The sequence below is a fragment of the Bradyrhizobium cenepequi genome (genome assembly GCF_020329485.1).
GTDB classification, from domain to species: domain Bacteria; phylum Pseudomonadota; class Alphaproteobacteria; order Rhizobiales; family Xanthobacteraceae; genus Bradyrhizobium; species Bradyrhizobium cenepequi.
Window position 1 is genome coordinate 56,993 of the sequence record NZ_JAGKJI010000012.1, and the last position, 56,776, is coordinate 113,768.

Consider the following 56,776-nt stretch of genomic DNA (forward strand, 5'->3'; position numbering starts at 1 on the left):
CGTTTTCTGTCGTTCGCTAGGGCTCTCCATTCTGCTCTTTGCTTCCGTTGACGTGGAATGCGGCTCGCCCCAATGTAGCTCCTTCGACTGCGAAGGAGGCGTAACCTTGAAACGGCGTGGTCCAGAGCTCGAAAGCGGTATCGAAATTGAACGTGGTGCGGCCGCAGATGAGTTGATGCCCCGCCATCTGAGTCGCCTCCCGTTTGCGCAGCGGTTGACCTGCACCATCGCGGAGGCCTGCGAAGTGACAGGTCTCGGGCGCACTAAGTCTTATGAACTTATCGGGGATGGTCGAGTTACCACGACGACCATCGGTCGCCGTCGGCTAGTCGTTGTTCAATCTCTGTTTGCTCTTGTTGGCGTCAATGCGACATCAGCCGACCGCGGATAGATACGCGGCTGACGACAGCCATGCGAACAGATGCGGAAGCTGACGACCCGGATACCGAATGATCATAAATTAACTCTCTGCCCGAAAAGGCAGCGAAGCGCTTTTGGACTAGAGGCCTCTTACGGATCGGTTTTGGAGGAAAACTCGCCTATTGAGTGTTATCGTAAGACAAGAGCTCTTATTGATCATCCGTGCCCGACCACATTTTCGTCGAGCCTCGAAACCAGCGGTACAACAGCCGCCCGAGCGAGATCTTCTAAGGCTGTCGAGATATATTTCGCGTAGTGCCGCTCGATCATCTTCACGGAAGTATTGTGCAATTTAGCAACGTGCTGAATAGGGAGTCGATTCCGCAAGCCACGGACGATGCTGGAATGCCGCAACGCATAAGGAATGACTTCCGGCAGCTGTGCGCGCTCGCGGATGGCGTGCCACGGGCGACTGAGCTCTGCCGTCTTCCAGGGACCGCGTTCTGACTTTCTCCAAACGATACTACCGGCCTCCTGCTCGTAGCTCCATCGCTCGAACAACGGCGCCTCTTTCGGGCGGTTTAAAATAGGCGATAGGACCTCGATGACATCTTCTCCCACCGGAACCGGGACAGAGCCGCCGTTGCCGCCACGCCCCTTGTAGGAACCTGGCACCATCAAGCGCTGCTCTTTCCGCTGTGCATCACTGACGCGCATCCGTCTTACCTGCGCGAATCGCGCGCCCGTGGCTGCAAGACACACGACAATGCGATATAGATCGCCTTCAAATCCGTGCTCACCGTCGATCTCGCGGGCGGCTCGAAGCAAGATGCCGACCTGCGCATCCGGGAGGATCTGGTTGTCTCGGGCGACAGATATCTCATCATCATCATCGATGCGCTCAGCCTTAAACCCATCTTTCACGATCGAGAGGAATGTTGGGTTTAGCTTCTTTTGTTCGGCCGATAGGCGAGGCCATGCTGCATTCAGCCCCGCCTTCAGGTCGTTTATGAGCCGCTGCTTTGTCGTGGCCTTCAATTCTACAGGAAGGTTCTCTCGCCACATCAAGAGGTCACCTTCCCGTAGCGCGTGCAGATGGATCGCGGCGAGAGAAGCGGCCTCAACTGCTTCCTGGCTACCGCGCTCTTCTTGACCAAGAACGTAGCGCCGCAAGCGGTGACCAGCAAGCCTTGGGTACAGGATGCCCGGTGCGCGCGATGTACGTAGCTCTTACACGGCCTCGTAGGACGCAATCTTCTTGATCTGCGGTGCGAGCACGTCTTCGGCCGTTTCGAGATCGAAGCGTGCCTGCATGTTCATCCAGAACGCAGCGCCGGTCTTGAAAAACTTGCCGAGCCTTAGCGCAGTGTCGGCCGTAACGGGCTTTTCTTCGCGCGCGATGCGTTCGATCCGGGTGCGCGGCACGTTCAGCGCGGCCGCGACTGCATAAGGTGTCAGCTTAAGCGGAACGAGAAATTCCTCCCGCAGGATTTCGCCGGGATGAACCGGCGGAAGTTTCTTTGCCATTTGCGATCTCCTATTCGGTGGCTGCATTCGGCCGATCTGGGCTAGAGCATGATCCGGAAAAGTGTGAAGCGGTTTTCCGAAAAGATCATGCTCAAACAATAACCTAAAGTGCGATGATGATTCATCCTCATCTCATCGCGCTTTAGTGGTAGTCGATTATCTCCACGTCTTCTGGACCCGCGTTGGTCCACCGGAACACCACCCGCCATTGATCATTAATGCGGATCGAGTGCTTACCCGCCAAACCGCCCTTAAGAGCTTCAAGGCGGTTGCCGGGAGGCGAGTTCAGGGCCTCAAGAAGGTCGGCGGAGTCCACCATGATCAGTTTTCGGCGAGCTACCCTGGCGAGATTTGCCGGGAAACCCTTCGGAACCATGCGGCCCTGAAGGATCGGCTCAGCAAATTTCCCCTTGAAGCTCCTGATCACGGGCAATACGTATCCCATCGGGATACGCATTGCAAGGCTTTCGTATCCTGATGAGATACCATTGGCAAAACGCAGCGCCTCCGGATTAAGTGCGGGCGAACAAGGGCGCTGAGCGGATGTGAGGAAGCCGAGGACTCGTTTGGCGTCGCTTGTTTGCCGAATTGGAGGACGTGCCAGGTTATGTGGCGCTCCCTATGGTATCGATTGCACTATATTCTACGACATCGCACGCTGCCGTTCCGGTTCAGGAGTGCGAGCCCGCTCGATAACTGATTGATCGCGCAGGTGGCTCGGCATTTCGCCCCATGCTGATTTGCAATTTGCCGCCGACCTAGCCGGATCTGGCAAATCCGCTCAGAGCAACCCTCCTTAGGGTCGCGTAGGCACCGCTGCCAACTAATATCCCCATGAGAACGAGTGCCATACCGGCGACTAGCTCCGCGGTTAGCGACTCTCCCAACATGACAATCCCCAGCACCATTGCAGCGATTGGATTAAGCGTCAGATATAAGACCGTGGTCGTCGGCGGTAGCCAGCGCAATGCCCACATGAAGAGCGAAAACTGCACAGCTCCAGCGATCGTCCCCAGGAACACCACCGCAATCCATCCTTTAGTACTGAGTACTGGGAGCGCTAAGCTACCCTGGCGGAGTGCGATAGCCGGCGACAAAGCCGCGACCGCGAATGCCATCGCCAATGCTGTCACGAAAAGTGGTCCATGGCGCATCAATGTTGGGCGACTGAAGACGGAATATATCGCAGCACAGAAGACACCGAGAAGCATCAACCCATCACCGACCAGGTAATTGGAATTGCCGCGTCCGAATGCAGCCGTACCAAATGCCACAACAATCCCGGAGAATGCGAGCAGAACGCCGACGACCTTGGCTGCCGTCAATGGCTCTCGTCCAAAAGCAACTGCCACAAGCAGGGTCTGAATCGGAATGGTTGCTAACCCAACCGCGCCGCGTGCCGCAGGGTTGTATTGGAGCGATGCATTGAAGGCCCAAGGAAAGAATACAAAGAAGAGAATCCCGAAAAAGGCGATCTTCACGTACTCCGACGCAGCAAGCTTGTCCCGCGGCCAGATCGTTGGAAGGACCGGCACGAAGCAGACCACCGAGATGAAGTACCGGTAGAACACCAGCGAGACCGGGTCTGTTTCACTGATAACAAAGCGCGTGGCGACAACGGCAGCTCCCGCACTCAACGCCGCCGCGGCGGCAGCAGCGTGTGCGAGCACAATCTTGTTCATGATATCGCGACGTCGATCATGCAGCCCCGCTCTATGGTAACTTTCAAATTGAAAGTTACCATAGAGAAGTCACTTTAAAAATGCAAGTCATCTCGATATAGTGTCGGAAGTGCTTTTCCGGAGAGGGTTATGCCGGGGACGGAGGTGCTTGCGCTGTGGCAAAACATGACTTTCGATCGACTTGCTCCATCGCGCGCACATTAGAACTGGTGGGCGACAAGTGGACCCTTCTCATCGTTCGCGATTTGATGTGGCACGGGAAGCGGACCTTTCAGGCGCTCCAGGACAGTGCAGAAGGCGTCCCATCCAATATCCTGTCCGAACGGCTCAGGAGACTTGCAAAATGGGGTTTGGTGCGACGCGATGCCTACCAGCAAAGGCCAGCTCGATACGCGTATCATCTAACCGAACAAGGAAAATCTTTGGAACCCGTTTTGCTGGAAATCATGGCATGGGGCCACCAGTACCTCGGCGGTGGCCGCTACGACCCAAAGTCAGGTAAGAGCTGGAAACCGGGCGTCGGGCCGTAGAGCGTGCCGCGCGCGAGCGCTTGACGCGTTCGAACGTGCGAGACCCGGGTTGAACTCCGTACGGATGTGGTCGCCGCCGCTACATGGACGGCACTGCGGGCGCGCCTTGATTTTTGCTGCGGCCGACCAGCCCTGAAACGAGACTCGAGCGGGGTCTTCGGGAAAACAGGTTTGGGTGGTCATGCTGAAACCCCATGAAGGTCAATGAGGCGCGCTTTACCCAAATTTTTCGGTAACACTTTGAAATCGTGAGATTCGTGCGCTTCCCTAGGGAGCGCCAATTCGATACAGAGGGTCGGTGCGGTCATCAGGCGGACCGGCGCCATTCTTCCGCTGTCAGAGCTTCCAGCTCAGCGAAATATTTCTCATTCGGATCCCGGTCGGACTTCGGGTCACCCGATTTGATCTCGCGCATCAGATCGTTGAGGTGTCCGGCAAGCACCGAGCCGATCGCATGAACAGCTTCGTGACGATCCAGCCCCTCGGACATCAGTCGCTGGGCCGTGCGTCGCACTGGCAGCTCGGCATCCGCAATCTGGCTCTCGACCACGACGTGAACAACAGCATGCACTTGCTCGCGCGGGAGGCGGATTCCCGCACGTCGGTGATACTCCAATACAAGATCGATCCGTTCTTGTTCGTCCAGCGCAAGCCACTGCTCCGGGGGTGGCTCCGTGAATGGATCATACCCCCGGATCGTCGCTCCTTTCGCTTGCTCAAGCGTGGATCGGGCGGCTTCCTGCGCCTGAGGATCAACTTGGTGCAAGCCGGATGACGGCCTGTTCAGGACTTGTGAATTGAGACAGCACTTCTTGAACTTCTTGCCGCTGCCGCAGGGGCAGGGGTCGTTTCGTCCCACACCTTTGTACAAATTGACCATGGGAGCGCCAGCGACAGAACCCGTACCGACACATTCTCTTCCGAGCGAAGAGACAATATGGACTGGCCGCGTCAGCCAAGCAACCCCAGGCAAATTGCGCAGCAGCCGTCTGCGTTTTCGCTCACCGTCTCAGTTTGCTGAGACCAAATTCTGTCCAAAGCGAGCCGAAGCTGTATTGGCCATCGGGTCATTTGGGTCAGCGGCTTGCGCCGTCCGGTTCTCCATCATCTCGACGGAATCCCTTGGGCGAATGCTCTTCATCATTGAAATCATGAAGGAGAGGTTGACCTCGTCGGGGCTCCCGCCGCTCACGCTGGCCCTTACCAATTGCCGGAGGATGCCATCCATTGCTTCGCGATCGGTTGCCCCCAGCGCGTTCGCCATGGGAGGGGTTTTGTCCCTCCCCGACAAATCATCACTCGTTACGCTGCCTTTTTCAGGATTCCAAGTTGCTGGAGCGCCGTTGCTCCGTCGTCAAGACCGCTTTCCTCAACAATCTTGCCGTCTTTTACGCGGATAACCGTCGTTCCCGTAAAATGCATCTTCTTACCGGATTTTGCTGGCAGCGAACCCGTGACGAAATCGTCGAAAGCAGGACCGGTATGTGTCCCGCCGCCTTCCCAGCGTCCAACCACCAGATCACCCTCCGCTATGAGGTCTGCCGCACCCCAGAATTTGAGATCGGGGAATGCTTGCCGGAAGCCGGTGATGAATTTTTTCACTTCGTCGCGACCGCGACGCGGTTTGTGCAGCGAATACTGAAGAAGCATATCCGGTGCAGCAAGTTCGTCGATGATATTGGGATTCCAGGGATTGCCCCAAAACCCTTCGAACCAACGGGCAACGATCGCCTTGTTCTCCTCTTCCTTTGACATGATAGGCATTCCTCTACTTGATTTGCGTTGACTAAGGGGAAAAGCGCCGATCTTTGATCCGAGCTTCACCGGTTGAAGTTGCGTTCGACCTGCCGGCCTTCTTAAGTCGCGTTGATCTGCTCGTCCGCGGCCTCACGACGGGGCCACACTGGGTTCCGCCCCGCATCCAGTGCCTTCTTACGTTGATCTCCCAGATCGCCTCCCGCGATCAGGATGTTTCTCGCCAGTTCGTCAGGCTGTGAGAAATAGGCCGAGTGGCTGGCGCCGATGCTCAACAGAAAGTCACAAGGGGTCGCCGTGTACATCCGCCGCTGAAACGGCGCCGAGATGGCTCGGTCTTGGCTGAGCTCTATGTATACCTTCGGCACGCTTCCGAAATTTGCGGATGTTGTGCGGATGGCGGTGTTAGTAGGACTGTTCGGTCCGCGTGGCTCCGGAGTAAGTAAGGTGTAGGCCAGAGCAACATCCTCGTCCGAACAATCATGATAGATTGACTCGCGATAAATCTCCGGACGGATCATGTCCCAACCTTCTTGCTCGTTGAAATCCACGTTGGGCCACAAGACTGAGTCAGGATCGGTCCAATCCAACAACCGAACTCCGTTTGGGAGCAGGACGGCGGCAAGATAGACGAGCGTGTGAATTTTCCTTGGACGTGCCTCCACCGCCTGCGTAGCCTGGAGACCGGCTCGGCTATGCGCCACGATCACGACTGGCTCATCCTGTTCGTCGAGGACTTTTGTGATCGTGTCCACATAGTCCTGCATGGTGATCTTTCCCGGCGATCGCCAATCTCGACCGTGGGCCGGCATGTCTGGTGCGATCACTCTGTGACCAGCCAATCGCAGACGTGGGATAATTTTGTACCAGCACCATGATCCGTGCCAAGATCCGTGTATGAGAACGTATGTACTCATTTAGTCAGTCCTCCATTTCGTTCGCTCTCATGTGTCCTCCATTTCACATCTCCGTCGCTAAAGTTCGGAAACGAGAGATGCCCGCTCCATGGTCACTGGGTTTGCCCGCGACCTCACATGTGGAGAACGAATGTTGGATTTCCATGTTCCGATTGCGCGCGTTGGTTTCTCGAATTCAAAAGCAAGAAATAAGCCGCCGTTCTACTTGCGTCGCCGTGACCGCCTAATTTGCAGTCTGCTATTCGCGTAGGCCCTCGGTGTCATGCCAACGGTGGCCTTGAAGATGCGGTGGAAATGGAATCGGCTCATACCTGCGTGGCGCGCCAGCGCATCAAGTGATGGTGCGGAGTCGCTGCTTTCAATCAATTGGCGCGCGGCTTCGATAGCTGCGGCGTGTCTTGCGTTCGCCGACGGCCCATTCGGAGAGCATCGCTTGCATGGACGATACCCGGCACGTTCCGCTGCCGCGCAGTCACCAAAGAAGCGCACGTTTTCCCTTCGCGGCAGCCGAGCACCGCAGCTAGGGAGGCAATAGATTCCGGTAGTTAAAACGGCGCGCAGAAACAATCCATCGGCGCTACGATCACGCCGCAAGACTGCTCTCCAACGCTCATCGTCGGTCGAGAAGGGTGGCACGTCAAAACGTTTTTGATTGCCCAAACGATCAGACTAGCTTACCAAACTCGGCTCTATTGAAAAGTGCCAATTCCAAAAACGACTTAGAGCCAATGCGGATCATGTGGAAGTTGCGCCGAGTGACGCAGGCATGCATCTCATCGGCTGGTTAGCATCCGGTACGGCGGATCACCTCGTTGCGGCTCGCGCTCGCGACTACGATTGCTTCATCCGACCCTTGTCGTGGTCTACGTTGAGGACGGCACCTAGCGCCGATGACACCGGCCGTCCCGGCTGCGGCGGATGCCGAGACTGTCGCTAGACTAAGTGCATCCGCGCGCTGGACAAAAAACATGTGCTGGCAATCTACAAGCGTATGCCGGTAAAAAACTGGCGAAAGTAGTTTCATTCACTCCATCTCTTCCAGCAACCTCCGCGCTTCACCCAACAACGCCCGAATCTGCCTTCGCTCGCCGATCGCATCCCTGGTGAACAGGCCGTGCTTGCGCGCGTTCTGGTTTGACATTGGCGCGCCGGATCCCTGTGCGCCGCCGTGCATGCGGCAGCGCTTCTTGCCGTGCACCGCCGGCGAGCGGCACGCGCCACTGGTGCGGGTTTTGGCGCCGCAACGCGGGCTCGCCAGCATCGGGGCGGTATTTCTGGTGTGATCGCTCATGCCTGTGCTTCCCGCTTGGCGTTAGCGGAATCGGGGCCTCGCTTGGAGCCTGCGGCCTTCGACGCCTTCCGCGCTGCGGAGGCCCGGTTCTTGTCGGAAACGATCACGCTCGCATGCTGCGTGACGTTGCCGACGATGGCCTTGCCGCCGTCCTCCACCTTCACGTTCTGCACGGTGATGGCGGGCTCGCCATGGCTCCGGTAGCGGTTGAGCGCCTCGATCTGGGCGGGAAAGGTGCGCGCGAGCCTGCCCAATGCGCGCGCGGCGCTGTCGTGCTGGGCGAGGTCGTCGCTACTTGCGAGGTGATGGGCACATCGCATCGCCATCACATGAACCGAAACCATCTGCGCCACCAGCATGGCCTCGACGGAATCCCTTGGGCGAATGCTCTTCACCATCGAAATCATGAAGGACAGGTTGACCTCGTCGGGGCTCCCGCCGCTCACGCTCGCCCTGACCAATTGCCGGAGGATGCCCTCCATCGCTTCGCGATCGGTTGCCCCCAGCGCGTTCGCCATGAGCTGTTCGCCGAGCTCCGGATCGGGATGGTCGATGGAGAAGCCCTGTGATGAGAGCCTTATCCGCGGGGCTGCGGCAGCTTTGGTGGGGTCGGTTGCGGCGGTCGTCTTTGGCATAGCGAGGCTTGGGGCGGTGTTCATGTCGAGACTCCCTGGCACGCGCGCGGCAAGCGCGCGCGGTTCGGCCACGCGCGGGCCATCGTTCGCCGCGCGGCGCCGGTTGCAATTTCAGTTGTGAGTGAGGATTCCTGGACCGCAGTCGCAACCGACGCGCCCGCTATTGCGGACCGACGGGCGTTACAGGATTGCGGGATGATGAAGGAATGCCCCTGATTTGCCCGACGTGTCAAGTTGCTGTTCGCGCGCCCGGGGCCGCCTGCACCTTTGCATGGGGTTGTTTTCGATGTTTTGGGAGCGCGCACCTCCGACGGGGAGTTCTCCAACGTCACCCGCAGGCAAAGGCACGGTGCGATACGCATCGGTAGCGGGTATCGAGTTGCAGCGGGATGCGTTCGATCCGGGTGCGCGGCACGTTCAGCGCAGCCGCGCGGCTGTTCAGGCTGAGCGGTCACCTGCGGACCAGGAAAGAGGTGAACTCTTGCAAAACCCATTGGCGTGCCCAATCTTGCGCGTCGAGACCGGGCAATGAACGCGCACTGAGCCGGGACCCCTTGCCGCGGGTCGGGGCGCGGCGTCGATTGGAGAGAGTGCCGAGAATTACGATGAGCCGGAAGAATCAGGTTCCACTAGGCGATCGCGTTGCTAAAGCAGCCGAAGAGGCACTTGCCGTCCGGCACTTTGTCAGCGCCACCGACATCCTCGTCGGGATCGGGTGGCTTGATCCCGGAGCGGTCGAGCGCTGGCAGCGCGGGCAGGTCGATTGCCTGGAGGAAGTTGTCCAGGTCGATCCAGCGCGCATCTCGGAAGCCATGCAGCTATTCCAGTCCTGGGCGACCGCGAAAGAGCTGATCGCAAGCCCGACAGCCTATGTTGACCGCACACCGCAACGCCGGGAGCTGCGCTTCAGTCGAAGCGGAGATCCTGGGATCGAGACGTCATATCGGACACATTGGGTGTCGCCGGAACTCTCCGAGGCGAAGCGCGAACGCCTGGTGGAGAAGGCAAGCCGCGGCCCGGAACTGGTGGTCATCCAGCCATTGAACAGGGAGTGGACATGCCATCGGTGCGGCGGCACCGGCGATCTCCTGATGATGGAGGAGCCCGGCCCGGCGTGCCTGCACTGCGTTGGCCTCGATGATCTCGAATTTCTGCCGGCGGGGGATGCCCTGCTCACGCGGCGCGCGAAGGCGAACAGTACCGGATATGCCGTCGTCGTACGCTTCAGCAGAACTCGCCGCCGCTACGAACGGCAGGGCCTGCTGGTCGAGCCTCGCGCCCTTGCGGATGTGCGGTGATCGCGCACTGACGCTGGCTTGACCTGTGCGGCGAGGATGGCCGCTCGCGACAAAAGAAACGCCTGTCGGTTCAAGTGGTGCACGTCGTGCCAACGGAGAAGAGCCGGCCGATCGGGGAGACGACATCGCTGTCGCCAAGCGCGCTGCTTCACGGGTTGAACAATAGGTTGGGAAGAAAGAGCACAAGGTCAGGCAGTAACACCAATGCGAGGGTTACCAGCGCAACCGCCACGAAGAAGGCGATCGACTCGCGCGTGTACTCACCGATCGAGGTACGCAGAATCGAGCAGACTGCGTACATGGCGGCACCGACCGGCGGTGTGAAGTTTCCGATCGTCGCCGCAATGATGAACACCAAGCCAAAGTGGACCGGATCCCCTCCGAGCTGCTCGATCAGCGGCAGGAATATCGGGGTCAACATGATGATCAGCACCGTGCTGTCGATCACGAATCCGGCGATCAGCAGGAAGACGACAATCAGGATCATCACCAGCTGCAGGTTCTCGGTCAGGCCGAGGATCGCTTGCGAGATCTGGTCTGCAACCTGCTCGTAAACGATCCCGTAGCTGATGATAGCAGACAGCGCGATAAGGAACATGACCGCGCCAATATCGGCGAGGCTTCCCTCCAGCGCATCGAGGAATGAGGCGCGGGTCAGCTTCCTGTGCAGTGCTACGCCGACCACGACGGCGTAGACGACAGCGAAAGCGCCGATCTCGGAAGGCATGAAGACACCGGCGCGAAGCCCCACCAGGAGGAACACCGGGAAGAGCAGCGCCCAGATGCCGCCGCGCAGCGCACTTCCGACCTCCGCGAGAGAGGGCCGTTCCGTGCGTTCTAGCGGGTAGCCACGACGGCGCGCAGTGATCGCGACCGCGATGCCGAGCGCGATCCAGAGGAGCATGGCAGGCACGAAGCCAGCGGCGAATAGCCGGCCGATCGAGACCTGGCCGATGGTGCCGTATAGGATCATGCCGATGCCGGGCGGAATTATTGGCGTCAGCAGCGATCCGAAGGATAGAACGCCCGCGGCGAATCCCTTGGACATGCCACGCTCGAGCATGGCGCTACCGAGCATGCGAGCCTGCATGGCTGCGTCCGCAATCGCGGATCCAGAGACGCCTCCCATCAGCGCCGCGAGCGCCAGCGAGACTTGCCCGAGCCCGCCGCGAAGTCGGCCTGTCATCACCGAGGCGAGCTTGAGGAGCTCCTCTGTGATGCCCGACTTGTTGAGGAAGTTTCCGGCGATGATAAAGAGCGGAACCGCGAGCAGCGCGAAATTCTGCGTCTGCGAAACCGTCACCTGCACGGGAATCGTGAAGGGCAGCTCCGGGTTCTGCAAAAAAAAGAGTGTGCCAGAAATTCCGATCGCGAAGGCGACCGGCATACCCATGAGAACAAGGAGCGTGAAGCCGACGGCGACGAGGAGCATGGATCCACCCGCTTCTTAGGTCGTCGGCGCCGGGGCGATCGCGGACGTGCGACGGAGCTCCAGGGCTTTGATGATCGTCGTGATGAGCAGGAGCACTGCGCCGACCGGCAGGCTCATGGCGATCCAGGAATAGCTGACCTCCGGAATTCCCTGGAAGCTGCGCGCGCGGCTGACCCAGGACAGCCGGAGCCCGGCCCAGATCACGTAAACCAGGAAGCCGCCGATGATCACGTAATTGATCCAGGTGATCGTGCGCCGCGCCTCGTCCGAGAGGCGCTCCGTCACGAGCCCGATCGCCATCAGGCCACCGTTCCGCCATGCGATGTCGGCGCAGAGAAAACAGGCCCACGCGAATAGACAGGTCGCGAGGTCGGTGGTCCAGTTGAGCGGCATATGGGCGAGCCGCGCCACGCCACCAAGGAAGATGAGAAGCACCATAGCGACCAGAAATGCACCGGCGACGATCGCCTCGGCGCGACAGAGCACGCGATAGGCATTCCTCATCTTCAGGCCTCCCTGGGGTGCGCTGCTAGCGACCGATCTCGGCCTCAATGGCCTTTTTCACATCCATCAATCCGAGTTTTTCGTAAGCGCCGTTCCCTGCTTGCTTGAAGGCAGCAAGGTCGACGTCCTCGACGATTGTCATCCCGCGGCTCTTGAGCTGGTTCTTCACGTTGGTTTCGGAGGCGAGAATCTTCTCGGAGGTCTCGCGGCCGGCCTTTCTACATTCCTCGACCAGCACCGTCTGATATTCGGTCGGCAGGCTGTCGAAGAATTTCGACCCGACCACCTGGAAGTTCACCAGCATGATGTGCTTGGTCTCGTTGGCGAATTTCAGCACCTCGTAGAAGCGGCCGCTGGGGATGTTGTTGTAGACGAGTTCAACGCCGTCGATGGCGCGCTGCTGCAGAGCTGGATACATGTCGCCGAAGGCCATCGCGGTCGGCGCCGCGCCCAGCGCACGGATCGATTCCTGCCAGATCGGAGCAGGCGGCGTGCGGATACGCAGACCGGCCAGATCAGCCGGCTTCTTGACCGGCGTGTTCGTGAAGAAGTGGCGATAGCCCTGAACCCAGTCGAAGCATACGACCTTGAGACCGTGCTGCTTTGCGAGTTCGTCTGTTGCCTTGGTGATGGTTGGTGACTTGCCGAGCTTCTCGACATCGTCGAGCGAAGTCGCAAAATACGGGCCATTAACCACGGCGAGGCTTTTGACGTAATTACCGAGACGCGCCGCGTCGGTGTTCTGGCCGATCGCGGCGCCTTGCCGCATCTGCTCGATGATGTCCTCCTCCACGCCGAGTTGCGCGGAGTGAAAGACCTGAATCTTGAGGCCGCCTTTCGTGCGTTGCTCGACGCGCTTGGCCCAGTCCTGGAAACCCCGATGGAAGGGCTCGTTGGGTCCAAGCACGTGGTTCAGGCGCAGCGTGAAAGTCTGCTGGGCATCGGCGGCGGGAGAGCTGGCGAACAACGCAGCCAGTGCGCCGCCAAGCACGGCGGACAGGTGAGCGAGCCTTCTCATCGTCTCCTCCAATATGTTCTTGAATTGGGGCTTCATCGGCCCATTTTTCGCTCCTCCTGCCAAAGATGTTCAATGCATACATTGGCCAATATAATCTACGCAGGGTCAGGACAAGTTGACAAGGCCGCCTTGCAGGGCCGCGCAGCGATGAGGGGAGACCGATGATCGACAGCGGGGGCCGCCGCGTTTCACGCGTACATGCCGACGCTCCGGCGACCGGTGTCGTTCGCCTGCACGATCAGGCCTTCGAAATCCTGGCGCGGCGAATCCGCGCGGGCGCAGTTCCCGCCGGAACGAAGCTCCTGGAATCGTGGGTCGCTGCGGATTTCGGAATCAGCCGGGCCCCGGCCCGCCAGGCCTTGGCTGCCCTCGAAAAAGCGGGTCTTGCAATGCGCAGCGTGGGCCGCGGCTACGTGGTTACCGGTCTTGCGGACGCGGTGGACGGCAGCGCTCCGGCAACCGAACCGGTCCAGCTTTTGCAATCCGCAAGCTGGCAGAGCATCTACGCCGAGATCGAGACAAGCATTGTCGCCCGCACTGCGTTCGCGAGCTGGCATGTCGTTGAGGCCGAGATCGCCAAGCACTACCGTGTCAGCCGAACGGTCGCGCGGGACGTTGTCGCACGCCTCAACCAGCGCGGCATCATTCGCAAGGATGAAAGGTCGCATTGGTACGCGCCGGCGCTTACGCCCGATCACGTGACCGAGCTTTATGAGATGCGCTGGACCCTCGAACCTCTGGCGCTCGACAAGGCTGCGCCATCGCTTCCTCCCGAACTGGTGCGCGTCGCTCTGCAGTCGATCGAAGAAGCGATCAGCCGTGCCGAGACTCTCACGGGCTCTGATCTCGATGCGCTGGAAGCCGAACTCCACGTCGAGATCCTCGGATATTGCGGCCAGCAAACGCTTGTCGAGGCGTTGCGATCATACCAATCGCTCCTGGTCGCGCATAGTTTCCTCTATCGTTGGCTGCCGCCGCTCTATCCATCGGAGCCCTTCCTTCCCGAGCATTTGGTTGTACTGCAAGCACTCAACAAGGGCCGTCGGAAGGGCGCGGTCGCGGCTCTCCGAGCGCATCTGCAGGCCTCGCTGGCGCGCGCTCTCCATCGAATCGAAGCCGTTGCTGCGGAATTTGAGCCGGAGCCCCTTCCGTATCTGCGGCCATATTGACCCGCGTGCTCCTGGTGGTGCACGAATGCGGCCGACTCGTTGTTCTTTCGAGGCCGCCAGGTCACACCGAGTGAACGTGTGGCTCGCGTGTCCAGAACCGCAATTCGCCGCAGCTCTGGATGAATCGGTCAGCGTCCCCAGGCGCTGACAGCAGGAAACAGCCTGCATCGGGTGTCGCTCCCGCCTTGTCGAGCAGCGGTTTCGCCGCATCGACGTACGCGATGAATTTCGCGTGGGCGAAGGCGTCAGCAACGAAATCGCGCGCCGTGGCTTCGACGCCGAGCCGCCTTGCTCCGTCCGGAGAGAGTAGGATCGCGACGGCATCGTAGAGAACTGAAGGGCCGCCGTTGATCTTCTGCTTGGCCGGCCGAACGCTGCCGTCAGAAGCCTTGAAGCCGCCCACGGCCGGCGCAACGATCTCCGTGAGCGCGCCGCGGCGCGCGGCAGCGGAAGTGAGCGCGTCGAGCATGCCGGCGTCGGCGCCGTCGCTGACGAGCACGCCGAGCTTGCGGCCTTTGAAATCCTTGGGCCCGTTCTGCACGATGCTGAGAGCAGGTGAAGGCGGCAGATCCTGGATCACGGGGCGGGCAGGCTGAGCCGCCGTCGGCAATTCGATGCCGAGGCCAGCGGCCACGCCGCGCGCCAGTTCCATATCGACATTCATGAGATGCGAGACCATGCGCGAGCGGATCGCGGGCGTCTCGACCTTGCTGAGCTCGAAAGTAAAGGCGTCCTTGATGTGCGTCTGTTCGACTTGCGTTTGGCTGACGTAGAACTGCCTCGCCTGGCTGTAGTGATCCGCGAACAGTTCGCCGCGCACCCGCAGCTTCTCGCCTGCTTCCGGCGACGGAAACGAATGAAACCCGCGCTCGGGCGTCTCGCGCGGTCCGCCAGCTACACCGCCCCATGAATTGGGTTCGTAATTGGCGCGCCCCTTGGGATTGTAGAGGGCCATGTGTCCGTCCTGCTGCAGGGTGTGAAAAGGACACTTGGGTGCGTTGATCGGCAGATGCGTGAAGTTCGGGCCGCCGAGCCGCTTCAGCTGGGTGTCGAGATAGGAGAAGTTGCGGCCCTGCAGCAGGGGATCGTTGGTGAAGTCGATGCCGGGCACCACATTGCCGGTATGGAAGGCGACCTGCTCGGTCTCGGCGAAGAAGTTGTCGACCGTACGATCCAGCACCAGCCGGCCGACACGCCGGACAGGGATGCGTTCCTCGGGGATGATCTTGGTCGGATCGAGGACGTCGAACTCGAACTCATTGGCGAATTTGTCATCGAAGAGCTGCAGCCCGAGCTCCCATTCGGGATAATTGCCCGATTGGATCGCGTCCCAGAGATCCCTTCGATGGAAATCCGGATCTGCGCCATTCAGTTTCACCGCCTCGTTCCACGCCACAGATTGCATGCCGAGCTTCGGTTTCCAGTGAAACTTGACGAAGGTCGACTTGCCGTCGTCGTTCACCAGCCGGAACGTATGAACACCGAAACCTTCCATGAAGCGGAAGGAGCGCGGAATGGTTCGGTCCGACATAATCCACAGCGCCATGTGGATGGACTCGGGCATCAGCGAGATGAAATCCCAGAAATTATCATGCGCCGTCTGCGCCTGCGGAAAACCGCGATCGGGTTCCTGCTTGGCGGCATGGATGATGTCGGGAAATTTGATGGCGTCCTGGATGAAGAAAACGGGGATGTTGTTGCCGACGATGTCCCAGTTGCCTTGCTTGGTGTAGAGCTTGACTGCAAAGCCGCGCACGTCACGGGCAAGATCGGCCGAACCCTTGTTGCCGGCCACCGTCGAGAACCTGACGAACGCCGGCGTCCGCTCGCCGGCACGCAGGAAGATGTCGGCCTTGGTCAAGTCGGCCAGCGATTGATAGGTCTCGAAGAACCCATGCGCCCCAAATCCGCGCGCATGCACCACCCGCTCGGGAATGCGTTCGTGGTCGAAATGGAAGATCTTCTCGCGGAAGTGAAAGTCCTCCATCAATGTCGGGCCACGGGCGCCGACCTTCAGGCTGTTCTGGTCGTCGGCGATGGGCGCACCCTGCTGTGTCGTGAGGGTTGGTACCTCGCCTTCGGCAACCTGGTGGGTTTCGCCGCCCCGGCCGCGGCGAATGGTGGCATCGGCCATGTGCGCGGGATCGAGTTTGTCGAGTTCGGTGGAGCCAGCCATGACGCCTCGCAATACTATCCAGAGGAATCGTTGAGTTTGACGTTATCTGTGGTTCGAACGCCGGGCGCCAAATAACGATCATTTCTCACGGAAAAAATCTTTGCGAGGTCGGCGGAGCCCGTAACCCAAGTTAAGCTTCCTGGCGCTCGGCGTCCTTGAGTGATCCGCAGGGATAAGAACCTCGCGCACCGCGCCGCGTTTGTCCTGCGAGACCGTGCAACAGGCAAGGTATTCGATCATGACAAAGGCTAGCGGAAAACATCTCGGCCCTGGAACAAGGGCCAAAGGAAAGGGCGACGGGCGCGGCGGCCTGACGAATATGCAGGATCAGTCGGTCGGCGAGAATGAGGTGCTTTCAAATCGCGACAAAGCTGAACACTCCTCCGATCGCGGGCAGGATAGCAAGTGGGCCCAGACCGAACAGTTCCAGGATCATGCAGCCAATAAGGGACGTGGCTGAGGGGAACGTGGTTGGTCGGTGCGAGGGAGACCGACATGAGCAGTGATGGCAAACGCGAACAACTGTGGGGTCTCGCTTGGCCGCGCGCTAAGTGAATTCTTCCAGCTGAGTACCTGGCAGAGATCATACGCAGCGCCGATTGTCATGACCGGGACCGCCAGAAAGCCGACGGCGATGATGCCGACGCTGAACAGCGTGGCGGTGGCGTCGCCGGCGGGGGCGCTTTGGCCGCTTGGGCAGCCGTCTCGATCTCGGCCTGTCCCGCCTGGTGCAGGGTGGCGCCTGTCGACAAGATGATGAAGTACATGATGATATTCGAGAACGCCATGCCGACCAGGATGTCGCGCCGGGAGTCGGCCAGTTCGGCCCCGATCGCGGAGCAATGGTCGTCGGCCGCCCCCGTGATGATTCCGAGGCCCAACGCGCGCGTAAGTTTGGTCTCGCTCCTGCGCGACGTTGCGTCCTGGGCTGCTGCCATCGATCCGATCCATCCGCGAAGGCGTCACCCGCCCAAGCTGTCGCTGCCCTACTGCCGACTTGCGATCATTAATCGGGCGCGCGCTATGCGCGATGTGTCCCGCGAAGCGTGCGCCCGCAGCAGCACCGGCGAGGGTGTCGCAACGCGGAGCGCGAAATAGGCGATGGTCGCCCGCAGGCCGTCCTGCAGTGCGACGCGCGGGCGCCAACCGAGCGCGCGCTCGGCGGTCTCGATCACCGGCTTTCGCCGCTTGGGGTCATCTTTTGGCAGCGGCTCGAAGCGCAACGAGGAGGCCGAATTGGTGCAGGCGAGGACTTCACGCGCGACGGACTCGATGGTGATTTCCTGCGGATTGCCGAGGTTGCAGGGTCCGGTGACGGAGGGCGGACTTTCCATCAGAAGCGCGAGCCCCCGGATGAGGTCATCGATGAAGCAAAAGCTCCTTGTCTGCGTTCCCTCGCCATAGATCGTGATTGGCTCTCCGCGCAGCGCCTGCACGATGAAATTCGACACCACACGGCCATCGTTCTCAAGCATTCGTGGGCCATAAGTGTTGAAGATACGCGCCACCTTCACCTCGACGCCGTGGGTTCGCTGATAATCGAACATCAGCGTCTCCGCCGCCCGTTTCCCCTCGTCGTAGCAGGCGCGCGGGCCGATGGTGTTGACGTGGCCGAGATAGGATTCAGGCTGCGGGTGCACCTCCGGGTCGCCGTAGACTTCGCTGGTCGAGGCCTGCAGGACGCGGGCCGAGTTCTTCTGCGCGAGTTCCAGCACGTTCATCGTGCCGATCACGCAGGTCTTCATCGTTCCGATCGGGTCGGTTTGGTAGTGACGCGGTGACGCCGGGCAGGCGAGGCTGTAGATCCGATCGATATCACCTTCGATACAGAGCGGATCACGCACGTCGCATTCGACAAATCGAAAGTTCGGATGATTGAGCAACGGCCGCACATTGTCGATCGCGCCGGTGAGGAGATTGTCGACACAGATCACTCTTTCGCCCCGCTGCAGCAGCGAGTCGCAGAGATGCGAGCCGATGAAGCCGGCACCTCCGGTGACCAGCACGGTCTGGCTGCGACGGGAAGGCTGAATGCGGGTCTGAAACGTCATGGCATCTCCTCTCATATCTCGGCGACCTGCATCGGCGGGCTGATGGATGGCCGGGTCGATTTCCGGCAGCGCCGCGCAGTTGCCTCGAGATAGTGGGCTTCCAACTGTCGGGCGCGGTGTTCGGGCGTGTGATCCTTCAGGATGCGCCTGCGCGCGCCTTCCGCGATCGTCCGCCGGCGTTCTTCAGGCATCTCGCGAAGGATTTGCACCACATCGCGTGGTTCGGAAACCAGGAGTATCTCCGTCGATGGCGTGAAGATCGTTTCGATGCCCGGCCATCGATCGGAGACGACGGGCGTTCCGCAGGCGGCGGCTTCGAACAGCCGGACGCTGGGCGAAAAGCCGAGCGCGCGCATGTCGGCGCGGGTGGCGTTAAAGGCGAAGCGTTGCTGCGAATAGAATTGCGCGTGCAGGTTTGGCGCGAGATGCTCGATCCGCTCGACGTTTGCGGGCCAGGCGAGATGCTCTGGATATTGCGAGCCAGCGACCGCGAAGTGTTGATCCGGCAGGACTTCGGCGGGCGCGAGCAGTAGCCGCTCCAGCAGCGGCTGCCGATCCTCGCTATAGGTTCCGAGATAACCGAGCGACCACTTTATGTCCGCCTGCTGCGGACGATAGAGGTTCGTATCGGCACTGCAATAGAGGGGGCGGGCGAGCGGGCTGCCGTAGTCATCTTCGATCATTTTCGGCACGGGACCGCCGCTAAAGGACAGATAGAGATCAAAACGCGGAATCATGGCGGCCGAGATGTAGTCGAGCCCTCGATCCAGTCCAGCGAGCGTGACAGGCGTGTCGATGTCGTAGAAGGCGGTTATTCCCTGCGCCTGCGTCGTCACCCAATCCGAGATCGCGATTCCATCCGCAACGTAGGAGCCGATGATGACCAGGTTGGCATCGCGGATCAGCTTGTCGAAGCGCCGGGGAAACTCCGGGAGCGACTGATAGAGCTTGATGGTCCAGGCCGACGGCTTCGCAAGGTCGCGATGCTCGCGGTACCAGGGCGCATCCCGTTCGAGGAACGTGACGCGGTGGCCGCGCTTCGCCAGGGCATCGATCAGGGCACGGTAGGTCGTGGCATGACCGTTGCCCCAGGAAGACGTAACCGAGAGGCCGATGATCACAATGCTGAGATTCATTCTGCTGCCTCGATTCTCGTGTCCATTCCTGCGAAGAGTTCGTTGAACTGGCGCGCCCGGTGGCGATAGGTGTGATGGCTGAGGATGCGTGCCCTTGCGCGCTCTGCGATCGAACGGGCACGCGCGGGGCTCAGTGAATTGAGGTGCTCCACGACCTCGGCGCCGTTCGATGCCACCAGAACCTCGCGCTTCGGTTCGAGGAAGAGGTCGATCCCGTCCCAGTTGTCGGTAATAAGGCACGCGCCGGCGCCGATCGCCTCGAACACGCGCGTTGGCGGCGAGAACCCGTAACGCGCCATGCTGTCGCGATTGACGTTCAGCGTCGCAACGGCGGAGCCGAAGAAGGCATTATGGTCGCCGGTACCAACATGACCGACTTTGCGGACATTGGATGGTGTCTCCTTGCTCTCCCAGCCTGATCCGCCCAGGACAAAGGTCTTGCCCGGCATCCGGGTTGCGACATCAAGGAAGAAACGATCGACGCGCTGTTCGCGGTCGGGCAGACGGTTGGCAAGCAGACCAAGATCACATTCGAACCTGGCGTCGGCCGGCGCCGGAAAATGCGTCGCCGGGTCGAGTGCATTGTAGATCGGAACGCAGTCCCGGGCGCCCATCGCACGATAGGCGGCTGCGACGCATTCTCCGCCACCATAGGTGAGCACGACGTCGTAGTGCGGGATCGCGTTGCGCAGATGATGGTGCGGATGGCTCGACACCGCATCGAGCGTGGCCGGCGCGTCGACGTCCCAATAGACGCGGATCGCGCTTGATGGGATCTCCGCAATCGCTTTCTCCAGTTCGACGTCGAAGACGCCGACCCCGCTGGCCTTGATGAGCAGGTCGGCAGATCCAGCGGCCTCGTCCAGCGAGCGTTGCCATCCTTCCGTCGTCGCCGTATAGACCGCGACCTTGGCCCAGGCGGGATCATCGATATCGCGGTGCGCCTGCCGCTCGAACGCATCGGGCTCGAAGAAGGTGACGTCGTGCCCAAGCGCTGCGATTTCCTTCAGCATGCCGCGATAGTAGGTGGCGGCGCCGTTCCAGTAGGAGGAGACGAGGCTCGAGCCGAAGAAACAGATCTTCATGCGACGGCTCCCTCGTGCTGGGCGGACTGCGAAGACGGCCGTGTGCTTCGAATCTCATCGACAATGTTGAGAAGCTGCACCACACGATGGCCGCAGGTGTGCCGCCTTTGGATGACCCGAAGGCCGATTTCGGCGGTTTCCGCCGCGAACGCCGGATCGTGAAGAAGCGTTGCCAGCGCGCGGGTCATCTGCGCTCCGTTGTCGGCTCGCAGATACGCATTCCGCGGAAACATATTCCCGACGTCGTCCCATGGCGCCGAGACGACGGGAATGCCGCAGGCCATCGCCTCGAACATCCGGATCGTTGGAATGCCCGGCAGCGACCGGGCATAAGGCCCACGCGGCACATGCACGGTAGTATGGGCGGCGGCAAAGGCTGCTGGTGCGCGATGCGCCGGAAGCCAGCCGTGATATTCGATGCCGGCTTGCTCAATCTCACGGAGCGCGGCGTCCGAATAGCGGACGCCATAGATCCGCGCTCGGGCATTCAATTCCGATACCGGTCGAACCAGAAATTCATTGAGCTCGGCACCGCGCTCGCCATCGCCCCAATTGCCGATCCAGACCACGTCGTGGAAACGTGCAACATGCGGCAGCGGATGATAGAGCCTGACATCAGCCGCCTCATGCCACGTGAACGCGCGGTTGGCCCATCCGAGCTCGAGATAGATCTGGCGAAGCGCTTCGCCAAAGGCGAGGACGCCGTCGAATCCATCGAGGTCGAACCGTGCGAGCTCGTCTGGTGCAGTGATGGCGCGATGATGGGTATCATGGAACAGGAGCGTGTAGGGGGCGCCGAGGGCGCGGCGACGGCCGACCGCTTCGATCAGCTCCGGCGGATTCCATTCATGGACGATCACAAGCGCAGCACCATCCAGCGCCTCGTCCAGGTCGAGCGAGCCGTCATATTGGCGGATGTCCATGCCGGGAAAAAGCGCCGCTACCTCGCGAAGCGTATCAGAACCGCCGTCGCGGATCGCATTCATCCGGCTCCAGCCGCCGCTGGGCTCGTACACCACGACCTCGTGGCCGAGCGCGCCAAGCTCGCGTGCGACGCCGCGGAGGAAATGCGCGTTGCCATTGTTCCAGCAGGACGTGAACGCATGACAGAGGAGGATGCATTTCATGCGTGCAGCTCCATCGCACGCGTTGTAACCGGGCGCCGCGCGTTGGCCGCCAGATTCACGTAGAGCTGCAGATAAGCGCTCGCGGTTCGCGCCAAGGAGTAGCGCTGCGAGCGCGTCCTGGCGGCGCGCTGCAGTTGCGCTCGCCTGTCGTCGTCGGCGCACAATGCGTCGAGGGCGCGACGCATGCCTTCGGTATCCGTCGGATCAACGAACACGGCGGCGCCGTTCCACAGCTCCCGGAAGGTCGGAATGTCGGACAGGAGCAGCGCACATCCTGCGGAGGCTGCCTCCAGCACGGAAAGGCCGAACGGCTCGTAAAGCGCGGGACTTGCAAAGACGGCCGCGCGTTGCATCCGCGCGCGCAACTCGTCGTGGGCAAGATAGCCCAGCCAGGAGACTTCCGCCTGCGCGATATCATCGGCGGGGCCCGCGACGTGTAGCGGCCACCGCACGCCTTTCGCAGCCTCGGTGAGCGCCGCGATGTTCTTGGTGCGATCCCATAACCGGCCGGCGGCAAGGATGAAGGCTTCCTTTTTGTCCGATCGAGAGCCGGGCGCGATGCCGTTCCGGATCACCAAGCCCGGCGCGCCAGGATGGTATAGATCGCATATGACATCGTAGAAGGCACAGCTTGGGCTGACCCACGCCTGCGCCTTGCTCAGACCGGCGGAAACGGCTGCTGTGTAACGTCGCCATGCGGGTTCTTCGAGCCACGCGGTATCGCGGCAGGCGAGACCCCACGAATTCACACAGGAGTGCGCCACCACGAGCACGGGTTCATTCCAATCGAACACGGCTTCGCGGAAGCTGTTGAGGTGAACGGCGTCGGGTCCGATGTCTTCTTCCAATTGGGTCAGGATGCGCTCGGCGGCAGGGCGGTCGACTCCTTCGGGGTCTTGCCATTCCAGCGCGAGATCGGTCTCGATCAGGTGGACACGATCGTTCTGCAGCATCGCGCGTTGGTCCGCTCGCGCGCGCGGTCCCATCGTCACGAGATGAACTTCGGTCCCCGACCCGACAAGCGCCGATGCTAGCGCGGTAGAATAGGTCCACACGCCGCCGACGGTATCCGACGTCATCAAGATCCTGAGATTCGCGGACCGGCTCATGACGCAACCCGCAGCTCGAGCGCGGCGAGGGGAACCGGACGTTCCTCCTGCACGTCGCTGAATTGATCGAACATCGTGAGATAGTGCTGGTGGGCCCGCTCCCAGGCGAAATCATCGGGCTCGCCCCAAAGTTTCCGGTAATCGGGCGAACCGGGATATGGATAAAGCGGCACTGGATCGTTGGCCCACACACCGGCATCCTGCATCCGTCGGCGCCAGCGTTGGACCACGGGATCCTCGTCTTCCGGCATCTCGATCAGATTGGCTTGCACGAACGGCACATGCCGCCGCGCTTCGACCAGCCGGTCGGCGAGTTGATCCGTCGTCATCTTGCAGTTCTTTGCCAGCGCCGCGCGGCCTTCCGGCGTGAGGCTTTCGACGCCGGCTTCGATCGACACGCAGCCGGCGCGGCCGAGCAGCTCCAGCATTTCGGGGTGCCACAGATCGATCCGCGTCTGCACGCCGAATTTGAGCCCGCGGGCGGTCAGGCCGTGCAGCAATTCGGCATTGGGCAGGAAGATCTCGTCGATGAAGTAGAGATACTCGATGCTCTGGTCCCGCAAGCGGTCGATCTCTTCGAGAATGACGGCGGCGGGGCGCCTGCGATAGGCGTTGCGGAAATTCTCCTTGGCGCAGAACGTGCAGTTATACGGACAACCTCGCGACGCCTCGACCTCTGCGCCGGGGCCGATCGGATCCGCCTCGAAGCGGTGATGGTGGTGATGATGCCGTCGGATCATCTCGGCTGGCCAGCGCAGTGTTGGCTGATCCCTGAAGTTGACCGCCTGTGGCCCGCCGTTGACGCGAATTGAATTGCCGTCCGTGAAGCACAGCCCGGCGAAATCGCGCTCGCCGTTGGCAAGGCGCAGCAGCGAGTGCTCGCACTCGCCCATCACGACGATGTCGACGCCGAGCTTCTTGAGCGCAGTCTTCGGCGTGGTCGAGCCGTGAGGCCCGACGGCGACCAGCTTCGGTGCAAGCTCGCGTAGCGAAAGTGTGAGCTCTTGCGGAACGCGCAGTTCGGGCGGCGCGCACCGCCAGAACAGGTAGGTTGGCGCGGTCGTGACCACGACGAAGTCAGGCCTGAACGCGCGCATCTCGGCCTCGATTGCGGCAAGCGAAAGATCGAACATATGCGCATCGAGCAGCAGCGTCGGATGCCCGGCTTCGCGCAGATAGTGCTCGGAAATTCCGAGCTCCAGAGGCAGGTGCGGCGAGCGGCACCCGAAATAGATGCTGCCGTCGAAGTTCCAGTTTGGATTGATCAGGGCAACGCGCGTCATGCCGAGGCTTCCCGGTTAGCGAGTCCGAAGCGGCTGTCCAACCATGCGTGCAGCGATTGCAGTCCTTGCCGCAGCGGGATCTTCGGCGCCCAGCCGAGTGCAGTGGAGAGCGCTCGCGCGTCGGTGACGTACCAGGGCTGGTCACCGGGCCGCCAATCTGCAAACGCGTATTTGACCTCACGGCCGGTCAGTTTCGTGATGTGGTCGATCAGCTCGAGCAGGCTCACGGAGTTGCAAGGACCGCCGCCCAGATTGAACACCCGGCCGCGCACGAGCGCGATATGGTCCAGCGCGGATAGCCAGGCATCGACGGCATCGGAGACGTGCAGCGCGTCACGAACCTGATGGCCATCGCCATAGATCGTCAGCGGAATGTTGCGGATGGCGCTCAGAAGGAAATGCGCAATCCAGCCCTGGTCCTCAGTCCCGAACTGCCGTGGCCCGTAGATGCAGCTCATGCGCAAGACGACTGCTTGCAGGCTGAACACGCGCGCATAATCGCGGACATATTGATCGGCCGTTCCCTTGGAGCAGCCATAGGGGCTGTAGAAGTCGAGCGGAGCGTTCTCGGATATTCCGTCCACGAGCATTTCGCTTACGGGCGCATAGCGGGCGCCGGCTCGCGTGATCTGCGTGTCGTCGATCAGCCGGCCGTACACCTTGTTCGTCGATGCAAAGAGCACAGGGGCGGATTTGTTATGCAGGCGCACGGCCTCAAGCACATTGATCGTGCCGCGGGCGTTGATCTCAAAATCTCCGACGGGATCCGCCATGCTGTCGGTCACGGCGACCTGGGCCGCGAGGTGAAGCACGGCACGGGCGTCCCTCACAGCATCGATGACCGGGATCGGGTCGCGGATGTCAGCCACGATGATGTTGATCCGGTCACGATGCCTTGACTTGAGCCACTGCGCATTCTCGCGGACGCCGGCGCGGGCGAGGTTGTCGAGGATGAGGACATTATCACCGCGCTCGGCCAGTCGATCGGCAAGGTTGCAGCCGATAAAGCCGCAGCCGCCGGTGATCAGCACTGGCCTGTTGTTTCTGTTCTTCACGATCATGCGACCAATCCTCGTCGCGACAGTTCCTCGGCGGCCTTCTCGGCCTGGTCATCGGCTATCTGGTCCGCGAGATAATCGGCCAATTCCGCGAGCCCGTCTTCAAAGGCGACGCGCGGCTCGAAGCCGAGCAGAGCGCGGCTCTTGGTGATATCGGCAAAGCAGTGCCGGATATCGCCCGCGCGATATTTGCCGGTGATCTCGGGCGCAAGCTCCGCGCGCCCCATGACGCGGGCAAGATCCTGCGCCACCGAGGCGATCGTGCGGCTTTGGCCTGAGCCGACGTTGAACACGTCGTTGGTCCGGCCGGTCTGAAGAGCGATCCGGCAGGCTCGGGCGACATCTTTCACATGAACAAAATCGCGCCGCTGCAGACCGTCCTCGAACACGAGGGGGCGACGGCCGTTGAGCAGGCGGGCGGCAAAGATCGCCAGCACGCCGGTATAGGGATTCGACAAAGCCTGGCGCGTGCCGAACACGTTGAAGAAGCGCAGCGCGATGGTCGGAATGCCGTAGGCCTTACCTATGATCAGGCACATCCGTTCCTGCGCATATTTGTTGAGCGCGTAGATCGAGCTTAAGGAGGGCGGCTTGGTTTCCGGCGTCGGCACGGGATCAAGAGTGCCGGCCGCGGCATCGCGCAATTCCCATTCAGCGCTTCGGAGCTGGTCAATCGACCGCTCTTCCGGCGCCAGCTCGGCATGATCAGCGGCGCGGTAAAGGCCCTCACCATAGATGCTCATGGAGGAGGCGACGACGAGACGTTCGACCGGACGCCTGGACAGGGCCTGCAGCAGGATCGCTGTGCCGAGTTCGTTGGTCCGCACGTAGGAGTCGATGTCGTACATGCTCTGGCCAACGCCAACTGCGGAGGCGAGGTGCAGGACCATGTCGGCGCCGCGCAAGGAGCGCTCGACGGTAAGCGCGTCGGTCACGTCGCCGACGACAAGCTCCGCCTCGCGGTCGAGATAGGAGGGACGCTCGCGTTCGGCGCCATGAACCTGGGGCGAGAGATTGTCGAACAGCCTGACCTCGTAGCCCGCCGCAAGCAGCGTGTCAGCGGCGTGGGAGCCGATGAAGCCGGCGCCACCCGTAATCAATACTCGTGTCATTCTCTCTCGCTTCCTTGCCAAACGTTGGACCGGGTCCCGCAACCGGCCAGAGATGAAAGTGGGTGCGCGCTCTGATGGTCGATTGACCGACGCGCCTGTCACGTTTGGAGTCAGAAGCAGTGCAACGAATGTTCGTTCCTCAAAAATGTACAAACAATGGTTTCTCTAACTTCGATCAATAACATGAGTAAAGATCCCGGCCGGCATTGGTCAGAATAAGACGCCGTGCCGAAGCGGGCGCAGCTCGAGATGAGCAGCGACTGCGGCGCCGATGTCGGACTAGCCGATGCGCTAGCCGATCGGTGATCTCTGGGTCCTGCATCACGGGGATCAGGACACGCATGTCGGTTCTCTTGCTTCGATGGATGTCGAGGCAGAAGGCGCGAGCCCGGTCCTGGCAGCATAGCGCTCCACCATCCCCGCGCAGAAGTCAGCGAATTCATTCGCGTCAAGTGGCGGGCTGGTATGGTGCGGGGCGACGCCGCGGTGTTCCGGGGTGAAGCAGAAGGTGACGGTGACGTCAAACTCCGCAACCGCGTCCATCTGGCGATCGAACCAGTCGAGCGCGTTGGGACGGAAGCTGTCGGCCCATGACAGGCCGGTCCGCAGATGTCTGACGCCGAGCCGGCGCATCCAGCGCACTGCGTCGTCGAGGCGATGATCCTCGAAATGAAACCATTGGCATAGCCCCATCGCGTGGGAATAGTCCGTGAACAGCTCCAGTCCTGCCTTCGGCGTGCCGTCCTCGCGCAGCAGCCCCATGTGGAAATGCCGATAATAGGAAGAGCCTTCTGCCTCTTTGTGCCGCGTTGTCGCCTCCCAGGTAGAGGGGAGGTCGTAGAGACTGTACCAATGGATCCGCGGCGCGCGGCCGACCAGTAGTTCCGCAGTGCGCTTGAGCCCCCAAGCTTGCACCTCCTCGGCGCCAAATGAGGAGACGCCGACCTCCGTCACCCACACTGGCAGCGAGACGACTGCCTCGATTTCCGCAAGCTTGCTCGGCCATTCGTCGATCTGCCACAGATTCCAGTCGAGCGGAAAGCCGTGTACCGCGACCGCCTCGAAATGATCCAGCACCCCGCGCGCCTGCATGTTGCGCATGAAGGATGGATCGATCGGCGAGATGCCGCCGAGCACCCGCGGCAGGGCCGGATGAGCGGAGTGGATCGCCTTGCCCGCAGCGATCGCGAGTTCGGCGAACTTCGCCCAGTCCGGATCGATCAGGATATCCCAATGCGACTTGTTGTTCGGCTCGTTCCAGATCTTTGCCGCTTCGATCATCTGACGGCCCCCTGCGATGGATAGACCGCTCCCTCGGCCTGCGGCCTTGTCACTCTCCGACAGAGATACACCTCCGCTTCGGGATGAGCGGCAATGACAAAGCCGGCGCTGCGCAGCATCGCCTCGACGCAAGCACGGTTGGGCACCCACCAGTTGGTGCGATCACCGGCATATTCGTTTTCGATGAAGTGCAGTTTCGGGTATCCCGGGCGATCGAACTGGTCCGTCGTCCAGAAATCGTAGTTCCTGTCCAGCGGATCGACGCGGCCGTCGCCGCGCAGCATGGATTGGAACAGCAGGAGATCGCCCGCGACATGCTCATGGATCAGGTCCAGCGCAAGCAACGGATGGCGGAGGTGATAGAGCACGCCCATGAAGATCACGAGATCGAACTTTTCCTGGAGCTGGCCGACGTCGTAGGCGGACAGCTTGCGGAACTCGATCTTGAGCCCGTTCACCTCGGCGGCAAACCGCGCCTGCGCCAGATATTCCTCGTCGGTATCGAGGCCGAGCACGCGTTCGGCGCCGCGTCGCTTCATCTCCATCGCGTAGAAGCCGGCGTTGCAGCCGATGTCGAGCACGGTCTTGCCATCCAGGTTATCAGGGATGACGCTGGAGAAGCGCCGCCATTTCGCGGCGGGATAGTCGCCGAGGAAATGCGACGGCGCTGTGCTGATGCCCTTGAGATCGAGGTTGTGAAACCACGGGCCGAGCGCGTCGACGCGTTGGCGGATTTCCTCCCTGGAGAGCGTGTCGCTCGTCATGCGATCCTTCCATTGCTTACGTTGCGGGTACTCGGACGGCGTCGTTTGGCGAGCCCGCCCATAGATTCGCTCGGCTATCGCTGGCGTCGCTGTCGGCAAGCAGCGCCATCGCCGTGCGATAGCCATCCACGGTGCCGACATCGACATAGGATTCGCCGGCCTTGATGCCGATCCCGTGGCCTCCGGCCTCGAGATAGGCGTTCACCAGCGTTCCGAAATATTCGTCGCGGCAGTGCCGCTGTCGCCAGAGCAGTTGCAGATCGCGAAAGCCGGCCGCGGACATCCTGAAGGCGCCCCAGATCCAGTTCGATTTGGCGCCGGTCTGCTTGACCTGGATCTCCCGCACGTTGTCGCCATCGAGCACGACGGCATCGAAGAATTCGGGATGTTCGACCGGAAACAGCAGAAAAGACAAATCCGCATCCGGCAACGTTTTCAGTGCCGCCTTCGGGAACCATACCGTGTCGGGAAGTCCGACTACGACATCGTCACGATCTCCGACGACTGTATTCGCCCTGAACACCGCATCGCAGAGCCCTGAAGCGTCCGGCTGCACGACGTAGGCGAGCTGAGCGCTGCCATAATGATCGCCAAAATATGCGAGGATGTCGGATTTGCCTGGCGAAATGACGAAGCAGATCTTGTCGGCACCGGCCAGGATCAGGCGTTCGATCAGATATTCGGAGACGGCGCATGGACGGTCGGCGCCATTGTCGCGTCGGCTCCCGACAGGCAGCAGCTCCTTCGAGAATGCCAACGGCTGAATGCGACTGCCGCGGCCAGCGGCCGGAACGATGCCCCACATCTCACGCCTCCTCGGCGTCGGGCTGGCGCGCGCGGCGGTGCGTCGTCTGCTCCAGAAGTGCGATCAGCTCGCTAGCGCGGTTACCCGAGCTATGCTGCGCCAGTGTCCGCTCACGCGCGCGCCTTGCGATGCGCAAGAGCTCGGCGTCATCCATTTGAAGTGCAGCCAGCGTGTCGCGCTTGTCGTGCGCTATCAGGATATCTTCGCCCGGCGTGAAGAATGCCTCGATGCCTGCCCAGGCATCGCTGAGCAGGGGCGTGCCACACGCTGCTGCCTCGAACAGGCGACCCGACGGGCACCAGCCCATCTCCGCCATCGCGCGGCGGGTGACGTTGAGTGTCAGCCGTGACGAGGAAAAGAACGGCGCGTGCTCTGACGGCGGCAGGTGCCGGACGAAATAGATGTTCGGCGACCACGGAAAGCTGTCGGGATATTGCGCGCCGCCGATCAGGAAGCGGAGATCCTGTCTCGCGTGCGCAGGTTCGACGAAGAGGGTTTCGAGGGCGAGCTGGCGATCCTCCGAGTGGGTCCCAAGATAGGAAAGCGCGGCGCGATATTGCGGCTGCGGCGGCACGCGCCGATGCACGTCGGCATCGACATGGCCGTAAAGCGGCTTGACGTTGCTTGCGCCGAGCTTGCGGTGGAACTCGTCTGCAACGCGTGGCCCGCCGGTGAAGCTCAACACAAGGTCGAATCCATCAAGGCCGCCGGGGCCGATATAGGGCACTGCTTTTTCGGCCTGCAGCTTCGCCAGCGTAACCGGCGTGTCGAGGTCATAGAACACCGCGCGTGCGCGGCTCTGATCCAGGATCAACTGGGCTGCCGCGATGGCATCGGGACAATAGGAGGTGACGATCACCGCATCGGCGCTGAGGATATGGTCACGCGCCTTGGCGCGGATGTCGTCCCACGTCGAGAACAGCTCCAATTGCCCGCCCGGCAACTCGAGCAGATCCCTTGCGCCGGCGTAATAAGGAACGTCGCGCTCGAAGAATACGATCGCATGGCCGGATCGTACGAGATGCTTGCACAGGCCACGCCACAGCGTCGCATGGCCATTGCCCCAGGACGACGAGATCGTCAGGCCGAAAATCACGATCTTCACGCCGGCACCCGTTGGTTGATCTGCGCGATGCGAATCCCGGCCTCCTCAACGGCCAAGGTGCTGACGCTGCCTGGATCGACCGCGATCGAGAGAAAATTATCGAGCGGAATCTTCGAGTAATGCAGCAAGGCGGCGCGGATCGGCTCCGCGTGGCTGACGATGGCAACCGTGCCGTCGATCCGGTCGCGGCCGAGCTGTTCCACATGTTCCACAACGCGCTGTTGCAGCGCGCGCATGCTCTCGCCGTTTGGCGGACAGCTCGCCCCCCGTTTCTCATTCCATAGCGTCCAACGCGGATCGTTCGTAAGCGTCGCAACGGGCTGCCCGGTCCAGTCGCCGTAGTCGATCTCGTCAACCGCCGGCACGATCTCGACTGGAAGACGGAAATGCCAGGCAAGAATCGCGGCTGACTGACGAGTCCGTCCCTGCGGGCTCGCCTGGATCGCCGAGGGGATGGGCCGGATTAGATCGGCGCAGTGCGCCATCTGCCGGCAGCCGAGGTCATCGAGCTGAACGCCGGCCATCCGACCACATAGCACCTGTCCGAGCAGCGCGTGGTGGCCGTGGCGAACTAAGTGAATGGTCTGCACCATTGGCTTACGCCTTGTCATCGATGAACGCGCGCGTTCGCCGACGCGCTTCGTCGTCGGTGAACTGGCAGGGCGGGGATTTCATGAAATAGCTCGATGGTCCGGTCAGCGCCCCCGAGAGGCCACGGTCGATCGCGAGCTTGGCGCAGCGGACGGCATCGATCACGACACCTGCGGAGTTCGGAGAATCCCAGACTTCGAGCTTGACCTCGGCCGTCAAGGGGACGCCGCCGAAGGTCGTTCCCTCCAGACGAATGAAGGCGAGCTTGCGATCGGTGAGCCATGGAACATGGTCGCTCGGCCCCACATGTACGTTGTCGGCATCCATCGGCACGTCAAATTGGCTGGTGACGGCTTGTGTCTTCGAGATCTTCTTCGAAGTCAGGCGATCCCGCTCGAGCATGTTCTTGAAGTCGGTATTGCCACCGACATTGAGCTGGTAGGTGCGATCGAGCCGCACACCGCGGTCGCGGAACAGATTGGCGAGCACGCGGTGCAGGATCGTGGCGCCGACTTGGCTCTTGATGTCGTCGCCGATGATCGGCAGGCCCGCTTCCTCGAAGCGGCGCTGCCAGGCGCGGTCGGATGCGATGAAGACGGGAATGCAGTTGACGAAACCGCAACCGGCATCAATGGCACGCTCTGCATACCATTCGCTCGCTCTTTGCGAGCCGACCGGCAGATAGGAGACCAAAACATCCGTTCGCGATCTAGCAAGGACGCTTGCAACATCGGCTTCCGGCGCGTCAGCGATCGGAATATCATCTTCCAGGTAGCGGCCGATACCGTCGAGCACCGGGCCCCGCTGCACGATCACGCCGGTCTTGGTGACGTCTGAAAATCGGTGCGTGTTGTTTGGTGTTGCCCAGATTGCCTCCGACACGTCGCGTCCGACCTTGTTGGCGCTGACGTCGAAGGCTGACGCAATTTCGATATCACTGACGTGATAGCCGCCGACATCTGCGTTCATCAATCCGGGGACCGGTTCGTTCGACTTGGCGTTCCGGTAGTAGCTCAAACCCTGAACGAAGGAGCTCGCGCAGTTTCCAACGCCCACGATACCGACGCGAACGCGCCGTCTGTTTTCAAGACGTGAATGCATCGATCGTGATCCTCCGGGGCAAGCCGCCATGCGACGCGGACGTAAGCAGGTCGGCGAACGTATGAAAGGTATGTTCGTTCCCGCGCCGGCAGTGGGGGTGGAACACGAAGACGGATTCCGTCGAGAAAAATCGAGAAAGCTTAACTCAGGATGGAATCGCCGAGGAACAAAGCGCTTCCTGGATGAAGATGAAGAAGATGATCCTGAAGCATCATTCCGCGGTTGGCCGTAATGATCGTGCGCGGAAGAACCAATCCGGGATCGCGGAGTTTCATGGCGAGCAGGCCTGACGCGAGAGCCTTTGCTGTCGTCGGGTCCAACCATTGGAGGAGCTGCGAATGATTGCGAGCCATACCAGGGAAAGTGAAGCGCATACCACCACCGACCACGAACTGATCCAGGACTGGGTAGAAGAACGGGGAGGCCATCCGGCAACAGTCAAGGCGACCGAGGAAGACAGGCAGGCCGGCATCTTGCGCATCGATTTCGGCCCGAAGGATGAGGGGCTCGACGAGATCGGCTGGGACGAGTTCTTCCGCAAGTTCGACGAATCCGGGCTGGCGTTTCTGTACCAGGACGAGACCAGCGACGGTAAGCTGAGCCGGTTTCATAAATTCGTGCGGCGTTCGTCCGCCGGATGAATCCCGAAGCCGTCGCGCGAACCGATCCGGCCCGTTCATCGCCCGCGGTCGTGTCGCAAGACGGCTGGACCGAGGCAATGCGGGCCGGTGATTTCGAGCGTGCCTGGGCGATCAGCGATCACGATCTGGCATATCTGTGCCGAATGGGGCCTGCGAAGCATACCGGACCGCGTCATCTGCAACGTATCTGGCGCGGCGAGCCGCTGCGCGACAAGCGCGTCCTGGTCCGCTGCTACCATGGTCTTGGCGATACCATCCAGTTTGTCCGCTTCATGCCGGCGCTTCGTGCCGTCGCGCGCGAAGTGACGCTCTGGTGCCAGGCGGAGCTGTTGCCGCTGCTGGCGCGGGCGGAGGGTGTCGACCGCGCGATGCCGCTTCATGACGGCACACCTGACGCCGGGTTCGACGTCGACATCGAGATCATGGAGGTTCCCCATGCCATCAGGGCTGGGAACGACTTGGTCGCGATGCGGAGGCCTTATCTGACGTTGCCAGGCGATGACGGCCGGGCGGCTTGGCGGATCGGTGACGGACTTGCGGTAGGCCTCGTCTGGGAGGTCGGTGACTGGGACAAGCGGCGTGTGATCCCGGCGGCCTTGATGCGGCGTCTCAATGGCGACGGCGTAAGGCTCTATTCGCTGCAGCAAGGTCCTGCGGCCGCGCAGGCGCCCGGGATCGGCGCAGCGGACATCAGTACGCCGGACATCGGCATGCTCGGCCGAACGATCAAGCAACTGGATCTGGTGGTCTGCGTCGACACCATGATTGCGCATCTGGCGGGCGCGCTTGGCTGCGAGGCCTGGGTGCTGCTGCATTCCGATTGCGATTGGCGATGGCCTGCCTCCGGCGACACGACATTCTGGTATCCGAGCCTGCGGCTATTCCATCAGCCGTCTCCCGGAGATTGGTCCAGCCTCCTCGAAGAGGTCCGCCTGGCGCTCGTCGAGCGGGCAAGAACGAAGGGCCGAAACATGCGTTCCCCGACCGATCACCGCGCCTGAGGCAACAACGCGGCGGCCGCCGGACGGCGGTGAGGGGTCACCATCGGTCCGGGCTGCTGTTCGATGGTGTCGTAATCCCGCAGACGCAGATAATCCGGGTCGAACCCGGCCAGGCGAACAAGGCCGTTCCAATCGGTGATCGTGATCGTCTTCGATTGCCACTGCAGGAGATTGCTCCGCCGCAATTCCTGAATGCTGCGGTTGGCGTGAACGGCGGAAAGGCCGCAGGCGGCCGCCAGATCGGATTGCGTGAAGAGAGAAGGAATCCGAAAATCCCTGGCTAGGCCGACGGCGCGGAGGCGGGTCGTGATCTCGCAGAGCAGGTGTGCGACCCGCGTCAATGCGTCCCGGCTCCCCAGATTGACGATCCAGTTCCGCAAGCAGGACGCATCAGCCAGCAGCAGACTCAGCAGCGCGCGCGACATCGACGGCGATAGCGCGGATATCTCGCGAAAATACCTGTGAGGCACGAACGCAACCACGACAGAGCCGAGCGTGAGCAGGTCGTGATCGACCCGGCCGTCATAGACGGTGTGGAGATCGGGCAGGTCGCCAGGCACGTAGATTGACGTGATCTGGGCGTCGCGGCTGTCGGCGTCCTGGCAGCAAAGATAGCCCTGCAGAAGCAGGCAGCAATGGCAGGGCTGATTGTCCTTGTGGAGACGGTGGCGGGGGCCAAGATGGCTGATGCTGCTTGGCATCCTCGCAAGCAGGTCGAGATCGTCGGATGACAGTTCGACGATGCTTGCAAGACGATCGGCGAATTTCGAAAAGGCAAATCCTGTTTGCATACTGCTACCGCGTCCCGCACCACCTCTGCGCTGTAGCGGGAGGTGCATATTAACCTGTGATACCCGATCGGACGTCGGAGCGCCTCGAAGGTGGCGTGTTCATGATTGCAGGATCGACTCGCGGCGAAACTCAAAGTTCCTATTAACCTTGCGCAAGCGACGACCTCATGTGTTGAGAACATGTGCGATCGCGTTCTCGCGGCGCGTTGCGTCCGAGTTTTGCGTCTCGTTTCACCCTCCTCGATATCAGAGGGCGCAGGGAAAGCCGGGTGCCGGTCGCACCCGTGGGCCCCGTGCAACAAAAGGCACGGGGGTAGGACCACAGGTCAACCGGAGCAACACCGGCTTTCCCTGCGCAGTGGTTTACAGCTTACTTCGTGCTCTTCCCGGTGACCGGGCTTTCTTGCCACCGTCATCTCTCGCGCGAATATCTTCGCGCAAAAAACTTAGCGCCAGCGTCGGGGCGCCAGAACCACACGACTTCGCCGTCCGTGAGTGCCGCGCTCGTCAGTCGCAACACTCCCGTCCACCGCATCTCACCGCAACGTTCGTGACGATCGCGAGCCGCCCCTCATCCGCCGTGAGACGCACGGAGTCATAATGCTGATTTGCCCGACGGCGGAAGCGGAATGTTTTTCACGTGAGGGGTGGACAGACTTTCGGTGATTTGCCCGTCGGGTTGTTATGTCGCACCCATTGCGACCATATCATCATTGCGGTCATTCCGCAGCGATGTGTCAGCATCGAGCTCCAGGCGTCCCCATCGTAGCCATCGATCATCGTCGACCAGCGCGAAGCTAATCAGCGGCCACAACGCTGTTAGGAGCGCTTCGCGATCGTGCTGGTTCTCGCCGAGCTGCGCCACTCCCAGGGGATGTCAAAACCGCCGATACAGGTCCGTTCACGAAAGCCGTCGTCTTCGGCTGAACCCGCGATCCGTCGATCACCTCGAGCTCGCCGCAGCGGTTCAGCGTGTGCAACTTCCTGCCTGGCCATGCAGGCCCCGGCTTAAGCGAGTGCCGAACGACTTGTCTGAACGTGGTTGGCGACAGTTCGAGAACTTCCGCAAGACCGAGCGCTGCGCCATATCCGTTGGAGCAATCCTGCACCGGCCGCCACAGGCTTCCATTGATGGCCACAAAATTGCCGGCCGGCCGCGCGCTTGCGCGATCCATCAGGACCGGATTGCTCGCATGTGGCAGCCAGGGGCCGAAGAGCCGCTCGGCGTAAAAGATCGCCAATGTGTCGGAATAGCCTCCGGTCCCGTCGCGCCAGGCTCCGAACAGATAGTACATGCCGTTGTGCCGCGTGATGGTCACGTCGGCCAGTTCAAGCCCTGACAGCAGCGTGCAGTGACGCTCCCATTTGTCTGGAAATCGAATGCATTTGTAAACCGCGACGTCCCGATGCTCCGAGCTTTCCGGGATCATCCACAGCTCATTATCGTGCTCAAACAGAAACGGATAGGACAGATGCCAGGGCTCTTCCAGCACGGGTACGACGTTTGCGGCCGGACCAGTGTGGTCGAACTCGACTGCGGAGATGATACCCTTGCCGACCTTGTGATCGAGATCTTCAAAGAAGACGAATGTTCTGCCGTTCCATTTGATCGGAAAGGGATCAGCGTAGAAGTGATTTCCGGGATCGGCGAGCACCTTCCAGTCCGGCCCTGATAGATCTCCAGTCCGCCACACGTCGACATTTTCGCTGTAGCGCCATCCGATGTGCCAATGAGGCGCATAGCAGCAAAGGCGATATACTTCCTTCGCGATCGACAAGGCCAGGCCGCGCACGACATACTTGGCCGCCGGCTGTGGGGCGCGCGTGCTGGCCGAACGAGCCAGCTCCGGAACAATCCTTGGCGTTCCTGACAGGATAGCCGTCAGCATGGTCAGGGTTCTCGCCATGACTGTTTCGAGCGAACCGCTCAAGCCGACGGTAATCTCTCCGGACGGATGACCGCGATCGAGGACCCTGCCGTCGAGCTCATTGACGATCTCGATAACCGGCAAGTCACCGGCGAGTATGGCTGCCAGCGCGGCGTTTTCCCCTGGTGCTCCATTGAACAGCGGACGGAGATACAGCCGGGCAGAGCAGTCAGGATCCCTTGCGGCGCCTGTAAAATCGACAATCACGTCAGCCTTGCCGGCCTCAGCCTGCGACCGTTCCGGGATGATTTTCAGTTTGTCGGCGCCACTGCGCTTGCCCTTCCGCAATAGCATCCGTTCAAGTTCGAAAAGCGCTTCCAGGCCAGCAGGTCGCGATTCCGCGGTCGCCGTCCACGCGATTTGAATCGGGACATCGTGGTCCTTGACGGGCAGCGTCTGGCGGCACATCCACTGCCGTGCATGCTCGCGTTCGCAGCGCAATTCGATGATCATGTCCGGCCTATCCGTCTAATATGCACCAGATCAAATGGCTTGGCTGAGAAGTTGGACGTATTCGTCCACCATCGTGTCTACCGAATAGCGCGACCTCAGGCCTTTGGCGTTTTGCCGCAGCTCGTCGCTCAACGTCTTGCTTGTTAAGATTGTGGAAACGGCGGCCGACAGCTTTGCATTGTCCGCGGCATCGACAAAGAGCGCTGTAGGCTTTCCTTCGAAAGACAACACCTCGCGCAGAACGGGCAGATCATTCACGACGGAAGGAACACCTGCGTTCGCGGCTTCAACCGCGGCCAGGCCGAAAGTTTCAGCTTGCGTGGGGAATACGAACACGTCGAGGCAGGCAAGAAAGTCCGCCATCCGTCGCGGCGGAATCTCGCCGATAAAATGCACCCTGTCGGATACTTTGAGCTCATCTGCCAAAAGCCCCAGCCGTTCCTGGTCCGCGCCTTGTCCAGCCAGCGCAAGATGCCACGAAGGTTCGCCGGCCAAGAGACGTATCGCCGCATCGAGCCGCTTGTGAGGGTGCAATCGTGCAGCACAACCGAGCAGCACGCGATCCGGTGGCAATTTGAACTGTTGGCGTGCAATATCCTTCGGCAGATCGAGCGATTTGTCGTCGAAGCCGTGTGGGACGTGCTTCATGCGCGCTCGATAAGGAGCAGGATACCTCGCATACTCGCGCTCCATCTGCCGCGAGTTGAGTGTTATGCATTTGAAGAAGCCAACGCTGCCCATGACGATGTCGGCAGCGCGGACCGGCCAGCTCATCGACATCGCGGATGAAACCTGGTTGGCAATCACCGGGGCGCGACTGACGAGGCGCGATACGCCTCCACCGATCACATTGCCAAAGTGCTGGAACGTGAGGACGACATCGGGCCTGATGGCCCTGATATGGCCAGCGAGCTTCCACAGCATCCGCAGCAGCGCTACCGGACTCCCCGGCCGATTCTGCGCGCAGTAGAATGTATTCGGCGGCTCGTCGAAGGAATCGGACTTGCGGAAGAAGAAGAGATTGAAGACCTCGTAGCCGCGCGCGGTCAGGCCGGCGCCGAGCAGCCTTGTGATCTCCTGAGCGCCGGCGTTCTCCGCCTGGGTCTGCACAAGAACGATGCGTCGCTTTGGCTCTATGCCGTTTGACCGATCACGTGACGCTGCCGACGATCGTATCGGTGCCTCGCGCAATTCTGTGCTTGGCTGGTAACGGAACACGGATTCCTCACCCGTTGAGGGACTGGGATTTTTCCCTCACTTTCGAGAGTCGTGACTATCACGCCATGCGCTGTTCTACACCGGCTAGCGCGTAACGGAGTTAATGCAGCACACCTCGCTCGATCACACGTTGCTCACAGAGAAGATGTCGTTGCGGCGCGCGGAAGATAGAGCCGGTTCGTTAACTAATTGGTCATGGCGTTGCCGAGAGAGGGTAACTGCCGATTAACCATAGATATTTACGTTGGGGCAGGCCACTGAACAGTGTCTGCCAGTTGAATTCGAGTCAAAATCCATGATGTTCGGTAGCCGCGCAGGCTCGAGAAGGTCCGGTCCGACGGAGCCCACCGCGGCGTCGTGGGAAGCTCCCCGCCTGCCGCCCGGCGCCAGCTCTGCCGAACGCATTAAGGGATTGCTAACCATCTCAGGCATGCTTTCCTTTTTGCGGGAAAACGGCCGGCGCATCTTGATGCTCGCGGTGAGCATCTTCGCCATTGGTGTCATCGCTCTGCTGCTGATTCCGGTTCGGTATGCAGCAACCGCGCTGGTCGTGGTCGATCCACGAGAGCAGCGTGTGACCACGGATCAGGACGTGTTGCCGGGTATCGGCCAGGATGCCGCCGCGCTTCAGAGCCTGGTTGAAATCGCCAAGTCCGACGGCTTTCTCCGGCCGCTTATCGAGCAGCTCAAGGTTCGGGACGACGAAGACATCGCCGGCGGCCAAACCGACACCACGCGTTTGCTCGAGAGATTCCGCAACCGGCTCGATATTTCCCGCCGCGGGCTGACATACGTTATCGGTTTCAAGTTCACTTCGAACCGCCCTGATCGGGCGGCTTACTACGCCAATGCCGTGGCCGAGGCGTTCGTCGTCAACCAGGGCCGTGCCCGCACCGAGGCGACCGACGAAGCTGCCGACTGGCTCAGCAGCCGGCTCAAGACATTGAACGACCGCTTGAGAGCATCAGAGGATGCCGTTGCCGCCTTCAAGCTGGAGCACAGGATCGTCAATGCGGGCAAGGAGTCCACGACCCAGCAGTTGCGCGTCACCGATCTGACGCAGCAGGTTTCCGCGGCGCGTGCTCGTACCGAGGAAGCAAGAGCCCGCTATGAGCAGGCGCAACGCGACCTCAAGGCGAATGTCGATGGGCCGGTCCGACAGGACCTGCTGAGTGCCCTGCGGGCCCAGCGGTCGGCGCTCAACGACCAGATCGCGCAGAAACGTGCGGTGTTCGGCGACCGTCATCCCGACCTCGTGATATCGTACAGCCAGCTCAACGATCTCAACAGGCAGATCGAGATCGAGCGAAAGAAGAACATCGAAACCGCGAAGTCTGAATTTGAGGCCCAGCGCGAGCAGCAGAAATCGCTGGAAGATCAGCTGAAGGCGGCCGAGTCCCAGATATTGGTTGACGGTCAGGCGCTGGTCAGGCTGCAGGAGCTGCAGCGCGACGCCGAGGCCAACAGGAATATCTACGAGCAGTTCCTGTCGCGCTCCAAGACCACCAATGAGCAGCGCCTGCTGCAGAGCTCGCAGACAAAGATCGCTTCGCCTGCGATCCCGCCGCTTCGTCCGACCCGGCCGCCGCTCCCGCTGCTGCTGGCCGCGCTCGCGGTCGTCTCGCTATTGATGTCGACCGCGATCGTTGCCGTACCTGATATCAAGAGCATCCTGGACAAGCCTGCCCCGAAGGTTCGCCGGGCGAATTCACCTTCGCTCCAACCCGAACCGCCGGCCCAGCGGGAATTGCCGCCGAAGCCGCCGGTCTGGGTCCGCATTCCCGACCTTCCGACACAGGAATCCACCCGAAGCGTCTGGCAAAAGCCGATTGCGGCAACGGCCGAACTCGATCTGAGTGCCTACCTGCGCTCGCTGATCGAGAAAATCGACGCGTTGCCGGGGCCCGGCGGCAAGGTAGCCCTCGTGATGTCGATCGAGAATGGCGCGGGCGGCAGCACCGTCGCGCGCTCGCTGAATCGGTCGGCCGTGAACAAGGGGATGCTGAGCGTTCTGATCGAGCTGCAAACGGATCTCGCTGCTGCAAAACCCGCCGCGGCCCAAGAGCGCGGCATCACCAAGACGGACCTTCACTCGGTAAATGTGCTCTTGGGCACCAGTACACAAACCGGCGAACTCCCTGCCGACGATATTCGCAAGGAGTTCGATCTGATCGTCATCGATGCGTCATCCCTGGCTGCGCAGCCGGACGCGAGAACGCTGGCGGCCCATGCCGATCTGATCATCATGGTGGTTCGCGACGGGGCTGCAGCGCCGGCGGCCATCCAACGGGCGACGTCCGGCCTGTCGAAGTTCGCTGCCGCGCCGACCGGACTTGTCGTCAATCGCGTATCGATCAGCTCGGTCATCGCTGACTCCCAGCGCGAGACGGTGGAGTTGGCGAGCTGAACGGCTTCTACTCCTTCGTGTCGGCGACACGGACCGCGTAACGGTCTGCTTTCGAGGACAACAAGCGAGAGAGCACTAGGATCGAAGGATCAACGCCGGTGCGGCGACGGCACAGCACGTTGAGGGCGATAGTGGCGAGCGCCAGCGAAACCGTGGCCGAAATGGCGGCGCCGAGCACGCCGAGCCAGGGGATGAGCACGAGAAATCCGATCAGCCGCAGGACGACGTTGGCGGCGACAACGGGAACGTAATCGCCCTCGTGGCCGGTCACCTGCAGAATGGCGGCGGACGGACCGCCGGCTGCCTGAAAGGCCGTTCCGAGCGCAAGCACGATCAGGACCCATTGCTGGGCCGCGAAATGAGGTCCGAACAGGCCGAGAAGATGGGACGCGCCGATCCAGACGATGACGAGCCCGGCAATAACGCAAAGCGCGGTCACCTCCGCCATGAGCTGCAAGGTGTGGCCGAACTCCTCGTGGTTCTTGCTGAAGTACAGCGAGGGCAGGCGGCGCGCCCCGAAACTGTAAAGAGCGGCCGAGAGCATGGCGAAGATATTTGCCAGACGCGACGCGGCGAAATAGATTCCGGCCGTGGCCGGATCCAGCATCCAGTAAATCAGGATCACGTCGAAATACTGATTGGCGGCTTCGAGAATGGAAGAAGCCCAGAAGTGAAGCGCGCTCGATCTCCAGCGGGAGTTCTCCGAGCGCGCGGGCACTTTGCGCAGATGCGGCAGGGCGCGCGCAATTGAGGCGACCTGAACGGCGAGACCAATGGCCATGGCGACCGCCATCACGGCGAGCAACTGTGCGGGATCGAGCCGACCATGGCTGAACAATATCGCGACCAAGAACAGCACGACGGCAATCCGCCAGAAAAACTCCCGATTGCCTTCTCCCATCAGAATGCTGATCAGCGATCGTGCGATCTGGCTGCCGAGCATCAGCCCTGCATTCACGGCCGTGAAGGCGAAGATGGCCAGGATCAGCAGCCACGTATCGCCTCGTACGCTCGCGCCCGCTGCGACTGCAGCAATGACGATCAGCATTCCAACCAAGGAGATCTTCAGACTCGACAGCAGCACACCTTTGGTGAGATCGGCCTGGTCTCGCACCTGGTACTCATTCAAGAACCGAACCAGCAGCAGCTCCTGGCCGATCAGTCCCACGACCGATGCGATCTGGGCGACGGACAGCCACATCGCGAAAGCGCCAAACGCGTCGGGCGACATGGCTCGTGCTGCCAGCGAAAACAGTGCGAACGCAAGCCCACCGCTGCCAACCTTGAGAAGGATGGTCCCGGCTACACCGCGCGTCACGTCGCGCCGCATCAACTGGAGAATGAAATCGATCATGCGATGTACAGCATCTTTCCTTTCAAGATGCTCGTAGCCGACACCCGGCCCAAAGCCTAACACGCGCGCAAGCCGAGAGTGTTAATGTTCGGCTGCCAGATGTCCGTCCTTCCCGTCCGGCAAATGCTCCGGCGCAAACTTGCCACGTCCGGCGAAGCTGCGGCCTTGCGTCATTCTGAAACGCCGCCGTCCCGTCTGTCTCCAGACAGGGCATACGATGATGTCCCGGAATAGCCGTGGCGGCGGCATGAAGACGATGACCGAAGCCAGGTCCGCGCAACCACCACCCGTTTGCACGAAAAGGGCTTCCCGACCTGACGGTAAACAACACGCAACCCTACTGTTGAGCAACCGGAGAAGAGATTTCACCATACTCGCCGAGCAAAGCGCGTGCCGAAACGTCGCCTGATCGGGGCCAGTACGCCGACGTTAACCGCGATGCTTAAAAGCGATCGTGCCGGCTCAGCGAAGTGGATATCAGGCGAGAAAATTGCAGGGTCCGCGGCCATCAATCGTCGGAACCGACAACATGATGGTGAACAGGTGATGCAACCGATCGCGGAAGAGGGATGTGAAACCATCACCACAGACGTCGCGATTGTCGGCGGCGGGTTGGCGGGATCGCTCGCGGCCGCAGTCCTTGCCAGGGCGGGACACCGGGTTGTCCTGATCGACAAGCGCGCGGTCTATCCGGAGGAATTCCGCGTCGAAAAGATCGCCGGACGACAAGTCGATATCTTGCGCAGGCTGGGCTTCGCCCGCGAGCTCGAGGCTGTTGCATGTGCGTATGACCGCGTGGCCAATATCAGGGAAGGCAGGCTGGTCGACGTCAGTGCCGGACGGAGCTATGGCCTTCCCTATGCCGACCTCGTTGCCATGGCACGGCGTTTGATGCCGGCGGATTCCGGCTTCATTGTCGATCAGGTTACTGCCGTGAGCTGCAGCGACGACGTTCAACAGCTCGTTCTGGCCTCCGGAAAGCGTGTCAGCGCGCGCCTCATTGTGCTGGCGACGGGCATGGCCGGCGCTCTTGGACACAGTCTCGGAATCACACGACGCGTTCTCGCCGAGCGCCATTCGGTTTCGTTCGGCTTCACGATTGCGCGTCCGAACAATTCGCCGTTCGAGTTCGAGGCGCTAACCTGCTATGGCGAGCGGGCCGCCGACGGCGTCGACTATCTCAGCCTGTTTCCGGTGCGCGCCGGCATGCGGGCGAACCTGTTCATGTTTCGCGATCCGACCGACCCGATCATGCGCGAGCTAAGGCGGGAGACAAGATCAACGCTGCTTCGCCTGATGCCGGGATTGCAAAAATATCTCGGAGATTTCAACGTTGTCGGTCCGGTGCAGAACTGGGTGATGGACCTGTCTGTCGCGGAAGGACATCTGCAGCCGGGCGTCGTGCTGATTGGCGATGCGTTTCAAACCAACTGTCCTGCGGCCGGCACCGGAGTGAGCCGTCTCCTGGTGGATGTCGAACGTCTTTGCACGGAATATGTGCCGCGCTGGCTCGAAACCGGCGGCATGGGCAAGGAGAAGATCTCGCAGTTCTATTCTGACGCCGACAAGATCGCAGCCGACCAATACTCACTGCGGATGGCGCGGTTTCGGCAGGCCCTGATGTCGAGCGGCGACATCAGGTGGAACGTACGGCGCAAGGCGCATTTTCTTCGGCGCAATATCACCCATCGGGTCGACGGTATCAGGCCTGGATGGATCGCGCGCGTCCGTGGCGCGCTTCGTGCCTAGTGCATGATGAGAAGAGGCCGAATTGTGTCCGCCTGGGCGCCGCCTCTCTTCACCTCTCCCGTAGGGAGAGGTGAACTTGGGACTTGGGCCGATTCAACTAAACAACATCCCGCACTAGTGCAGCGCGCCGGCTGGGAAGCGCGCCTAAATTCAAGTGCGGGCCGGCAGCAGCTTGAATTCGGAGATTCGCTTCGCAGCCAGCTTGATCCAGGGCGCCTGTCGTAACGCAAACAACGCAATAGAGCCGGCAATACTGCCGGCCTGGGTCACACTCCACAGCGGCGAAGGCTGGCCGCCAAACATCTTCTTGTATGGTTCGTCGCCAATGGTGAAGTCCAGGACCTGATCGCCGCGCTCGATACAATCCCTGGCAACTTGTTCGAACGTCAGCGCGCCAAGGGATTGGCTCTTGTATCCTGCGATGTCGAACGCGCTCATGATCACGAGGAAGCTGCCGCGGTGGCACAATCCCAGCACTGCCGCAATCAGGTTTCCGTCCATCTTCATGGTGTGGAGCCGGACAAAGGCACCTAGACCGCGGAGCGCAACGCTGGAATAGAAGTCGAAATATTCGGGACGTTGCAGCAGGTCGCCATCGCCCTGCGCTCGAAAACGCGGGCCGCGAAATTTCTTCATCATCTCCATCGCGGCCATGACGGATGCACTGTCGTCGCAGCATGAAAAGCCGAGCGCGCCCTTCTTCTGGAGCTGGCGCTGCTTCTTTGCGAGCTCCTTCTGATAGGAGCGGCTCAGCGCGCCCGCCCGCCATTGCTCGAACGGGGCGACAAGGGCGGTCGAGTACGCGTTCGTTTCCGTGAAGGTGCGGCGAGGCGCAGCCAGGAGATTTTCGATCGGCATTCTTCCATCAGGAAGCTTGGACATTCGCAAGAGATCGAAGGGCCTGACGAGCTGCCGCAGCGTCTGGCAGGCTTCCTCGTCCTGGAGCAGATCGGAAAATACCTTGGCCGTGCAGACAGGAGTCAGATAATCGGACACGCGGAGATCGGCGAATTCAACCGTCTGCAACGGTCCGCGCCGCACCCGCAGCAAAGGCAACACCGCTGCCAGCGTTCCGCTTGCGCGGTTGCGGATCACGATGACCAGGGGTGTTGCCGCCGCGGCGGGTGCGAGCTTGTGATAGAGCGTGTCAAGCCACACCGGATGCTGGAAGGCTGTGGCGTCCGAGCCATCAAACAGGTCGGCGTATTCTTGAGACAAAAAGTCAAATGCGTCGTCGATGCAGACATCGAACGCGTCGCTGCTATTCTTGTTCATAGTGCGATCAGACGGCCCGGACTTGTTCAGGGGCGCCGGTTGAGCCGGAGCTGCGACCTTTTAGCAGAGGGAAGTTGGCGGAGACACAGGCAAAGCGCGATTTGTATTAACGCATCGTGGTTGCCGCCGGCGCCGGGCTTCTTGCCAAACGCTTGATAACGGGCCGATCCTGCGGCCACCGCGCGGGCGCGTCACCCTTCGCTATGGTTAGCGAGCAGCTCACAACTTTCACGTTCGATTAACCAGCTCATGCAGCGTCGAACGGCAGCAGGCCGTCCGCGCCGCCGCTGGACCGCATATTGCACTTGCAGTGGACGATAATCGGAATCTCCAACTGAAGCCCTTGAGTCATGATGAAAGAACGAATTTTCGACCCGATTTCGACGTCACGGGACGCGGGCGCGCGCAATGGGCGTGTCGGTTTCGGTCGGACTGTCTCGGCTGTCCGGATTTGTGACATTCCGCGGGGAGCGCCGACACGGTCGTCGACGGGCTCGGCCTCGGTCCATCAACCGTCAGAGAAAGACAACGGGAGAGAACGCCGCTCGAACCCGATCGGAAGAGAGGCTACAGCGGGCGTGCCGCGTGTCACGGTCGGAGGGCTGCGGCTCGCTGTGCTCGATCTCGAGCAGACCGCCGATTTCATGATCGGACAGGTCTGGCCGAAACGCCGCGCGCGCCGTCCGCTTTACCTGACCTCGGCCAATGGCGAGGTGGTGGCGCGCTGCTCGACCGAGCCGATGACCGACCGCCTGTTCCGTGCTGCGGACCTCATCAATGCCGATGGACAGCCGCTGGTTACGGTATCGCGGTTCAAGTCGGCGCGGCCGCTGCCGGAGCGGGTCGCGACCACCGACCTGTTCCACGTCGTCGCCCGCAAGGCGGAGGCGGCCGGGCTTTCGTTCTACATGTTCGGCGCTGACGAGGCGGAGAATGCGGCCGCCGTCGCCAACGTCCGCAGGATGTATCCGAAGCTGAAGATCGTCGGCCACTCGCATGGCTATCTGCGCGGCGAGGCGTTGCGCGCCAGGGTCGACGAGATCAATGCGCTGGCGCCCGACTATCTCTGGGTCGCGCTCGGCGTGCCCTATGAGCAGGCCTTTGTCGAGGAGTTCACGCCGCGGCTCTCCAATGTCGGTGTCATCAAGACGTCAGGCGGGCTGTTCAATTTCCTCTCCGGCAGCCGCCCCCGCGCGCCGCAATGGATGCAGAATGTCGGGCTGGAATGGGCCTGGCGGGTCTGGCTCGAGCCGCGCCGGCTGTTCTGGCGCTACCTCACCACCAACCCACGCGCGCTCTATCTGCTGTTTAACGGCAACCAATCCACGGCAGCCAGGCGCGACTGACGCGGCGTGGCCGTCCCGAGCGGCTGCGATAGCAAATAATTAACCGTGCTTCACGAAGCTCATTTCATGACGGAAGCACAAATTCAGATGGATGCGGACGCGCTTGACGGCGCAATCCGGCAAACGCGCGGTATCGACATCGAGCGGGCCGCAAAGGCCATCATGAATTGGTCCATCACCATCAATGTGGTCGCATCGATGGGGACCTTCAACACTGCACTAGTGGCGATGGAACAGACCTATCTGCAGCAATTCGCTGCTCTGTCGATGTGGTTCGTGCTGATCTATGCAAGCGCGTTTGTGCGTCCCAATCTGCGGCTGCAATTCAACCCCGACTTGATCGCGATCGTTTCATTTTACGTCCTCGCCGCCATTTCCGTGCTTTGGACCAATCTGAGCCTCGCAGCGATCATGAAGAGCGCGGCGCTTGCGATAACCACCTTCGGCGCACTCTGTCTCATCACGCGACTTGATATCGACGACATCGTCAAATCGATCACTCGGGGCCTCTTTATACTGGTTGCGGCATCCGCATTTTGCGCGATCTTCGTGCCGGATATCGGCGTAGACCATAGCTGGATGCACAATGGTCAATGGCAAGGCATTTTCGAATCCAAGCAGACCCTGGGTTTCGTGGGCGCCTATCTCATGTTCTTTGCCTATTATCGAAAGACAGCAGGGCAGAGCTGGCTTCCCTTCCTGGTTACATTCCTGCTCGCCTCGACCTGCGTCCTCGCTTCGGGATCGCGCGGCGCCGGTGCCGTGGCGTTGGTGGCTTGCGGCTTGCTTTTCACCTCCCTGGGGTCGGTGAGATGCATGAAGATCTACGCTGTGTTGCCCTTTGTCATGTGCATCATGGCGAGCGTCCTGATCCTGTATTTTTACGTGACCGGGTACGACTCCATTCATCTCTTTGACACGACAATCGACTTCACGGAGCGAACTTTCATTTGGCAATACGCGATAAGCCACCTCGACGATGCGCCCCTGCTCGGTTTCGGCATAAACGGATTTTGGACGACGCAATCGATTTACGACTACTTCGAGCAGAACCACGGCTGGGTGCTCGACAACTATCACAGCGGCTACATCGCCATTCTCATGGAAACGGGATTTTTGGGTTTCGTGCTGTTTTCGGCAAGCGTTTTGCTGTTCTCGAACAAGGTGCTTTATCTGATTTCATCCCGATCGATCGATCGGTTTCACTGCGCCCTCATCATCGGATTCTCCGTCCTCAGCTTTCAGACGAATTTCACGGAGACGATATTTCTTCGTTCCACGATGTTCACGTCGGTGCTCTTGCTGGTCTTCTTCCTCGCGACGTGTCGGCCGGTGTCGCCGGAAGATCCGCAGCTATCGCGAGTTGGCGCAGAATGATCGCGATACTTGCCCGCTGGCCAAACGCGTTCAAGCTTCCACTGCTGGCAGCTGTCCTTGCAGCATGGGTCCCATGCGCCTCAGGGGCTGAGCAGGGCGCGTTTCGCGACGCGGCGGGGTTGCGGCGCGGCATCAATGTTCTGGGATACGACGGCATCTGGGAAGGCGGCCAGAATGCGCCGTTCCGCCTGGAGAACCTGACGGCAATTCAAAAGGCCGGCTTCTCGCACGTCAGGATCAACTTCTTTGGCTTCAAGTATATGGATTCGGAGAACGTCCTTGATGAAGCTGTGTTGAGACGTCTCGATACAGTCATCGAAGAGGTCCTTGCAAGGAAGCTCGTTCCCATCCTTGATGAGCACGATACCAATTTTTGCCAGCGTTATATCTCGGCATGCGGCGAGAAGCTCAAATCGTTCTGGAAGCAGATTGCGTCGCGTTACGCAGGGAAATATCCCGCGCTGATATTCGAGATTCTGAACGAGCCCGGGGGACACATGACCTCGGCCGAATGGAATGCGCTTCTCAATGAATGCCTTGGCATCATCCGCGTCACAAACCCCGAGCGAACTGTCATTGTCGCTGTTCTCAACACCGACGATGCGCCAATTGGCGAACTGGTCCTTCCGGCCGGCGACAGAAAGCTGATCGTGACCTTTCACTATTACGCGCCCATCAGGTTCACGCATCAGGGCGCGCCTTGGTCACGAACATTTTCGACGATTGGGCCGCTGGAGTGGGGCACGGCGGAGGACGAAGCGAGAGTTGTCGCTGATTTCACCAGGATCAATCTCTGGTCGCAGCGGGAAAAACGTCCGATCTATCTTGGCGAGTTCGGGGTTTATGAGCGTGCCCCATCTGCAAGCCGCCTGAGGTACCTGTCGTTCGTGGCGAGAAACGCCGACCGTTTTGGCTGGGCATGGGCCTATTGGCAGTTCGACCATGATTTCGCTGCATTCGATAGCGCCCGCCAAGCCTGGAATCAGGACGTTTTACATGCTCTCATTCCGTCTGCGCATTGAAAGTTAGGCGACGCATCCGTCCGGGCGAGACGCAGGCCAAGATTGGCCTCAGAGACGATCGCGGATTTCGTCGTCGCGGGTTTGGAGAAGAAAAATGAGTGGAAGCGCGGAGAGCCGAGCCAAGGATGACGTGGCCGCCTATCGGGCCGTCGAACTGATATACCATTCCTATCTCACGGGCCTCATCCTGATGCTGTCGTCCCGCGCCGGCGCCGCGCGCGCGGCGGAGGTGGTGTTCCGCACCTTCCGACGCCAGCAACTGGCTCGCTTCGTTCCGGGATTGAAGAAGCTCGGGCTCGATAAGCTTCCGCACGCAGTGGCCTGCGCGCAATACCACTATCTCTCGAACCAGGTCGGCGGCGTGAAGGTCGAGTATGTCTACGAGAGCGACCAAAAGGCCTGGGTGCGATATCCGCCGCCACGGTGGATCTGGTCGGGCACCGCGATTTGCGGCATTCCATCGGAGGTGTCGCACGCGATGCTGCGAGGATGGCATGCCAATAACGGCGTCGTCCTCGGCAATCCGCGACTGGGCTTCGTCTGCACGGGACAGACGGTCGACGGACAGCCCGGTCTGGAGGGCTACTACAAGGAATGGGATCACGACCTCACTCCCGATGAACGGCTGCAATTCTCGCCCGGCGAGCAATGTCCCCCGTTTCGAGCCGATCTTGCGCCACGGCTTCCGGAAAACACCTGGCCTGAAGAGCGCCTGCAAAAGGTCCTGCGCAACTACGCGATGGAATACATCACCTCGATCGTGCCGGAAACCATCGCGGTGCTCGGTCCCGACGAAGGCGGTCACCTTGCCGGCGCTGCAGCGCGGCTGGTGGGGATGCATACCTTTGATGACGTCGCGTCTCTGCTCGGCGGTGTCGGTCCCGGCGCCCTGGGCTTTGCTAGCGCCTTCGCTCGCATTGCCCGCGGGCAGGGCGATGACGCCGAGTTGCGCGCGCAGGGCACGACCGCAAGCGTACGGCAGACCTCATGGCGCCTGATGACGGAGCGGGGGCCGCTGTCTCCGGCGGTGTTCGATGCCTGGAACGAACTTTGGGTCGGCGCCGCGCTCGCACATGATCGTTTCATGCGTGTCGAAATCACGGAGCGTCGCGATCGCGGCGATCCGTTCTGGTGCTGGCAATTCCGCTAACGAGGCAGCGGGCGCCGAAAAACCGAGCTGCTGCGGTGGATTGTCAAATCGACCGGATGACGGCAGCAACGCCCAGCAGAAAACCGACCTCGAACACCTGCTCGATCGCCCCGAGCACGTCGCCGGTATAGCCTCCGATCAGCCGTCGCGACCACAGCGTGACAGCAATGGCCAGTGCGATGCCGCATGAGATGCCGACAAGGAGCGTGAACGGAGCATGCGTGCCGGAGGCCGCGGCGAGTAGCGTCAGCGCGAGCAGCACGACAATCGTCGCGAAACCGATTTCGCCTGGCCGGAGCGGAGAGGGCGCATAGGCCACCTTCATCGCGGAGGTGTTGCCCGCATATTTCATCCAGCCGACGACCGGCAGGACCACGGCGCGGCCGGCGGCTCCACTTGCAATCAGCGCCGCCGCGCCGGTCCAGGCCGGCATCTCGGCGAGCGCCGCGACGCGCAATGCGATTGCGAAAAGCAGCGCGAGCGTGCCGTAGGTTCCGATCCGGCTGTCCTTCATGATGGTGAGACGCTGTTCGACCGTCCAGCCGCCGCCAAAGCCGTCCGCGGTATCGGCGAGGCCATCCTCGTGGAATGCGGAGGTGAGGAGAACGCTTGCGAGCACTGCCATGAGCGCCGCGATTACTGGTCCTAATACGAGGGATGTGAGCAGAAGGGCCGCCGCCGAAGCGAGGCCAACGATCGCACCGACCAGCGGGAAGAATTGCGACGAGCGGACCAGCCACTCGGAATCGGGCGCATCCTTCGAAGCGCCCACAGGGATGATCGTCAGGAATCGGACCGCGTCGCGAAAACGATCCAGGCTCATCTAGATCCTACCCTCCAGCACGTCGCTGAGGTCGGCGACGTCGGCCAGCAGGCGGGACGCGGCCCGCACCAGCGGGACCGCCAACAACGCGCCGGTGCCCTCGCCAAGTCTCATCTCGAGAGCGAGCAACGGCCGCGCCTCAAGGACCGCCAACACAATGTCGTGACCCTTCTCAGCCGATCGATGCGCGAAAACGCAATAGTCGCGTGTCGCCGGCGCCAGCCTGACGGCAACGAGCGCGGCAGCGGACGAGATAAAACCATCGATGACGACCGGGCGGCGACGCGCGGCTGCGCCAAGCGCTGCACCCGCCATCATCGCGATCTCGAGGCCGCCGAATTCCCTGAGCACATCGAACGGCGCCGTGACGTCGTTGCGATTGGCTGCCTTGTGGATGGCTGCGCGCTTACGCGCCATGCCAGGCTCGTCCTGCCCGGCGCCAACGCCGATGCAGTCATTCAGTGGAGCAGGCGCCAGCCGATGCACCAGGAGCGCCGAAGATGCCGTGTTGCCTATTCCCATCTCGCCGAGCGCGATGATGTCGGCCCCCGCCTCGATTTCACCGGAAGCGATGGCAAAGCCGGAAGCGAGCGCCTTGTGCGCTTCCGGGGCCGACATGGCCGGCTCGCGCGCAGAATTCGCGGTGCCGGCCCGAATCCTGATGCCGAGGAGGTCGGGATGGGAAGGGAGCTCGCTGGCGACGCCGGCGTTCACGACGCGGATGCTGACGTCGGATGCGGCCGCAAAGGCGTTGGCGCTGGCGCGACCTGCGAGGTAAGTCCTCACCATTGCGGCCGTCACGGCGGACGGATATTGCGAAACGCCTTCTTCCGTCAGCCCGTGATCACCAGCGAACACGAGCAGGACGGCCTTATGCAACGCTGCAGCGGATGGATGGGCGATCATGCCGAGCTGCACAGCCAGGTCTTCTATGCGTCCCAGCGAGCCCGGCGGCTTGGCTTTGCCGTCGATTCGCGCGCGCATTGTTGCGGCAAGCGTCTGATCGATTGGAGTAATCGTGGGGATTTGCCAGTCGGGCGGGATTTGGAAGGTCATGGGCGCCTCGTAAGTGCGCCTTAAGTGACCGAAGGAGGCGGGCGGGTCAACTGCGGTTGACCGCCGTCGCGGGGACAGTTAGCGTGGCGGCGATGGTCCTTCCTTCGGGAAGGTGAAAAAGGGAAGTCGGTGCAATGCCGACGCTGCCCCCGCAACTGTAAGCGGCGAGCCAAAGCCGAAGCCACTGGGATGACCGGGAAGGCGGCGAGAGGCGACGACCCGCGAGCCAGGAGACCTGCCATCGCGCATTGTGCTTTGGAGGTCCGTCGGGCGGGGTGCACCGGACGGGATGAGTTCGATGGTCGTTCCACCATTGAACGCGATCCAACAAAGCTCGCGGCCGTCATGGCCCTGACTTGAGCACCGTGATGGATCGCAACGACTTCGATCAGCAAGATCCCGATCCTCGCCCGGATGAATCTTTGCCGGCGAGTGTGCCCGGCGATCCTGTCGTCGTGAGCGTCTGTGTCACCTGCAAGGCGTCAGAGGGCGCCTTGACGGGGCCTGCCATGTTCGACGCGATTTTGCTTGCAAAACGCGAACGCGATACTGCCGTTCATGTCCGGCGCGTGCAGTGCCTCAGCGTGTGCAAGCGGCCGACCACGGTCGCGGTTTCGAGTTCGGACGGCTACACGTTCCTGTTTGGCGACCTCCAGCCCGAGGGAGCGCGTGCCGTCATGTCATTCGCCGAGTCCTATCGCAAGTCGTCGTACGGCCTGGTGCCGTGGCGCGAGCGCGCCGACATTCTGCGCAAGGGAATGGTGGCACGGCTGCCGCCCGTTCGCTGGTCGCCCGAAGATGGGAGCGCCCCGAAATGATTTCCCTTTCGACCACGCTGGTGCTGGGGGGCGCACGTTCGGGCAAATCGGCCTTTGCCGAGCGGATGATTGCTGAAAGCGGCCTTGCACGCGTGTATCTGGCAACAGCGACCGCTGATGATGCAGAGATGGAGGGCAGGATCACGCATCATCGCAGCCGGCGCGGTTCGGATTGGACCACTATCGAAGAGCCGCTCGCGCTCACCGATGCCTTGACACAGGTATCGCGGCCTGGCCGTGCGGTCCTGGTCGATTGCCTGACGCTTTGGCTCTCCAACCTGATGCTCGCCGGGCGTGATCCCGATGTCGAGGCAAAACGGCTCGCGGAATTTCTTGGCGTCGCCGCAAACCCTGTTGTCCTGGTGTCGAACGAGGTCGGTCTCGGCATCGTGCCCGAAACCAGGCTCGGCCGCGAATTCCGCGACGCGCAGGGCCGTCTCAATCAAATGGTCGCCTCAAGCGTTCCCAATGTCGTGTTCGTCGCGGCCGGCCTTCCGCTGTGGCTCAAACGTTCCTCTTAAGGAGTCCTGAAATATGTCCCGTGTTCCAGTCACCGTGCTCACCGGTTTCCTCGGTGCCGGAAAGACGACGCTGCTGCGCTCGCTGTTGACGCAGGCCGACGGCCGCCGCATCGCCGTCATCGTCAACGAGTTCGGCGACGCCGGTTTCGACGGCGGCCTGATCGAGGAATGCGCGGCCAAGGCCTGCGCGCCTGGCGACATCGTCGAGCTGACCAACGGCTGCATCTGCTGCACTGTCGCCGACGATTTCATTCCGACCATGGACAAGCTCCTGACCCGCGACGAGCCGCTGGATGCGATCGTGATCGAGACCTCCGGGCTGGCGCTGCCGCAGCCACTCTTGAAGGCGTTCGCGTGGCCTGCGGTCCGCACGCGCGCGACCGTCGACGGCGTTGTGACGGTCGTCGACGCGCTGGCGCTGTCCGAGGGACGGGTCGTGCTCGACGAGCAGGCGGTCGCGGCTCAGCGTGCGGCGGACGAGGAGATCGACCACGACGACCCGATCGAGGAAGTGTTCGAGGATCAGCTCGCCTGCGCCGACCTCGTGGTCCTCTCCAAGAGCGATCTGGTGTCGCCAGCTGTGCTCAGCGGCATCGAACAGCGGCTTGCTGCGCAACTAAGGCAAGAGGTTCGCATCGTCCGCTCGCACGGCGCTCTTGCACCGGATGTGCTCATCGGGATGAAGGCCGGTGCCGAGAGCGATCTCGCCGCGCGGGCCGGTCATCACGGCGAGGAAGAGGAGCACGATCACGATGATTTCGACAGCATTGTCGTGACGCCTGCGGCGGCCGAGAGCGTGGAGGCGATGCGCGCGCGAGTTAATGACGTCCTGCGTCTCGCGGGCGTACTGCGCGTCAAAGGCCATGCCCGGATATCCGAAAAGCCTGCGCCGATTGTGGTGCAGGCGGTCGGCAGTCGTGTTGAACTGGCGTTCGCGCGGCCCGACGCCAAGCAGGCCGAGCATCTGGTCGTGATCGGCCTGAAGGGGTTCGACGCCGACGCGGCCCGTCGCGCGCTTGCGGGATAGCCTCTTGAAAGGCGAGCATGCATCTGAAACTCGACAGCGGCGGCAGCATCGACGACGGCGATGTTGCTCGCGACCTTGGGCAGGAAACCGCCGATATCGTCATACTGTCCGCGGCGGACAGTGATTTGGCGGCCTTCGGCGCTGCGCATGCGGCATTGCCTTCAAACTTCCCAAGTTTGCGCCTGACCAATCTGTTGGCCCTAGGCCATCCCGCCTCCGTCGATCTCTATGTCGAACGCACGCTTAGCGAAGCGAAGATCGTCGTGCTTCGGATGCTCGGCGGGGAAAGCTATTGGCCGCATGGTGTCGAGAGCCTTCGCCGCGACGCGATTCAGCGCAGGACGAGGTTCGCCTGCATTCCCGGCGAAACCGACTGGAATGCGACGTTGGCTGCGCGCGGCACGCTGGGCGCCGACGACACCTATGAACTGTGGCGCTACTGCACCGAAGGCGGCATTGACAACGCGCGGTTGGCGCTCCGCTTCGCCGCGCATCTGATCGGGCATGGCAGCAAGCCGCCGTCGGCGCGGCCAATGCCGGCGGCCGGCTTCTGGAACAACGAGCCTACCGTGGACGAACGCCCCAACGCCGTCGTGATCTTCTACCGCGCGCTGGTCGCAGGCGGCGACACGGCCGCGATCGATGCGTTGTGCTCTGCGCTGACGGCGCGTGGGCTCGATGCAGTCGGGCTTTATGTCACAAGCCTCAAGGACGAACGCTCGATCGCATTCCTCCGCACGGCGCTTGCCGCGCATCCGCCCGAAATCATCGTGAACGCGACGGCCTTTGCGACGGCGACCGCGCGGGAGAATGCAGGGGTATTGTCGGAGACCGATTGTCCCGTGTTGCAGGTCGCGCAGGCTGGCATGTCCCGCAGGAATTGGGAAGGCTCGACCCGCGGCCTCAACCCGCGCGATCTTGCTATGCATGTGGTGCTGCCGGAGGTCGACGGGCGCATCTTCGCCAATGCCATCGCGTTCAAGGAAGCAGGACCGAGCCTCGGTTCCTTCACGCCGACGACCTTCCAACCGGTCGAAGATCGCGTGCAGGCGACAGCCGATCTCGCTGCGGCGTGGGTGCGGCTGCGACGCACGCCTGCGAGTCGGCGGCGGGTTGCTATCGTCCTCGCCAACTATCCCAACCGCGACGGCCGTCTTGCCAACGGTGTCGGTCTGGATACGCCGCAAAGCCTGATCGGGATCCTCGCCGCGATGAGGAACGAGGAATACGAGATTTCCGGCGCTCCTTATGATGCGGCCGACATGATGCGGCTGTTGCAGGAGGGACCGACCAATGCGCTTGAGGGCCGTGCCTTACGTCGTGGCGGCGCATCATGGCCGCTCGCCGAGTACGAGGCGGCGTTTGGTGCACTCCCTCTCAATGTTCGTCGTGCGGTCACGGAGCGTTGGGGCAACCCGGCGCGTGATCCGCATGTCACCGATGGCGTGTTCCGTCTCGGCCTGCATCGCTTTGGCAACATTGTCGTCGGCGTGCAGCCGGCGCGCGGCTACAACATCGATCCCAAGAGCACCTATCACGATCCGGACCTCGTTCCGCCCCATCACTATCTGGCGTTCTATCTTTGGCTGCGGCGCGTCTTCGACGCCCACGCGATCGTTCATCTCGGCAAGCACGGCAATCTGGAATGGCTGCCGGGCAAGAGCACTGGACTTTCTGCCGATTGCCTGCCGGATGCGGTGCTCGGGCCGTTGCCGCACCTCTACCCGTTCATCGTGAACGATCCTGGCGAGGGCATCCAGGCCAAGCGCCGCACCTCCGCCGTCATCGTCGATCATCTGACGCCGCCGATAACGCGCGCCGGATTGCATGACGATCTGGCGCGGCTGGAATCGATGGTGGACGAATATTCGGTCGCGACCGGCATCGATCCGAAACGCGCGGCTGTTATCGCCGAGGACATTCTTTCGACGGCGCGGGCGCAGCGGCTCGATGCCGATGTGAACCTGACGCGGGACATGCCTGTCGGAGAGGCGTTGCGCGCGCTCGACGCGCATCTCTGCGACATCAAGGAGATGCAGATCCGCGACGGGCTCCACGTATTCGGGCATGCGCCGGATCCGAAACAATGCGCCGATCTGCTCGTGTCGATCGCGCGGGTGCCGCGGTCGGACCGCAAGGCGGAAGACGCCTCGTTGCATCGCTCGCTGGCACTCGATCTCGGTCTTGCCGATTTCGACCCGCTGACCCGCGACCTCGCTGGCACATTCACAGGACCACGACCGGCAGTCCTGGCCGAGTTCGGCTCGCACGTGTGGCGGACGACGGGAGACACGGTCGAACGAATCGAAGAGCTGGCGTTGCAGCTGGTGTCGGGTGGGATGAAGCCGGATCCATCGTGGGTGCGCACCAAAGCCGTGCTGAACTGGATCGAGACGAGATTGCGCCGGTCCATCGATGCGAGCCCGGCGCAGGAGATGGCGGCATTGCTGCGCGGTCTTGACGGCCGCTTCGTACCTCCTGGTCCCTCGGGGGCACCGACGCGTGGCAGACCCGACGTGCTGCCGACCGGCCGTAACTTCTTTGCGGTTGATGTGCGGGCGGTGCCAACTCCCTCGGCCTGGCGGATCGGGCAATTGGCGGCCGAACGGCTCGTCGAATCCTTCTGGCAGGAAACCGGCGAATGGCCGCGCACGATTGCGTTGTCGGCCTGGGGGACCGCCAACATGCGCACCGGCGGCGATGATGTTGCGCAGGCGCTTGCCTTGCTCGGCGTGCGACCGACATGGGAGGAGACCTCCGGACGGGTGACTGGCTTTGCGATCACGTCCCTGTCCGAACTGAAGCGTCCGCGCATCGATGTCACGTTCCGCGTCTCGGGCCTGTTTCGGGATGCGTTCCCGACCCAGATGGACATCGTCGCGAGCGCGGTGGCGGCGGTCGCGGCGCTCGACGAACC

General features: G+C 61.6%; 54 protein-coding genes and 1 riboswitch (1 of these 55 only partly in view). Of the genes, 17 read left to right on the forward strand and 37 right to left on the reverse strand.

Annotated elements, in window-relative coordinates:
* Nucleotides 1-576: 576 nt before the first annotated feature.
* From J6497_RS15635 to J6497_RS15650, 4 genes are all read right to left on the reverse strand, one after another.
* A complete protein-coding gene (locus tag J6497_RS15635) occupies nt 577-1,533 on the reverse strand; it encodes a tyrosine-type recombinase/integrase (protein WP_376708214.1) in 957 nt (318 codons plus the stop codon).
* A 57-nt stretch (nt 1,534-1,590) separates the two neighbouring features.
* Nucleotides 1,591-1,887: a HigA family addiction module antitoxin gene (locus tag J6497_RS15640; protein ID WP_225705153.1), complete on the reverse strand. Its 297-nt coding sequence runs from the start codon at nt 1,885-1,887 to the stop codon at nt 1,591-1,593.
* A 142-nt stretch (nt 1,888-2,029) separates the two neighbouring features.
* Entirely contained in the window at nt 2,030-2,344 is a 315-nt protein-coding gene (locus J6497_RS15645) for a type II toxin-antitoxin system RelE/ParE family toxin (RefSeq protein WP_283844548.1), read from the reverse strand.
* A 301-nt stretch (nt 2,345-2,645) separates the two neighbouring features.
* A complete protein-coding gene (locus tag J6497_RS15650; protein WP_225705154.1) occupies nt 2,646-3,569 on the reverse strand; it encodes a DMT family transporter in 924 nt (307 codons plus the stop codon).
* Nucleotides 3,570-3,724: 155 nt separating this feature from the next.
* Between J6497_RS15650 and J6497_RS15655 the strand changes: the two genes are divergently transcribed.
* On the forward strand, nt 3,725-4,099 hold the full coding sequence (locus J6497_RS15655; protein WP_225705155.1) for a winged helix-turn-helix transcriptional regulator: 375 nt from the start codon (nt 3,725-3,727) through the stop codon (nt 4,097-4,099).
* A 307-nt stretch (nt 4,100-4,406) separates the two neighbouring features.
* Here the strand turns inward: J6497_RS15655 and J6497_RS41970 are convergent, their stop codons facing one another.
* From J6497_RS41970 to J6497_RS15690, 7 genes are all read right to left on the reverse strand, one after another.
* The gene (locus J6497_RS41970; RefSeq protein WP_376708215.1) at nt 4,407-4,979 is read right to left on the reverse strand and encodes an SEC-C metal-binding domain-containing protein; all 573 of its coding nucleotides are present in this window, start codon (nt 4,977-4,979) and stop codon (nt 4,407-4,409) included.
* 129 nt (nt 4,980-5,108) lie between these two features.
* Nucleotides 5,109-5,363 carry a hypothetical protein gene (locus tag J6497_RS15665; RefSeq protein ID WP_225705156.1) on the reverse strand — a complete coding sequence of 85 codons (255 nt, stop codon included), beginning with the start codon at nt 5,361-5,363 and terminating at the stop codon, nt 5,109-5,111.
* A gap of 38 nt (nt 5,364-5,401) precedes the next feature.
* Entirely contained in the window at nt 5,402-5,854 is a 453-nt protein-coding gene (locus J6497_RS15670) for an ester cyclase (protein WP_225705157.1), read from the reverse strand.
* Between the two features lie 101 nt (nt 5,855-5,955).
* On the reverse strand, nt 5,956-6,771 hold the full coding sequence (locus tag J6497_RS15675) for an alpha/beta fold hydrolase (protein ID WP_225705158.1): 816 nt from the start codon (nt 6,769-6,771) through the stop codon (nt 5,956-5,958).
* Between the two features lie 201 nt (nt 6,772-6,972).
* Entirely contained in the window at nt 6,973-7,407 is a 435-nt protein-coding gene (locus J6497_RS41975; protein ID WP_225705241.1) for an Ada metal-binding domain-containing protein, read from the reverse strand.
* Nucleotides 7,408-7,795: 388 nt separating this feature from the next.
* Entirely contained in the window at nt 7,796-8,062 is a 267-nt protein-coding gene (locus J6497_RS15685) for an HGGxSTG domain-containing protein (protein WP_225705159.1), read from the reverse strand.
* Entirely contained in the window at nt 8,059-8,721 is a 663-nt protein-coding gene (locus J6497_RS15690) for a hypothetical protein (RefSeq protein ID WP_225705160.1), read from the reverse strand. The genes J6497_RS15685 and J6497_RS15690 overlap by 4 nt, the downstream gene beginning before the upstream one ends.
* A 581-nt stretch (nt 8,722-9,302) precedes the next feature.
* On the opposite strand from J6497_RS15690, the gene J6497_RS15695 reads away from it, so the two are divergent.
* The gene (locus tag J6497_RS15695; protein WP_225705161.1) at nt 9,303-9,995 is read left to right on the forward strand and encodes a hypothetical protein; all 693 of its coding nucleotides are present in this window, start codon (nt 9,303-9,305) and stop codon (nt 9,993-9,995) included.
* Between the two features lie 148 nt (nt 9,996-10,143).
* Here the strand turns inward: J6497_RS15695 and J6497_RS15700 are convergent, their stop codons facing one another.
* Genes J6497_RS15700 through J6497_RS15710 form a run of 3 tightly spaced genes read right to left on the reverse strand, consistent with a single transcriptional unit; the run spans nt 10,144 to nt 12,949 of the window.
* Nucleotides 10,144-11,427: a TRAP transporter large permease gene (locus J6497_RS15700; RefSeq protein ID WP_225705162.1), complete on the reverse strand. Its 1,284-nt coding sequence runs from the start codon at nt 11,425-11,427 to the stop codon at nt 10,144-10,146.
* Between the two features lie 15 nt (nt 11,428-11,442).
* The gene (locus tag J6497_RS15705; protein WP_225705163.1) at nt 11,443-11,931 is read right to left on the reverse strand and encodes a TRAP transporter small permease; all 489 of its coding nucleotides are present in this window, start codon (nt 11,929-11,931) and stop codon (nt 11,443-11,445) included.
* Nucleotides 11,932-11,956: 25 nt separating this feature from the next.
* Nucleotides 11,957-12,949 (reverse strand): C4-dicarboxylate TRAP transporter substrate-binding protein, encoded by a 993-nt coding sequence (locus J6497_RS15710; RefSeq protein ID WP_225705164.1) that lies wholly within the window; start codon nt 12,947-12,949, stop codon nt 11,957-11,959.
* Between the two features lie 161 nt (nt 12,950-13,110).
* On the opposite strand from J6497_RS15710, the gene J6497_RS15715 reads away from it, so the two are divergent.
* Nucleotides 13,111-14,118 (forward strand): GntR family transcriptional regulator, encoded by a 1,008-nt coding sequence (locus J6497_RS15715; RefSeq protein ID WP_225705165.1) that lies wholly within the window; start codon nt 13,111-13,113, stop codon nt 14,116-14,118.
* A gap of 61 nt (nt 14,119-14,179) precedes the next feature.
* On the opposite strand, the gene katE is transcribed toward J6497_RS15715, so the two are convergent.
* Entirely contained in the window at nt 14,180-16,294 is a 2,115-nt protein-coding gene (katE, locus tag J6497_RS15720) for a catalase (RefSeq protein ID WP_225705166.1), read from the reverse strand.
* Nucleotides 16,295-16,532: 238 nt separating this feature from the next.
* Between katE and J6497_RS15725 the strand changes: the two genes are divergently transcribed.
* Nucleotides 16,533-16,754: a hypothetical protein gene (locus tag J6497_RS15725; protein ID WP_225705167.1), complete on the forward strand. Its 222-nt coding sequence runs from the start codon at nt 16,533-16,535 to the stop codon at nt 16,752-16,754.
* Between the two features lie 142 nt (nt 16,755-16,896).
* Here J6497_RS15725 and J6497_RS15730 read toward each other — a convergent pair whose 3' ends face one another.
* The 15 genes from J6497_RS15730 to J6497_RS15800 all read right to left on the reverse strand — a co-directional run bounded on the left by J6497_RS15730 (nt 16,897) and on the right by J6497_RS15800 (nt 31,902).
* Nucleotides 16,897-17,232 (reverse strand): divalent metal cation transporter, encoded by a 336-nt coding sequence (locus J6497_RS15730; protein WP_225705168.1) that lies wholly within the window; start codon nt 17,230-17,232, stop codon nt 16,897-16,899.
* A 48-nt stretch (nt 17,233-17,280) separates the two neighbouring features.
* The gene (locus tag J6497_RS15735; protein WP_225705169.1) at nt 17,281-18,345 is read right to left on the reverse strand and encodes a UDP-glucuronic acid decarboxylase family protein; all 1,065 of its coding nucleotides are present in this window, start codon (nt 18,343-18,345) and stop codon (nt 17,281-17,283) included.
* Nucleotides 18,346-18,356: 11 nt separating this feature from the next.
* The gene (locus J6497_RS15740; protein WP_225705170.1) at nt 18,357-19,481 is read right to left on the reverse strand and encodes a CgeB family protein; all 1,125 of its coding nucleotides are present in this window, start codon (nt 19,479-19,481) and stop codon (nt 18,357-18,359) included.
* Nucleotides 19,478-20,566, reverse strand: coding sequence for a CgeB family protein (locus J6497_RS15745; RefSeq protein WP_225705171.1), 1,089 nt, complete (start codon nt 20,564-20,566; stop codon nt 19,478-19,480). The genes J6497_RS15740 and J6497_RS15745 overlap by 4 nt, the downstream gene beginning before the upstream one ends.
* The gene (locus J6497_RS15750) at nt 20,563-21,693 is read right to left on the reverse strand and encodes a CgeB family protein (protein WP_225705172.1); all 1,131 of its coding nucleotides are present in this window, start codon (nt 21,691-21,693) and stop codon (nt 20,563-20,565) included. The genes J6497_RS15745 and J6497_RS15750 overlap by 4 nt, the downstream gene beginning before the upstream one ends.
* Nucleotides 21,690-22,772, reverse strand: coding sequence for a glycosyltransferase family 4 protein (locus J6497_RS15755; protein ID WP_225705173.1), 1,083 nt, complete (start codon nt 22,770-22,772; stop codon nt 21,690-21,692). The genes J6497_RS15750 and J6497_RS15755 overlap by 4 nt, the downstream gene beginning before the upstream one ends.
* A gap of 26 nt (nt 22,773-22,798) precedes the next feature.
* Nucleotides 22,799-24,085, reverse strand: a complete 1,287-nt coding sequence (locus tag J6497_RS15760) for a TIGR04295 family B12-binding domain-containing radical SAM protein (RefSeq protein ID WP_225705174.1) — start codon at nt 24,083-24,085, stop codon at nt 22,799-22,801.
* Nucleotides 24,082-25,146, reverse strand: a complete 1,065-nt coding sequence (locus tag J6497_RS15765) for an NAD-dependent epimerase/dehydratase family protein (protein ID WP_225705175.1) — start codon at nt 25,144-25,146, stop codon at nt 24,082-24,084. The genes J6497_RS15760 and J6497_RS15765 overlap by 4 nt, the downstream gene beginning before the upstream one ends.
* Nucleotides 25,143-26,255 (reverse strand): NAD-dependent epimerase/dehydratase family protein, encoded by a 1,113-nt coding sequence (locus J6497_RS15770; protein WP_225705176.1) that lies wholly within the window; start codon nt 26,253-26,255, stop codon nt 25,143-25,145. Before J6497_RS15770 ends, J6497_RS15765 begins: the two co-directional genes overlap by 4 nt.
* 330 nt (nt 26,256-26,585) lie before the next feature.
* Complete coding sequence (locus J6497_RS15775; protein WP_225705177.1) at nt 26,586-27,536, reverse strand: glycoside hydrolase 5 family protein; 951 nt, start codon at nt 27,534-27,536, stop codon at nt 26,586-26,588.
* The gene (locus J6497_RS15780; protein WP_225705178.1) at nt 27,533-28,300 is read right to left on the reverse strand and encodes a TIGR04290 family methyltransferase; all 768 of its coding nucleotides are present in this window, start codon (nt 28,298-28,300) and stop codon (nt 27,533-27,535) included. The genes J6497_RS15775 and J6497_RS15780 overlap by 4 nt, the downstream gene beginning before the upstream one ends.
* A gap of 16 nt (nt 28,301-28,316) precedes the next feature.
* Nucleotides 28,317-29,105 carry a sugar phosphate nucleotidyltransferase gene (locus J6497_RS15785; RefSeq protein ID WP_225705179.1) on the reverse strand — a complete coding sequence of 263 codons (789 nt, stop codon included), beginning with the start codon at nt 29,103-29,105 and terminating at the stop codon, nt 28,317-28,319.
* 1 nt (nt 29,106) lies between these two features.
* Entirely contained in the window at nt 29,107-30,210 is a 1,104-nt protein-coding gene (locus J6497_RS15790; protein WP_225705180.1) for a CgeB family protein, read from the reverse strand.
* Nucleotides 30,207-30,803 (reverse strand): histidine phosphatase family protein, encoded by a 597-nt coding sequence (locus J6497_RS15795; RefSeq protein WP_225705181.1) that lies wholly within the window; start codon nt 30,801-30,803, stop codon nt 30,207-30,209. Before J6497_RS15795 ends, J6497_RS15790 begins: the two co-directional genes overlap by 4 nt.
* Nucleotides 30,804-30,807: 4 nt before the next feature.
* Nucleotides 30,808-31,902 carry an inositol-3-phosphate synthase gene (locus tag J6497_RS15800; protein WP_225705182.1) on the reverse strand — a complete coding sequence of 365 codons (1,095 nt, stop codon included), beginning with the start codon at nt 31,900-31,902 and terminating at the stop codon, nt 30,808-30,810.
* Between the two features lie 28 nt (nt 31,903-31,930).
* Between J6497_RS15800 and J6497_RS15805 the strand changes: the two genes are divergently transcribed.
* From J6497_RS15805 to J6497_RS15815, 3 genes are all read left to right on the forward strand, one after another.
* Entirely contained in the window at nt 31,931-32,134 is a 204-nt protein-coding gene (locus tag J6497_RS15805; RefSeq protein WP_225705183.1) for a hypothetical protein, read from the forward strand.
* Between the two features lie 106 nt (nt 32,135-32,240).
* Nucleotides 32,241-32,543, forward strand: a complete 303-nt coding sequence (locus J6497_RS15810) for a hypothetical protein (protein WP_225705184.1) — start codon at nt 32,241-32,243, stop codon at nt 32,541-32,543.
* Nucleotides 32,540-33,544 (forward strand): glycosyltransferase family 9 protein, encoded by a 1,005-nt coding sequence (locus J6497_RS15815; protein WP_225705185.1) that lies wholly within the window; start codon nt 32,540-32,542, stop codon nt 33,542-33,544. Before J6497_RS15810 ends, J6497_RS15815 begins: the two co-directional genes overlap by 4 nt.
* Here J6497_RS15815 and J6497_RS15820 read toward each other — a convergent pair.
* From J6497_RS15820 to J6497_RS15830, 3 genes are all read right to left on the reverse strand, one after another.
* Entirely contained in the window at nt 33,532-34,335 is an 804-nt protein-coding gene (locus J6497_RS15820; RefSeq protein WP_225705186.1) for a Crp/Fnr family transcriptional regulator, read from the reverse strand. The two genes, J6497_RS15815 and J6497_RS15820, sit on opposite strands and share 13 nt — an antisense overlap.
* Before the next feature lie 797 nt (nt 34,336-35,132).
* Nucleotides 35,133-36,716, reverse strand: a complete 1,584-nt coding sequence (locus J6497_RS15825; protein WP_225705187.1) for a glucosamine inositolphosphorylceramide transferase family protein — start codon at nt 36,714-36,716, stop codon at nt 35,133-35,135.
* A gap of 30 nt (nt 36,717-36,746) precedes the next feature.
* Nucleotides 36,747-37,934: a glycosyltransferase family 4 protein gene (locus J6497_RS15830; RefSeq protein WP_225705188.1), complete on the reverse strand. Its 1,188-nt coding sequence runs from the start codon at nt 37,932-37,934 to the stop codon at nt 36,747-36,749.
* Nucleotides 37,935-38,229: 295 nt separating this feature from the next.
* Between J6497_RS15830 and J6497_RS15835 the strand changes: the two genes are divergently transcribed.
* A complete protein-coding gene (locus tag J6497_RS15835) occupies nt 38,230-40,341 on the forward strand; it encodes a GumC family protein (protein ID WP_225705189.1) in 2,112 nt (703 codons plus the stop codon).
* 7 nt (nt 40,342-40,348) lie between these two features.
* Here the strand turns inward: J6497_RS15835 and J6497_RS15840 are convergent, their stop codons facing one another.
* A complete protein-coding gene (locus J6497_RS15840) occupies nt 40,349-41,695 on the reverse strand; it encodes a lipopolysaccharide biosynthesis protein (protein ID WP_225705190.1) in 1,347 nt (448 codons plus the stop codon).
* A 546-nt stretch (nt 41,696-42,241) separates the two neighbouring features.
* On the opposite strand from J6497_RS15840, the gene J6497_RS15845 reads away from it, so the two are divergent.
* A complete protein-coding gene (locus J6497_RS15845; RefSeq protein WP_225705191.1) occupies nt 42,242-43,444 on the forward strand; it encodes an FAD-dependent oxidoreductase in 1,203 nt (400 codons plus the stop codon).
* Between the two features lie 150 nt (nt 43,445-43,594).
* Here J6497_RS15845 and J6497_RS15850 read toward each other — a convergent pair whose 3' ends face one another.
* The gene (locus J6497_RS15850; RefSeq protein WP_225705192.1) at nt 43,595-44,719 is read right to left on the reverse strand and encodes a GNAT family N-acetyltransferase; all 1,125 of its coding nucleotides are present in this window, start codon (nt 44,717-44,719) and stop codon (nt 43,595-43,597) included.
* A gap of 578 nt (nt 44,720-45,297) precedes the next feature.
* On the opposite strand from J6497_RS15850, the gene J6497_RS15855 reads away from it, so the two are divergent.
* The 4 genes from J6497_RS15855 to J6497_RS15870 all read left to right on the forward strand — a co-directional run bounded on the left by J6497_RS15855 (nt 45,298) and on the right by J6497_RS15870 (nt 49,614).
* A complete protein-coding gene (locus J6497_RS15855) occupies nt 45,298-46,065 on the forward strand; it encodes a WecB/TagA/CpsF family glycosyltransferase (RefSeq protein ID WP_225705193.1) in 768 nt (255 codons plus the stop codon).
* A gap of 87 nt (nt 46,066-46,152) precedes the next feature.
* The gene (locus J6497_RS15860) at nt 46,153-47,442 is read left to right on the forward strand and encodes an O-antigen ligase family protein (RefSeq protein ID WP_376708216.1); all 1,290 of its coding nucleotides are present in this window, start codon (nt 46,153-46,155) and stop codon (nt 47,440-47,442) included.
* Nucleotides 47,439-48,464, forward strand: coding sequence for a glycoside hydrolase family 5 protein (locus J6497_RS15865; protein WP_225705195.1), 1,026 nt, complete (start codon nt 47,439-47,441; stop codon nt 48,462-48,464). The genes J6497_RS15860 and J6497_RS15865 overlap by 4 nt, the downstream gene beginning before the upstream one ends.
* A gap of 94 nt (nt 48,465-48,558) precedes the next feature.
* Complete coding sequence (locus J6497_RS15870) at nt 48,559-49,614, forward strand: hypothetical protein (RefSeq protein WP_225705196.1); 1,056 nt, start codon at nt 48,559-48,561, stop codon at nt 49,612-49,614.
* 43 nt (nt 49,615-49,657) lie between these two features.
* Here the strand turns inward: J6497_RS15870 and cobS are convergent, their stop codons facing one another.
* Entirely contained in the window at nt 49,658-50,437 is a 780-nt protein-coding gene (gene cobS, locus J6497_RS15875) for an adenosylcobinamide-GDP ribazoletransferase (protein ID WP_225705197.1), read from the reverse strand.
* Nucleotides 50,438-51,493, reverse strand: coding sequence for a nicotinate-nucleotide--dimethylbenzimidazole phosphoribosyltransferase (cobT, locus tag J6497_RS15880; RefSeq protein WP_225705198.1), 1,056 nt, complete (start codon nt 51,491-51,493; stop codon nt 50,438-50,440).
* Between the two features lie 76 nt (nt 51,494-51,569).
* A riboswitch (cobalamin riboswitch) is annotated at nt 51,570-51,750 on the forward strand.
* Nucleotides 51,751-51,861: 111 nt separating this feature from the next.
* Between cobT and J6497_RS15885 the strand changes: the two genes are divergently transcribed.
* The 4 genes in view from J6497_RS15885 to cobN are tightly spaced (at most 17 nt apart) and all read left to right on the forward strand, a layout consistent with a single transcriptional unit that may run on beyond the window.
* Nucleotides 51,862-52,311: a DUF1636 domain-containing protein gene (locus tag J6497_RS15885; protein ID WP_225705199.1), complete on the forward strand. Its 450-nt coding sequence runs from the start codon at nt 51,862-51,864 to the stop codon at nt 52,309-52,311.
* Nucleotides 52,308-52,832, forward strand: coding sequence for a bifunctional adenosylcobinamide kinase/adenosylcobinamide-phosphate guanylyltransferase (cobU, locus tag J6497_RS15890; RefSeq protein WP_225705200.1), 525 nt, complete (start codon nt 52,308-52,310; stop codon nt 52,830-52,832). Before J6497_RS15885 ends, cobU begins: the two co-directional genes overlap by 4 nt.
* A 13-nt stretch (nt 52,833-52,845) precedes the next feature.
* Complete coding sequence (gene cobW, locus J6497_RS15895) at nt 52,846-53,859, forward strand: cobalamin biosynthesis protein CobW (RefSeq protein WP_225705201.1); 1,014 nt, start codon at nt 52,846-52,848, stop codon at nt 53,857-53,859.
* A gap of 17 nt (nt 53,860-53,876) precedes the next feature.
* On the forward strand, nt 53,877-56,776 hold the 5' portion of the coding sequence (cobN, locus tag J6497_RS15900; RefSeq protein ID WP_225705202.1) for a cobaltochelatase subunit CobN. It continues 811 nt past the right edge of the window; only the first 2,900 of its 3,711 coding nucleotides appear in the window; it begins with the start codon at nt 53,877-53,879; its stop codon lies beyond the right edge, outside the window.

Coding starts and splice junctions, on each gene's coding strand:
- J6497_RS15640 (WP_225705153.1), bottom strand. CDS start 1,887: ATGGCAAAGAAACTTCCGCCGGTTCATCCCGGCGAAATCCTGCGGGAG.
- J6497_RS15645 (WP_283844548.1), bottom strand. CDS start 2,344: ATGCGTATCCCGATGGGATACGTATTGCCCGTGATCAGGAGCTTCAAG.
- J6497_RS15650 (WP_225705154.1), bottom strand. CDS start 3,569: ATGAACAAGATTGTGCTCGCACACGCTGCTGCCGCCGCGGCGGCGTTG.
- J6497_RS41970 (WP_376708215.1), bottom strand. CDS start 4,979: ATGGTCAATTTGTACAAAGGTGTGGGACGAAACGACCCCTGCCCCTGC.
- J6497_RS15665 (WP_225705156.1), bottom strand. CDS start 5,363: ATGGCGAACGCGCTGGGGGCAACCGATCGCGAAGCAATGGATGGCATC.
- J6497_RS15670 (WP_225705157.1), bottom strand. CDS start 5,854: ATGTCAAAGGAAGAGGAGAACAAGGCGATCGTTGCCCGTTGGTTCGAA.
- J6497_RS15675 (WP_225705158.1), bottom strand. CDS start 6,771: ATGAGTACATACGTTCTCATACACGGATCTTGGCACGGATCATGGTGC.
- J6497_RS15685 (WP_225705159.1), bottom strand. CDS start 8,062: ATGAGCGATCACACCAGAAATACCGCCCCGATGCTGGCGAGCCCGCGT.
- J6497_RS15690 (WP_225705160.1), bottom strand. CDS start 8,721: ATGAACACCGCCCCAAGCCTCGCTATGCCAAAGACGACCGCCGCAACC.
- J6497_RS15695 (WP_225705161.1), top strand. CDS start 9,303: ATGAGCCGGAAGAATCAGGTTCCACTAGGCGATCGCGTTGCTAAAGCA.
- J6497_RS15700 (WP_225705162.1), bottom strand. CDS start 11,427: ATGCTCCTCGTCGCCGTCGGCTTCACGCTCCTTGTTCTCATGGGTATG.
- J6497_RS15705 (WP_225705163.1), bottom strand. CDS start 11,931: ATGAGGAATGCCTATCGCGTGCTCTGTCGCGCCGAGGCGATCGTCGCC.
- J6497_RS15710 (WP_225705164.1), bottom strand. CDS start 12,949: ATGAGAAGGCTCGCTCACCTGTCCGCCGTGCTTGGCGGCGCACTGGCT.
- J6497_RS15715 (WP_225705165.1), top strand. CDS start 13,111: ATGATCGACAGCGGGGGCCGCCGCGTTTCACGCGTACATGCCGACGCT.
- katE (WP_225705166.1), bottom strand. CDS start 16,294: ATGGCTGGCTCCACCGAACTCGACAAACTCGATCCCGCGCACATGGCC.
- J6497_RS15725 (WP_225705167.1), top strand. CDS start 16,533: ATGACAAAGGCTAGCGGAAAACATCTCGGCCCTGGAACAAGGGCCAAA.
- J6497_RS15730 (WP_225705168.1), bottom strand. CDS start 17,232: ATGGCAGCAGCCCAGGACGCAACGTCGCGCAGGAGCGAGACCAAACTT.
- J6497_RS15735 (WP_225705169.1), bottom strand. CDS start 18,345: ATGACGTTTCAGACCCGCATTCAGCCTTCCCGTCGCAGCCAGACCGTG.
- J6497_RS15740 (WP_225705170.1), bottom strand. CDS start 19,481: ATGAATCTCAGCATTGTGATCATCGGCCTCTCGGTTACGTCTTCCTGG.
- J6497_RS15745 (WP_225705171.1), bottom strand. CDS start 20,566: ATGAAGATCTGTTTCTTCGGCTCGAGCCTCGTCTCCTCCTACTGGAAC.
- J6497_RS15750 (WP_225705172.1), bottom strand. CDS start 21,693: ATGAAATGCATCCTCCTCTGTCATGCGTTCACGTCCTGCTGGAACAAT.
- J6497_RS15755 (WP_225705173.1), bottom strand. CDS start 22,772: ATGACGTCGGATACCGTCGGCGGCGTGTGGACCTATTCTACCGCGCTA.
- J6497_RS15760 (WP_225705174.1), bottom strand. CDS start 24,085: ATGACGCGCGTTGCCCTGATCAATCCAAACTGGAACTTCGACGGCAGC.
- J6497_RS15765 (WP_225705175.1), bottom strand. CDS start 25,146: ATGATCGTGAAGAACAGAAACAACAGGCCAGTGCTGATCACCGGCGGC.
- J6497_RS15770 (WP_225705176.1), bottom strand. CDS start 26,255: ATGACACGAGTATTGATTACGGGTGGCGCCGGCTTCATCGGCTCCCAC.
- J6497_RS15775 (WP_225705177.1), bottom strand. CDS start 27,536: ATGATCGAAGCGGCAAAGATCTGGAACGAGCCGAACAACAAGTCGCAT.
- J6497_RS15780 (WP_225705178.1), bottom strand. CDS start 28,300: ATGACGAGCGACACGCTCTCCAGGGAGGAAATCCGCCAACGCGTCGAC.
- J6497_RS15785 (WP_225705179.1), bottom strand. CDS start 29,105: ATGTGGGGCATCGTTCCGGCCGCTGGCCGCGGCAGTCGCATTCAGCCG.
- J6497_RS15795 (WP_225705181.1), bottom strand. CDS start 30,803: ATGGTGCAGACCATTCACTTAGTTCGCCACGGCCACCACGCGCTGCTC.
- J6497_RS15800 (WP_225705182.1), bottom strand. CDS start 31,902: ATGCATTCACGTCTTGAAAACAGACGGCGCGTTCGCGTCGGTATCGTG.
- J6497_RS15805 (WP_225705183.1), top strand. CDS start 31,931: ATGCGACGCGGACGTAAGCAGGTCGGCGAACGTATGAAAGGTATGTTC.
- J6497_RS15810 (WP_225705184.1), top strand. CDS start 32,241: ATGATTGCGAGCCATACCAGGGAAAGTGAAGCGCATACCACCACCGAC.
- J6497_RS15815 (WP_225705185.1), top strand. CDS start 32,540: ATGAATCCCGAAGCCGTCGCGCGAACCGATCCGGCCCGTTCATCGCCC.
- J6497_RS15820 (WP_225705186.1), bottom strand. CDS start 34,335: ATGCAAACAGGATTTGCCTTTTCGAAATTCGCCGATCGTCTTGCAAGC.
- J6497_RS15825 (WP_225705187.1), bottom strand. CDS start 36,716: ATGATCATCGAATTGCGCTGCGAACGCGAGCATGCACGGCAGTGGATG.
- J6497_RS15835 (WP_225705189.1), top strand. CDS start 38,230: ATGATGTTCGGTAGCCGCGCAGGCTCGAGAAGGTCCGGTCCGACGGAG.
- J6497_RS15840 (WP_225705190.1), bottom strand. CDS start 41,695: ATGATCGATTTCATTCTCCAGTTGATGCGGCGCGACGTGACGCGCGGT.
- J6497_RS15845 (WP_225705191.1), top strand. CDS start 42,242: ATGCAACCGATCGCGGAAGAGGGATGTGAAACCATCACCACAGACGTC.
- J6497_RS15850 (WP_225705192.1), bottom strand. CDS start 44,719: ATGAACAAGAATAGCAGCGACGCGTTCGATGTCTGCATCGACGACGCA.
- J6497_RS15860 (WP_376708216.1), top strand. CDS start 46,153: ATGGATGCGGACGCGCTTGACGGCGCAATCCGGCAAACGCGCGGTATC.
- J6497_RS15865 (WP_225705195.1), top strand. CDS start 47,439: ATGATCGCGATACTTGCCCGCTGGCCAAACGCGTTCAAGCTTCCACTG.
- J6497_RS15870 (WP_225705196.1), top strand. CDS start 48,559: ATGAGTGGAAGCGCGGAGAGCCGAGCCAAGGATGACGTGGCCGCCTAT.
- cobS (WP_225705197.1), bottom strand. CDS start 50,437: ATGAGCCTGGATCGTTTTCGCGACGCGGTCCGATTCCTGACGATCATC.
- cobT (WP_225705198.1), bottom strand. CDS start 51,493: ATGACCTTCCAAATCCCGCCCGACTGGCAAATCCCCACGATTACTCCA.
- J6497_RS15885 (WP_225705199.1), top strand. CDS start 51,862: ATGGATCGCAACGACTTCGATCAGCAAGATCCCGATCCTCGCCCGGAT.
- cobU (WP_225705200.1), top strand. CDS start 52,308: ATGATTTCCCTTTCGACCACGCTGGTGCTGGGGGGCGCACGTTCGGGC.
- cobW (WP_225705201.1), top strand. CDS start 52,846: ATGTCCCGTGTTCCAGTCACCGTGCTCACCGGTTTCCTCGGTGCCGGA.